Annotated in this window: 34 protein-coding genes; 10 read left to right on the top strand and 24 right to left on the bottom strand. The window is 51.1% G+C overall.

The genetic code is table 11. From position 1 onward, the window contains the following. From WC980_10370 to WC980_10360, 3 genes are all read left to right on the top strand, one after another. Positions 1-395: trypsin-like serine protease (locus WC980_10370; protein MFA5795453.1), on the top strand; the 395-nt coding region annotated here is incomplete at its 5' end. 195 nt (positions 396-590) lie between these two features. Further along, complete coding sequence (locus WC980_10365) at positions 591-1,397, top strand: hypothetical protein (protein ID MFA5795452.1); 807 nt, start codon at positions 591-593, stop codon at positions 1,395-1,397. Between the two features lie 130 nt (positions 1,398-1,527). After that, positions 1,528-2,592, top strand: a complete 1,065-nt coding sequence (locus WC980_10360; protein ID MFA5795451.1) for a hypothetical protein — start codon at positions 1,528-1,530, stop codon at positions 2,590-2,592. Positions 2,593-2,730: 138 nt separating this feature from the next. Here WC980_10360 and WC980_10355 read toward each other — a convergent pair whose 3' ends face one another. The 4 genes from WC980_10355 to WC980_10340 all read right to left on the bottom strand — a co-directional run bounded on the left by WC980_10355 (position 2,731) and on the right by WC980_10340 (position 7,833). After that, a complete protein-coding gene (locus WC980_10355; GenBank protein MFA5795450.1) occupies positions 2,731-4,596 on the bottom strand; it encodes a sigma 54-interacting transcriptional regulator in 1,866 nt (621 codons plus the stop codon). Positions 4,597-4,624: 28 nt separating this feature from the next. Continuing rightward, on the bottom strand, positions 4,625-5,002 hold the full coding sequence (locus WC980_10350) for a four helix bundle protein (GenBank protein ID MFA5795449.1): 378 nt from the start codon (positions 5,000-5,002) through the stop codon (positions 4,625-4,627). A gap of 79 nt (positions 5,003-5,081) precedes the next feature. Beyond that, positions 5,082-5,537 (bottom strand): response regulator, encoded by a 456-nt coding sequence (locus tag WC980_10345; GenBank protein ID MFA5795448.1) that lies wholly within the window; start codon positions 5,535-5,537, stop codon positions 5,082-5,084. Positions 5,538-5,541: 4 nt separating this feature from the next. After that, entirely contained in the window at positions 5,542-7,833 is a 2,292-nt protein-coding gene (locus WC980_10340; GenBank protein MFA5795447.1) for an ATP-binding protein, read from the bottom strand. Positions 7,834-8,022: 189 nt separating this feature from the next. On the opposite strand from WC980_10340, the gene WC980_10335 reads away from it, so the two are divergent. The 3 genes from WC980_10335 to WC980_10325 all read left to right on the top strand — a co-directional run bounded on the left by WC980_10335 (position 8,023) and on the right by WC980_10325 (position 13,391). After that, positions 8,023-10,692: a fibronectin type III domain-containing protein gene (locus tag WC980_10335; GenBank protein MFA5795446.1), complete on the top strand. Its 2,670-nt coding sequence runs from the start codon at positions 8,023-8,025 to the stop codon at positions 10,690-10,692. Positions 10,693-10,802: 110 nt separating this feature from the next. Beyond that, positions 10,803-12,065, top strand: coding sequence for a M20 family metallo-hydrolase (locus tag WC980_10330; GenBank protein MFA5795445.1), 1,263 nt, complete (start codon positions 10,803-10,805; stop codon positions 12,063-12,065). Between the two features lie 339 nt (positions 12,066-12,404). After that, positions 12,405-13,391, top strand: a complete 987-nt coding sequence (locus WC980_10325; GenBank protein MFA5795444.1) for an HD domain-containing phosphohydrolase — start codon at positions 12,405-12,407, stop codon at positions 13,389-13,391. A 27-nt stretch (positions 13,392-13,418) separates the two neighbouring features. On the opposite strand, the gene WC980_10320 is transcribed toward WC980_10325, so the two are convergent. The 11 genes from WC980_10320 to WC980_10270 form a co-directional block, all read right to left on the bottom strand. Then, positions 13,419-17,264 (bottom strand): PAS domain S-box protein, encoded by a 3,846-nt coding sequence (locus WC980_10320; GenBank protein MFA5795443.1) that lies wholly within the window; start codon positions 17,262-17,264, stop codon positions 13,419-13,421. A gap of 13 nt (positions 17,265-17,277) precedes the next feature. Next, positions 17,278-18,060 carry a response regulator gene (locus WC980_10315; GenBank protein ID MFA5795442.1) on the bottom strand — a complete coding sequence of 261 codons (783 nt, stop codon included), beginning with the start codon at positions 18,058-18,060 and terminating at the stop codon, positions 17,278-17,280. Between the two features lie 55 nt (positions 18,061-18,115). Next, a complete protein-coding gene (locus tag WC980_10310) occupies positions 18,116-19,033 on the bottom strand; it encodes a GGDEF domain-containing protein (GenBank protein ID MFA5795441.1) in 918 nt (305 codons plus the stop codon). Between the two features lie 327 nt (positions 19,034-19,360). Beyond that, positions 19,361-19,885, bottom strand: a complete 525-nt coding sequence (locus WC980_10305) for a ferritin family protein (protein ID MFA5795440.1) — start codon at positions 19,883-19,885, stop codon at positions 19,361-19,363. A 1-nt stretch (position 19,886) separates the two neighbouring features. Continuing rightward, positions 19,887-20,393, bottom strand: a complete 507-nt coding sequence (locus WC980_10300; GenBank protein ID MFA5795439.1) for a ferritin family protein — start codon at positions 20,391-20,393, stop codon at positions 19,887-19,889. 15 nt (positions 20,394-20,408) lie between these two features. Continuing rightward, a complete protein-coding gene (locus tag WC980_10295; GenBank protein MFA5795438.1) occupies positions 20,409-20,831 on the bottom strand; it encodes a YHS domain-containing protein in 423 nt (140 codons plus the stop codon). A 35-nt stretch (positions 20,832-20,866) separates the two neighbouring features. Continuing rightward, on the bottom strand, positions 20,867-21,961 hold the full coding sequence (locus WC980_10290; GenBank protein ID MFA5795437.1) for a CsgG/HfaB family protein: 1,095 nt from the start codon (positions 21,959-21,961) through the stop codon (positions 20,867-20,869). An 18-nt stretch (positions 21,962-21,979) separates the two neighbouring features. Further along, positions 21,980-23,032 (bottom strand): hypothetical protein, encoded by a 1,053-nt coding sequence (locus WC980_10285; GenBank protein MFA5795436.1) that lies wholly within the window; start codon positions 23,030-23,032, stop codon positions 21,980-21,982. A 92-nt stretch (positions 23,033-23,124) separates the two neighbouring features. Continuing rightward, a complete protein-coding gene (locus WC980_10280; GenBank protein MFA5795435.1) occupies positions 23,125-23,832 on the bottom strand; it encodes a CsgG/HfaB family protein in 708 nt (235 codons plus the stop codon). Positions 23,833-23,958: 126 nt separating this feature from the next. Further along, complete coding sequence (locus WC980_10275; GenBank protein ID MFA5795434.1) at positions 23,959-24,453, bottom strand: hypothetical protein; 495 nt, start codon at positions 24,451-24,453, stop codon at positions 23,959-23,961. 15 nt (positions 24,454-24,468) lie between these two features. After that, positions 24,469-24,963 (bottom strand): ferritin family protein, encoded by a 495-nt coding sequence (locus WC980_10270; GenBank protein ID MFA5795433.1) that lies wholly within the window; start codon positions 24,961-24,963, stop codon positions 24,469-24,471. Positions 24,964-25,070: 107 nt separating this feature from the next. On the opposite strand from WC980_10270, the gene WC980_10265 reads away from it, so the two are divergent. Beyond that, entirely contained in the window at positions 25,071-25,649 is a 579-nt protein-coding gene (locus tag WC980_10265) for a flavodoxin family protein (GenBank protein MFA5795432.1), read from the top strand. Between the two features lie 5 nt (positions 25,650-25,654). Here WC980_10265 and WC980_10260 read toward each other — a convergent pair whose 3' ends face one another. The 5 genes from WC980_10260 to WC980_10240 all read right to left on the bottom strand — a co-directional run bounded on the left by WC980_10260 (position 25,655) and on the right by WC980_10240 (position 33,225). Continuing rightward, positions 25,655-26,923, bottom strand: coding sequence for an OFA family MFS transporter (locus WC980_10260; protein ID MFA5795431.1), 1,269 nt, complete (start codon positions 26,921-26,923; stop codon positions 25,655-25,657). 90 nt (positions 26,924-27,013) lie between these two features. After that, the gene (locus WC980_10255; protein MFA5795430.1) at positions 27,014-28,348 is read right to left on the bottom strand and encodes a DUF4147 domain-containing protein; all 1,335 of its coding nucleotides are present in this window, start codon (positions 28,346-28,348) and stop codon (positions 27,014-27,016) included. Beyond that, a complete protein-coding gene (locus WC980_10250; protein MFA5795429.1) occupies positions 28,348-28,791 on the bottom strand; it encodes an EamA family transporter in 444 nt (147 codons plus the stop codon). Before WC980_10250 ends, WC980_10255 begins: the two co-directional genes overlap by 1 nt. An 80-nt stretch (positions 28,792-28,871) precedes the next feature. After that, on the bottom strand, positions 28,872-31,793 hold the full coding sequence (locus WC980_10245; GenBank protein ID MFA5795428.1) for a PAS domain S-box protein: 2,922 nt from the start codon (positions 31,791-31,793) through the stop codon (positions 28,872-28,874). 55 nt (positions 31,794-31,848) lie between these two features. Beyond that, entirely contained in the window at positions 31,849-33,225 is a 1,377-nt protein-coding gene (locus WC980_10240; protein ID MFA5795427.1) for an aspartate kinase, read from the bottom strand. 78 nt (positions 33,226-33,303) lie between these two features. On the opposite strand from WC980_10240, the gene bioA reads away from it, so the two are divergent. Then, positions 33,304-34,668 (top strand): adenosylmethionine--8-amino-7-oxononanoate transaminase, encoded by a 1,365-nt coding sequence (bioA, locus tag WC980_10235; protein MFA5795426.1) that lies wholly within the window; start codon positions 33,304-33,306, stop codon positions 34,666-34,668. Positions 34,669-34,677: 9 nt separating this feature from the next. Here the strand turns inward: bioA and WC980_10230 are convergent, their stop codons facing one another. Beyond that, complete coding sequence (locus WC980_10230) at positions 34,678-34,914, bottom strand: winged helix-turn-helix domain-containing protein (GenBank protein MFA5795425.1); 237 nt, start codon at positions 34,912-34,914, stop codon at positions 34,678-34,680. 370 nt (positions 34,915-35,284) lie between these two features. Between WC980_10230 and WC980_10225 the strand changes: the two genes are divergently transcribed. Further along, the gene (locus tag WC980_10225) at positions 35,285-35,653 is read left to right on the top strand and encodes an FKBP-type peptidyl-prolyl cis-trans isomerase (GenBank protein ID MFA5795424.1); all 369 of its coding nucleotides are present in this window, start codon (positions 35,285-35,287) and stop codon (positions 35,651-35,653) included. A 9-nt stretch (positions 35,654-35,662) separates the two neighbouring features. On the opposite strand, the gene WC980_10220 is transcribed toward WC980_10225, so the two are convergent. The 3 genes from WC980_10220 to WC980_10210 form a co-directional block, all read right to left on the bottom strand. Then, the gene (locus WC980_10220; GenBank protein MFA5795423.1) at positions 35,663-37,246 is read right to left on the bottom strand and encodes a CRTAC1 family protein; all 1,584 of its coding nucleotides are present in this window, start codon (positions 37,244-37,246) and stop codon (positions 35,663-35,665) included. A 7-nt stretch (positions 37,247-37,253) separates the two neighbouring features. After that, positions 37,254-39,773 (bottom strand): ATP-dependent Clp protease ATP-binding subunit, encoded by a 2,520-nt coding sequence (locus WC980_10215; protein MFA5795422.1) that lies wholly within the window; start codon positions 39,771-39,773, stop codon positions 37,254-37,256. A gap of 235 nt (positions 39,774-40,008) precedes the next feature. Next, positions 40,009-40,929, bottom strand: coding sequence for a phosphoribosylaminoimidazolesuccinocarboxamide synthase (locus WC980_10210; protein MFA5795421.1), 921 nt, complete (start codon positions 40,927-40,929; stop codon positions 40,009-40,011). A 336-nt stretch (positions 40,930-41,265) separates the two neighbouring features. Here WC980_10210 and WC980_10205 point away from each other — a divergent pair, with 336 nt between their 5' ends. After that, on the top strand, positions 41,266-42,828 hold the full coding sequence (locus WC980_10205) for a class I SAM-dependent DNA methyltransferase (protein ID MFA5795420.1): 1,563 nt from the start codon (positions 41,266-41,268) through the stop codon (positions 42,826-42,828). Positions 42,829-42,956: the final 128 nt, after the last annotated feature.

Genomic DNA, 42,956 nt, shown 5'->3' with positions numbered 1-42,956 from the left:
TCGAGTCGATTTTTCAAGGAGTTTTCTCCCCCCAAAACTCCTTGATATCTGCAACTTATTCCCCTTCATTCCTTTGTCTCAAATGCGCTGACGTTGAACAGTACGGCATTATATCGATTATCGAGCCGGATTATTGGGAAATATCGGCTCCCATTCTTCCGGGCAATTCCGGCGGGCCGGTATTCGATGCCCGGACCTATGAAGTGGTTGGGATTTCCGTTTGGGTCCATACCTGCAAAGAGCAGTTGGTGACTACTATGGCAGGTATCGTTCCAATACAGAAAATCTACGATTTTCTGGAAAGTGTCTCGCAGGAATATGCGGGATCTAACTCGCTGCTAACTCCCTTTGGTCTAACAGCGAGTAAGAGAGGAAACAATGTATGTTTCAAATGATGTCAGGTTTCTGGAGGAGGATAATCCAGGTAGTCATTGGGATTATTTTGGATTACCTTGAAGGAAAGAAGAACCGTAAGTGAATCCACAGTTCAGCCTGGGCCGCCATCGGCGCCACGCCGCACTGTGAGCGGGGAGCAAGGCGCGGCGGCCTGGCTGGGCTGATTATGATATATCTTCGGTAGTGAGGCTTTTATGGCTTTCGAGAAAAAGTTTGAGTTGAAAATGTACATATTGGAAAATGCCGAGGTGTCAGGGCATATGCCGGATGCCTGGGCTAACCATTTGGGCGAGGCAGGAGCGCTTATAAAGGACAAGATTGATGAGCGCATACCGGACGAAGTGGCGTTTATCAGCAAAATGGTTAAACCATCAGAAGATGGTTTCCGTCCGTTTGTTGACCCGACATTCGTATCCCGCAAAGAACGAACCTCGGATAATATCCGCAGCGCTCGCCGGGAAAACATGACCAAGTCATTTGCCAGATGGAAGGAAAATCTGGGTAAGGTTTTTGCTACGGTTGACGGCGTGGTGGCCAAGCTCTTCAAGGAGAAGGTCCAGGCGGCCAAAGACCGCTGGGCACTCAAGATAGGAGCAGGCACGCTGCGCATGACCGGCGATAAGATTCGCGGACGGGGCCCGGCCCCGGTTGCGACTTATTACCTGGTCGGCGACAACCGCGCCAAGGATTGGGTTGGTCCGTCCGGCACGTCTGACGGCGAGCCCTACAATATCGCCCGGAATGGGGAACGCAACGCCCTTAAGACGGCGATTCAGCAGAGAATTATTCAGGGTGGGTTAATGGTAATTAAGTCAGAGATGGATCCAGCGCAGATTACCGCCCAGAATATAATCAATGCGTCGCTCCTGAACGGCTTGCGCGACCCGGCCAAGTGCGATATCTTCGTGGCCACGGCCGGAGCCGATAAGTGCTTCTGCCTGTGGGAGGTCGATACCGAAGGCCGGCTGAACCTGCATGTGCAGGTGGGGATCACGGTCTAAAGCAACAGAAACGGGGCGGACTGCAGCCGCCCTTGTTTCCTTTTAATTCAACCACGAAATTAGGAAAGGACACGAAGACACGGAATTATTTAGTGCTTTGATATTTTCGTGCTTTCGTGGTAAGATTTATATGTATAGAAGAAGATATTTCACAGACGGGCAGGTGACTACTCCGCAGATTACCGAAAACGCCATTACCGAGGATAAGCTGGCCGACGATGCGGTGACTTCGCCTAAGATTAAGAACGCGACCGTCCAGACCGAGGATATCGCCGACAAGGCCGTTACCCTGGCCAAGCTTGGGGACGACGTCCCGGCCGTGGGTATCCCGGACGGCTCCATCACCGGAGCCAAGATAGCGCTCGACACTATCGAGAAACAGAACCTCAAGACCGGGGCCGTAGACACCGCAGAAATCGCAGGAGGCGCAGTAACCGAGGAGAAAATCAGGGACCTGGCTGTGACAGGAGACAAGATACAGGACGCAAGTATTAATCCGCCTAAGGTGGATGCGGTCAATGCTCCGGCAGACGGACAGGCCCTTACATATGAACAGGCGTCGGGCAAGTTTAAGTATGCAACGCCGGGCGGAATCACCAGGCCGATTACGCCGCCGATTAGCACCGACGAAGTCGGTGATTCGCAGATTTCAAATGCCAAATTGCAGGATAGAGCCGTTGATTGGGTCAAGATTGCGCTGGCTTCCATCAACCACGAACTGCTCTATAACCTGGCTCCGCCCACGGACGGGCAGATACTGTCTTTCGATGCGGCGACCGGTAAGTTCAACTGGATTGCTCCGCCTACCGGTGGTGCGGGCGGGATGCAGTTGACCCTGTTGCCCAGCCAGCCGTTGGTGTTCTCGGAGAACTCGATGGTGGACATAGACCAATTAATAGACTTGTCAACCTGGATTCCGGCTACGGCACAAGCGGTGATTGTGGAGATGCAGTTGAACGCTATGTCCGTCCCGGTCGGGATGGAGCAGATACTGACCGTGCTCGGTCGTAGAACAGGTACTGATTTCAGTAGTTCGACCATACATTTCATCTGGCAAAACACTCCAGGAAACAATAATAACGCCTATAAGGAGTGTATGTTAGCCACGGATACTCTTAGACAGGTTCGAGTGATGATAACTAAATCGGGCGTGTTCACATCAACGAATGTGTGGATAAAGGGCTATATAGAATGAGTCTAAAGAGTCTAAAGGGTTTGTGGAGTCTAGCCCCGCTATGCGGGATAAGTGCCAGTACGTCGTATACTCCTACTGGCACTAAGGAGTTAAGAATCTGACTCTATAGACTCTCGACTCTATAAACTGTTTAGACTGTTATTTCTTCCTGTCCAGGCACCGGTATAACGTGGCCCGTGAGATGTTGAGTATTTCGGCGGCCTTGATTTTGTTGCCCTTGGCCTGTTTGAGTGCGTGTTCTATGGCGTCGGCTGATTCGACCTTGCATCGGCGGCGGCGTTTGCCAGTTCCGGATTTTGATGTGCCGGTTGCGGCGCTTTGGCCCGCGGCCGGCTGGTAGATGCTCCGGGGCAGGTGTTCCGGCCGGATATTGCCGTTTTGGGATTTAATTATTGCCAGCTGAAGCGCATTCTGGAGCTCACGGACGTTGCCGGGCCAGTTATGGTCCAGAAGTATGCTCATTGCCTCCGGCGTCAGTACGGCTTTGTTTGATTTGGCCTCCTGGGCAAAGCGTTCCAGCAGGTATTCGGCTATCAGCGGTATGTCGTTAAGCCTTTCCCGCAGGGGCGGCAGGGTTATGGGTATGACGCACAGCCGGTAAAAGAGGTCTTCGCGAAACCGGCCGGCGGCTATCTCCTGTTTGAGTGATTTGTTGGTGGCGCAGATGACCCGGACGTCCACTTTTAATGTCTTTTCGGAACCGACCGGCTCAAAAGAGCCGTCCTGGAGTACGCGCAGGAGTTTTACCTGCATGGCCGGGCTGAGGTCGCCGATTTCATCGAGGAATATGGTGCCGCCGTCGGCCAGTTCGAAGCGTCCTTTTTTGTCGCGGACGGCGCCGGTAAAGGCGCCCTTGACGTGGCCGAATAGTTCGCTTTCCAGCAGGTTGTCCGGCAGGGCGCCGCAGTTGACGGCCACGAACTGCCGGTCGGAGCGCAGGCCTTCGTTATGCAGGGCCAGGGCGACCAGTTCCTTGCCGGTGCCGCTTTCGCCCTGGAGCATGACCGAGGCGTTGGATTCGGCCAGTTCCCTGACGGCGTCATAGAGGTCGAGCATCTTGGGGTCTTTGCCGATGATGCCGGCAAAGGAATGCTCGGCCTTAAGCCGCCGGCGCAGTTCGTTCATCTCGGTGATGTCTTCGAGGATGATAACGGCCCGCTGTTTGCCGTCGTATTCTATGGGCGCCGAGCTGATCAGGACGGTGCGGTCCTGGACGACTCCTTCGTTCAACAGCGACAGGGTAGTTTTGCTGCGATAGGATTCCTTGTTTTGGAGCGAATAAACGGCGTTTTTCCTGATGATGCATTCCTTACAGGCCTGGGAGAAACCGCAGCCTTCGGGTGTTTCAAAGGAATGGATGCAGTTGAGCGCCTCGCCGCCCCGTTTGTTGTGCACTTTGGCGCTGGAAATGTTGAAAGCATTTTCTATTACCCGGTTAACCGAATGCACCCGGCGCTCTTCGTCCAGAATCATTATACCGCAGGGGGCGGAATCGAAGATGGCCCGGAACTTGAGTTCCGATTTCCTGAGCTGGTCTTCGGTCCGTTTGCGTTCGATGGCATAGCGGATGCTTTTGTCCAGAATCTCGGCTTGCAGGCGGCCCTTGGCTATGTAATCCTGCGCCCTTTTATTTAGCGCGTCTAAGCCCAGTTTGTCATCGTCCAGACCGGTCAGGACGATGATGGCGATATCCGGATCGGCTTTGGAGATGTTATCTACGATGGTTAATCCCTGGCTGTCGGGCAGGCCCAGGTCCGTCAATGCGGCCTGGAACTTGTTGGCGGAAATGGCTTGGAGCGCCTCTGAAAGGGTCTTGGCGCGCGTGGTTTCAAATGATGACAGGCGGGATTCCTTGAGGTATTCGACGACCAGGCGGAAATCCGCATCCGTATCTTCCACCACCAGTAGTTTTATTTTATCAGGCATATCGTTATACGACGGACGAAAGGACGGTTGTACGATGGACGAGTCGAGCGCGCAACGAACAAACCGAGCGTCTATCATTTCGTCATTTATCTTCGCACCTTCTTCGTTATTTGCAGAAACTATCTGCCTTTCGTGCCATAGTTATCAGCATCGCGAAAATATGTTCATACTTCTCGTCTAATTTGTCAAATATTTGCTTGGTAATGTACCCGCATTTCAAGGCGAATTCCAGCCAGGTTTGTGTTTCGCCCGCTTCCTGCGAAGCATCCGACAATTTATTAATGAATACCGCTTTGTACCTTCTTTTACGCCAGGCTTCCGACAAGTTACTGCAAACAGACCTTGATGAGTGGCGAATTTGGTCAATCAAAGAATATTTTTCTTCAAGAGGAAAGGATTTTGTCATTTGGAATATTTGCATGGCCGTATCAAAAGCAATCTGATAAACTTCCAAATCCCTGACGCTATTTATCCTTTCCGTCATTTTCCCATCCTTCGTCTTTTCGTCCTTGCGTCTGTCGTTTTATCGTCTTTTCGTTTATCGTATCCCCGTTCCTGGCCGCCTACCCCTCTTTGGGCGGCAGTTTGACGATGGTCAGCCAGAAATTCTTTATGGATTTTACCACTATTGAGAATCGGAGCAAATCCAACGGTTTGGTGATATAGCAATTGGCATGCAGGTTATACGATTTTGCTATGTCTTCTTCGGCCTTGGAAACGGTCAGGATGACGACGGGAATGCTTTTCAGTTTTTCATCGGACTTGATTTCTTTGAGCACCTCGCGCCCGTCTTTTTTAGGCAGATTCAGGTCCAGCAATATCAGGTCGGGCCGGACGGCCTGGGCGAACTTGCCTTCCCGGCGCAGGAATTCCATGGCCTCGACGCCGTCATTGACCACGCTGAGGTTGACGTGCAGTTTTTCCTCTTTGAGCGCCTCCTTGGTCAGCCGCACGTCGGCCGGGCTGTCCTCGACCAGAAGCACGTTAATGGGGCTTGCTATTCCGTTGTTTTTATTCATGCTGTTATTCCTCCTTCTCTTGCAAGATATTAAATAACCGCGGTATTGTAAAGTAAAACGTTGTCCCTTTGCCGGCCTGGGATTCCAGCCAGATCCGGCCGCCGTGATTTTCGACTATCTTTTTGCAGATAGCCAGCCCGATGCCGGTGCCCGGATATTCATGGCGGGAATGCAGTCGCTGGAAAATCTGGAAGACCTTGTCCTTGTATTGCGGTTCGATGCCGATGCCGTTATCCTTGACGCTGAACAGCCAGTCGCTATCCCGTTTTTCGGCGCTGATATTGATTTTGGGCGGTTCGGCGCCGTGGAATTTTATGGCGTTGCCGATCAGGTTCTGGAATAATTGCAGGAACCCGCTTTCCGGGATATGCACCACTGGCAGATTTCCGCGGGTTACGGCGGCGCCGGTGGATTTTACGGACTCGGACAGGTTTTTGACGGCTTTGTCCACCAGTTCGTTGGAATCTACTTTTGTCGCCAGGATTTCTTTGCGTCCGACCCGGGAATATTCCAGCAGGTTGGTGATCAGCATCTGCATGCGCCTGGCGGCGTCCACGATGAACTCGATGAAATCATCGGCATCCTGGTCCAGCTTGTCCTTATAGCGCTTTTCCAGCAATTGTGAATAGCTGGACATCACCCTTAAGGGTTCCTGGAGGTCGTGGGACGCTACATAGGCAAACTGTTCCAGGTTTTCGTTGGACCGCTTGATTTCTGTCTCGGCCTTTTTACGCTCGGTGATGTCGTGGACCATGCCGACTGAACGGATGACCTTGCCGGCTTCATCCCTGGTATGTTCGCATTTTTCATGGACGATACGGACTTCACCGGTGGATTTATTCACGACCCGGTGTTCTATTTCGTAGGTGTCTTTGCCGTCGCGCAGTGAGTTGGAATAGGCGGCGTCAACCGCGGCCCGGTCGTCCGGGTGGATACGTTCCAGAAACGCCTCGTAGGTGGCGGCAAACTCCTGGGGTTTAAGGCCGAAGATGCGGTAGACCTCGTCCGACCAGGACAGGTGGTCATTGACCAGGTCAAGTTCCCAGCTGCCCAGATGCGCGATTTCCTGGGCCCTGGTCAGCCGTTTTTCGCTTTCGCGCAGTTCCTTTTCGGCCTGCTTGCGCTCGGTTATTTCACGGTTCAATTCATCGCGCGAAGCGGTGGTTTGCTTTAAATCCTGTATCATCTTGTCGAAGGTCCTTGAGAGCTGGCCGATTTCATCTTTTGAATCAGTGGCAACTTTATAGTCCAGGTTTCCGCTGCCGATTATCTGGGTGCCTTTGGAGAGTTTTTTTATCGGTCCGGAGATAGACTGGGCGATGGAAAATGCCGCGATACCGGATAAAATGACGATGACGCCCAGGATGATAAATAACAGATGTCTTAAATTTTTCACATCGGCAAAGGCTTCCCGGCTGTCTATTTTGGCCACCATTCCCCAGCCTAAGGATGGAAGATATCTCCAGGCGGCAATGACTTCTTCACCACGGTAATCGATCAACCGGCCGGAATCGTTTTTGCCCTGCACGGCCTCCTGAATAGGCTTGCCGATGATTCCTCCCATAGCCACGTGTTTCTCCAGCGCCGTTTTCTGGTCGTGCCGGAGGGGGTTTAAATAGACCACCTGATTTCCTTCGAGTTTTCCGATCAGGGTTTCACCGGTATTACCCAGGCCGGTAATGTCCTGGATAATTTTATACATATGAGTCATATCCAATTCCAAGCCGATAACCCCGATAAAACTTCCGTTAAAATCAAAGGCCGGAGCCGTAACCATCATGGATGGTTTATTGCCCATTGTTTTATCCAGGAATATGTCGGAAAGGTAAATTTTATCTTTTCCTTCCTGGAATGCCTTTTGCCCGGGGGCGGGGAAGGAACCTAAAAAGTCTTTGGCGGAATGCTCCGGATCACTTGAATAAACCACTTTGCCCGAAGGTGCAGCCAGCATGATATCAACCAAGCCTAAAATCGGCGGCATATTCAGCAAGACCTCGTCAAGCATTTTCCTGGCGGCGATGAATTCCGGATTGGCCGGGTTATTAGCCAGCCGGGTCAATACCGGGAGATTTTTCTTAATGGCGTAACCGCTTTGGATTATACCTAGATCAGTCTTTAACGAGTTGAAATATGTTTCTATTTTATCCGCTTTAAAGATGATGAGGTTCTGCAACTGTGAAAGCCGGCTCGATTCTAATGAATCCTGGTAGTTATGGAAGGTGTTCATGCTGACCAGGAACAAGGGAATCAAGGCGATGGCCAGGAATATTATTGTCAGCTTAGATCTGATAGACATAGAAATCATTTTCCCCGTGCCTGCTAGCAGGCCGATTCTAACCGCCGAACTATAATATAATTTTATGATAGTGTCAAGGAAACAGGAGAGCATATCCGCCGGATAAATCCTTGACAAATTTCATTAATGGGACTAAATTGCACTCCGGCAGATGGGCTTTTTAATAACTTCCAGTAAAAAGAGGATGGCATGCCGAAAAGATTAATCCTGGGTTTTTTGTTAACCTCCTTTTTAGCCCTGGGCTACGGCGGGCTGTGCGATAATAGCAAGCCCAGCGAGGAAAGCCTGGCCGGCTCGTCAGCTCCGCTCCCCAGCGCGGTTTCCAGCCTGAGAGCATCAGCAAATTACACCGCGATTACTCTTGATTGGCAGGATAACTCCAACAGCGAGGACGGCGTAAAGATAGAGCGTTCTACCGACGGGGTCAGTTTCACCCAGCTCGCCCTAACCGGAGCAGATGTAATTACATACGTTGATTCCGGATTAGCGCCGGGAGTGACTTATTATTACCGGGTCAGGGCATATAATTCCAACGGCGACTCGATGTATTCCAACAGCGCCTCGGCCGGCACTCCGGCATTGCCGGCCGCGCCGGCCAATCTGGTCGCTGTAGTTGTCTCGGCCTCGCAGATAAACCTTAATTGGGCCGACGGCACTGCCGATGAGACCGGCTTCCGGCTTGAGCGTTCCGCCGACGGGACCGGCTTTGTCATGTGCGCCGTACTTCCGGCCAATACCGTATCCTACAGCGACTCCGGCCTGAATGATGCTACGCTTTATTACTACCGGGTCCGGGTGCGTAACCCGAGCGGCGACAGCGATTATTCCGGGGTCGCTTCGGCCGCCACGCCATTCAGTTCGCCCAGCCAGCTCAACAGCGCGGTTATCAACTACGCAGGGGTCAACCTGGCCTGGACCGATAACTCCGGCAAAGAAGACGGGTTCCAGGTCGAGCGTAAAACCGGTTCCGGCGGCGCCTTTGTCCAGATTGCCCAAACCGGCGCCAACGCCGTGACTTATTCCGATACCGGGCTGATGGATGGAACCGTCTATTCTTACCGGGTGCGCGGCTGCAGCGCCGCCCTGGGCCAGACCGCCTACACCAACGAATCGTCCATAACCACGCCGCTCCAGCCGCCGTCGGCGCTCAACGTCGCGGTTATCTCATCCAGCCAGATAAACCTGGCCTGGACCGACAACTCCGCCAACGAAACCGGCTACAAGGTTGAGCGCAAAACCGGCTCGAGCAGTGTTTACAGCCAGATCAGCGCGCTCGGCGCCGACGCTGTGGCTTATTCCGACACCGGACTGGTGGATGGCGATATCTATTACTACCGGGTCTGGGCCTGCAACGCCAACACCAGCTCGGCTTATTCCAACGAGGCCTCGGAGGTGATTGCCCTTAACGCCCCGACCGTGCTGACCGCCACTACCGTAACCGTCGACCAGATAAACCTGATATGGATAGATAACTCCGTCAACGAAAGCGGATTCCAGCTCGAACGCTCCGCCGACGGTGTCAGTTTCACCCAAATAGCCGCTACCGGCGTAAACGTCAACTACCATGCCGACTTCGGACTGGCCGAAAACACCGTATATTATTACCGGGTCAGGGCGCACAATCCCAACGACCAAAGCGGTTACTCCAATATTCTGGCCGTAGCCACGGCGCTCAAAACCCCGAGCAATCTTACAGCGGTAGTAATTTCAGCTACGGCAATAGCTTTGACCTGGACTGATAATTCCAATTATGAAGACGGCTTTAAGATAGAACGGAAAACCGGTTCCGGCGGCGTCTATGCCGTAATCTTAACGACCGCCGTTGCGGATATAACGGCATTTACGGACACCGGTCTAGCCAAAGGGAATACATATTATTATCGCGTAAAGGCGGTTAATAATATCACTAAAAGCGATTATTCTAATGAAACATCCGCCTACACTAACTATTGGACCTTGAAAAACCCTACAGGCATTTTACCTTCAGCGAGAACGCAGTTCTCGATGGTTTGGGATGGGACGAAAGCAATAATGTTCGGCGGGTATGATGGGAGTCAGTATTTGGATGACCTCTGGTGGTATTACCCGGCGACAAATACCTGGGTGGAGAAAATAGCCCTAAACAGTGTTGGCTCGCCTACAGCAAGAGAAAAACATCAAATGGTTTGGGATGGGCAAAATATTATTCTATTTGGTGGAGTAGGAGTAAGCGGTGGTTTCACCGACTTGTGGTGGTATGACCCATGGACGAATACCTGGACTCAGAAGATTGCTAATTTGATGCCTGGTTCACCCCAGTCAATATTCGGCCATTCAATGGTTTGGGATGGGACAAGGGTTATCTTGTTCAGCGGTGGTAATGCAGTGGTTAATAACAATGAATTATGGTGGTATGAGCCGATAACCAATACTTGGACTCAGAAAATACCTAATAATACAGCGGGCTCGCCGCCGGCAAGATATTATCATGCAATGGTTTGGGGCGGAGTAAGGATTATTTTATTCGGCGGTTATCAGACATACTCCGATTGGTGGTGGTACGACCCGACGCTGAATATCTGGACAGTGAAAATTCAAACTGGAGGATTAGCGCGTCAATATCATACCATGGCTTGGGATGGGGCCAATGTCCTGATATTTGGCGGAAGTGACAATACTGGTTGCAATAATGATTTGTGGTTGTATAATCCTAATACCAATTCTTATGTGGAAAGGATACCGAAAGACTCGCCAGGTTCACCATCAGCAAGGGTGTTTTCCAAGCTGATATGGGATGGGACAAAAGGTATATTGTTTGGAGGGACGGTGCAAGGTTCTCCTGACACTTATAAAAATGATATTTGGTGGTATGAGCCATAAACGATGCGACAGAACCGCCCCGACGCAGGTGGGGCAATGAAAAATACAATAGGTCAGCGGGGCGATAGGCCCCTTAGATAATACATATATTCTAACAAGAAAGGATGTTTATGTGGTCTGATAATGATGTTAAAAAAGTATTCAACCGCATCCACCAGCTCCAGGGCGATATGGTCCGGCTCCAGGTTGGCCTGACGGCCATCCCGGCGCTTTCGCCCATAAATAAAGGCATCGGCGAGGTCAAAAAGGCCGACTACCTCAAGAAAGAACTGCGCAAGATGGGCTTCGACCGCATCGAAGAATACCGCGCGCTCGATAAGACCGTGCCCTGCGGCTACCGGCCCAACCTGATTGCCCGGGTCCAAGGCCGAAACCACTCCCGGACTATCTGGTTGATAAGCCATCTGGATGTCGTCCCGCCCGGCGCCCGCAACCTCTGGCAGACCGACCCCTATAAGGCCGTGGTCAAGGACGGCAAAATCTATGGACGGGGTACCGAAGACAACCAGCAGGCCATCATCACATCCATCTTTGCCCTCAAGGCTATGAAGGATCTGAAACTCGTGCCCGAATACGATATCGCACTGAGCTTCCTGGCGGATGAAGAGACCGGCAGTCATTTCGGCGTCCAGCGGCTGTTAGCTCACCAGCGGAAACTTTTCCGGAAGCAGGACATCATCATCGTGCCAGACAGCGGACGTCCGGACAGCCTGGAAATCGAGATTGCGGAGAAAACAGTTCTCTGGCTCAAGGTCACGGTCAAAGGACGCCAGTGCCACGCCTCGGTACCCGGCGCCGGCAACAACGCCCATCGGGCCGGCGCACAGCTACTTTGCCGGTTGGACAAGGTCCTGCACCAACGGTTTTCCACCAAAGACCGCCTGTTCAATCCGGCCGTTTCCACCTTTGAACCGACCAAGAAAGACGCCAACGTCGAGAACGTCAACACCATACCGGGCGAGGACATATTCTACTACGACTGCCGGATATTGCCCCGGTACAAGCCCGAGCAAATCAAGCGGGTATTCAGGCAGGAATCCGTCCGGATAGCCAAAGAGTTCAAGGTCAAGGTGGGCATTGAAGTCGTCAACGAATCAGTCGCATCCTACACCGCGCCGACAGCCCCGGCGGTCAGGATGTTGGGCGCCTCAATCAGGTACGTCACCGGGCGCAAGCCGGTACTGGTCGGTATCGGCGGAGGGACCTTTGCGGCCCATTTCAGACAGGAAGGCATCCCGGCCGTGGTTTGGTCCACCCTGGGCTGGATGGCCCACCAACCCAACGAATACTGCCTGATAAAGAATATGATAACCGACGCCAAGGTCTTTGCACACTTAGCCAGCGGCCTTAGTGTTACTTCGACCACCGCCTAAGCGGGGTAAACTCCGGGAGTTAGTGACAGTACGAAGCCTCCTGTAAGGACTTATAGGGACAAGAACCCTCACGGGTAGGGACTTAGGTCCCTGAGCCCTGCCCAAAGGCGGGTAAACTGTGCGAATGGAAAAGTCATTAGTGGTACGGGGACACAACCTGTCTTTTGCAACGCAATAGCCACAGAGGGGTGGTAGTATATCCCCGTGATTACTTAAGTTGTGGATAACCTACCGGCGTAACTTTTTAGACATATCCCGGTGAATCCAGGCAAGCTATCCATCTTTATATTGACTTTATTCCGGATAACAAATATCATACTGATGCCTTAATAAATCTTTATGTCACAGAAGCAGAAAATACTTATCATCGATGACGAGCCTGATGTCAGGAACGTGCTGGCCACGTTCCTGGGCAAGATTGATTATGAGGTGCATCATGCGGAAATAGGCATTGACGGCATCGAGATGTTGGCCAAGGAGCGTTTTGACCTGGTGCTCTGCGACGTGATGATGCCGGCGCTGGACGGCCTGAGCACGCTGGCACTGATAAAGAAAACCCATCCCAAACAGCCGGTCATAATGATGAGCGGCTTCGCCACGCACGATAAAATCATCGAGGCGCTGGACAAGGGCGCCGTTGATATGCTGGCCAAGCCGTTCAACTTTACCCAGATCAGGCAGGTGGTTACCAAGGTGCTCAATCCCAGGCTCAGGTATAAGCCGGAATACAACTCGGCTACCTCGCATCTGTTGCGGGAAAGTTATATGGGGCTGTTGCGGATCATCATCCAGCTGACGGAGACCAAGAACAAATACCTGAAGAACCACTGTTCGCGCGTGGCCGAATATTCCAGCCTGATAGCCAAGGCGATGCGCCTGCGCGACGACACAGTCGAGGTGATAAACTGCGCCGGGTTGATGCACGATATCGGCAAGATCAGCCTGAGCGACCTGATATTGATGAAGGAAGGCAAACTGACGCCCCAGGAATGGGCCGACGTCAAGATGCACCCGGTCATCGGCAGTATGATGATGGAGCAGCTCAAGTTGTTCCGGGCAGAGGAGCCGTTGATACGGCATCACCACGAGCGGTTTGACGGCCAGGGTTACCCGAGCGGGCTGGCCGGCGACAAAATCCCCATCGGCGCCCGGATTATCGCCGTGGCCGATACTTACGATGCCATGACTTCGATCCGGCCTTACCGCGAGGCCCTCACCCCTCATATAGCACTGAACACCATCAGGCAGAATTCAGGAAGCCAGTTCGACCCCAAAGTCGTGGCGGCGTTCCTTGAGGTGGTGAAAAAAGAGCAGGCGTCCGGTTAGGATACCATGTCATGAAACCGGCCGGTATTATGATTTCAAGATGGCATTAACCAGCCGGGTCACATTGTACGGTTTGGAAATGAATTTATAGCCTTTGTCTTCGATAGTCTTAAGTTGCAACCGGTCATCGATATAACCGCTGCTCAAGATTACTTTTAGTTGGGGGTTGATTTCCAATAAGTTCTTGACTAAGCTAACCCCGTTTCCGTCCGGCAGGATAATATCGCTGAAGACGACATCAAATTTCCCTTTTTCCTGTTCGAAGATTCTAAGCGTTTCGGCGACACTGGCGGCTTCGAATACATGGTAGCCGCTTTTCCTCAATCCAAAAGCGACGACATCTTTGATATCCTCTTCGTCTTCTATCAAAAGTATCCGCAAATTGGCTGTTTTTAATTTCAGCGCTGGTTTCTTTGGTTTATCCTCTAGTTTGTCGGCCTTCTGGACGGTCATCACCGGTAGATAGACGTCAAAGACAGTGCCCCCGCCCGGACGACCGGAGTCCTGCCCGGATGAATCGTTCAGACGGGTATTCGGTCGGGTGGGCTGCACCATCTCGCTCCGGACATCTATCCAGCCGTTATGTTGTTTAACTATGCCGTAAACGACGGATAATCCCAATCCCGTTCCCTTACCCCGCTCCTTGGTGGTAAAGAACGGCTCAAAAAGGTGTCCCATGATTTCCCTGTTCATTCCGACTCCGGCATCCTGCACGCTTATCCTGACAAAAAACCCGGTTCGGCTTTCGGGCATTCTCTGGGTTTGCTCGGTAGTGATGTCGGTATTGCCCGTTTTGATGGTTATCTGCCCGCCGGACGGCATGGCATCCCGGGCGTTTATGACCAGGTTCATTATCACCTGCCCGATCTGGCCCTGGTCAATCCGGACTTCTTTCAATTCAGGGAATAAATCAACAATTAATTTTATATCCTCGCCGATAACGCGTTGCAGCATTTTGACCATCTCGGTTATCAGGTTGTTGAGATTGGTGATTTTGACGCTCATCGGCTGTTTGCGGCTGAAAGCCAGGAGTTGGCCGGTCAGGTTGGCCGCCCGTTCCACGGCCTTGCGAATGGGTTGGATGTTGCTTACCAGCGGCTGGTTATCTTTAAACTCATCCTTCATCAAAGCGCAGTAGCCGTCAATCACGGTCAGGATATTATTGAAATCATGCGCTACGCCACCGGCCAATCGCCCGAAGGCATCCATTTTCTGCGCCTGAAACAGCTGGTTCTGCAGGGTTGCTTTTTCAGACCCCATCTTGCGGCGGTCAATAATGCCGGCCAGGGTATTGGCAATGGTTTTCAGGAATGTTTCTTCGGACTGGTCTCGCCGGTGGCCTTCTTTCACATAAATATTTATCAGACCTAGTATCTGGTCGTCAAAAATAATCGGCACACAGTAATGTCCGTGCGGAATAATGTCGTTGTATCTGATTTCGTGGAGCTGGTCTACCCTGTCCGTGAATTTTACTTCCCGGGTTAAGGCGGCTTTTCCGCAGATACATTTCCCAAAAGGCACGCGAACGCAGGTTTTCAACAGGGCATCGGAAATGCTCTGCTGCGCCTTCATAACCAAAACATCAGGCTCGCTTTCCACCAGGAAGATACAGCCCCGGGATTTCAGGGATAACCACGGTATGGCCAGTATCATATTGAGCGTATTTTTGAGCAGTTCATCCAAAGCGATATCCTTAAGCGACATCTCTAAAAGATTGTTGATTGTTTCCTGGGTATCATTGCTTCTTTCAAGTTCTTTTTGGGCCTGTTTTTGCTCGGTGATGTCCTGGACAGTGCCGTAGAGTTTTACTATTTTGCCGGAAGTATCTCGTCCGGCTTTCCCTATGGTTAAGACATTGTTGATTTTACCGCCCGGGTGAATAACCCTGAATTCAAGATTATAAGGCGTGCCGTCATTAATAGACGATTGCATGGCGTTATAAAGCGAAGGCCAGTCATCTGGATGAACCATCCTTTCAAACTCCGGCCAGGAAGGGGCGCCCAGGCGCTGGTCACGGCTGAAGACACTAAACATCTCGTCAGACCAGCGTCGTTTCTGTGTTATCGTATCATATTCCCAATTGCCCATACGGACAATTTTTTGCGCTTCCGACAGTGCCTTTTCACTATTGCGTAAGATCTCCTCGGTTTTCTTCCGTTCGGTGATGTCGCGCAGAACAGCCAGAAAGCATTTTTTACCCGACAGTTCTATGATTGAGACGTGGGTTTCAATGGGCATGATTGAGCCGTCTTTGCAACGATGGGCGGCTTCGAATACGGCGCTGCCCTTTTCGGTTATCTGGTTCATTCGCTGGCCGATTAACCGGGCGTATTCGGGGGTATCCAGATCGCGCAGGTTCAGTTTCATGAATTCTTCTCTGGTATAACCGCGGGTTTCATAAGTGGCCTTATTGGCATAAATAAACCGGCCCTGGTCGTCGTGTAGGAAGATAGAGTCCATGGAATTATCCAACAACAGGGAGTGTATAGCCAGGGTTTCCTCTGCCCGTTTACGCTCGGTTATATCACGAAAAATACCCATCAGGTATGTTTTACCGAGTAATTTCAAAGGGGTGGAATTGATGTCCGCATAAAAGACGCTGCTATTCTTCCTTTTTACCGGAATGTTTTCAACGATTTCAATCTCACCTCTGAGCTGTTTCTCAAACTGAGCCATCACATAAGGCACGTCTTTTTCGGGATGGATATGCGTAACATCAAGACCTTTAATTTCTTCCAAAGTATAGCCCAGCATCCGGCAGATGGCTTTATTCCCGGTATGGAATTTCCTGGTTTCCGCATCGGCCAGGAGTATGCCATCATTGGCATTATCAAAAACAATCCGAAATTTTTCCTCGGATTCTTTCAACGATTTTTCGGATTGCTTCTGTTTTTCTTCCACATCCATATTATACAGGGCAAAGGCGATATCGCCGGACACTTCGCCGAACAACTCTTGCTCTTCCTGGTCAAGGGATGCCTCAACTGGTGCGGCAATGGCCAGAATTCCGTAGATGACGTCGTTGTATTCCAACCGGATGAGCATAGTTTTTTTGCTGGGATATACGGCGTGGTGGAAGCACCCGCGACAGAAATCGGACGTATCGGCAATAACCCGGACTCCTTTAAGTTTCATGGTTTCCCGGAGACAGCGGGGAACCCTGCCTGATTTGACGCTCTCCGCCAACAGGTCAAAATCCTTGCCCAGACCGGATTCGGCCGCGGCGGTGAATTTACCAGACTTGTCAAACAGGATAATCCAGGCGCACAGGTAGCCGCGCGTTTCAGTAAGCTTACCACAAGCCTCCCGGATTAGTTTATCGCGGTCTCGTTCGCGGGTAATCAGCTGGTTGACGTTGCGAATAGCCCGGAGAATATTGTTGAGGTATTTGATTTTCTCCTGGTTATGTTTGCGTTCGGTAATATCAAGGGACAATATAAAAATGCCCTCAGGCGCGGGATGGATGCTGAGTTCAAACCAGCTTTTTGATCCGTCCGGAAAGGAAAATTCATTTTCCAGCTGCTGTGGAATCCGCTGGTCCATGCAGCGCTTGAGCGCGGCAAACATTTCCGTCTTTTCAATTTCCGGGTAACATTCCATCATGGTGCGATTGAGCAGTTGGGCCGGTGGTCGTTGCCCGTGCCGGGTCGCCGCCTCGTTGATGTAGAGGTATCGCCAGTCGAAACTTATTATCTGGCAACCCTCAAGCATGTTATTCAGGGTATTCCGATAACGGTTTCCATTTTTTAAGACATTTTCCATTTGCTTGCTGTCGATGCTGGAGGCAGGTTGTTCTTTAAGCCTTACTTGTTGTTCGGATGACTTCTTGGCGGGTTTTACCGACCGGGCGTTTGATTTAGGTTTTTTGGCCACGGTTCAACTCCTATTAATCGGTCAGCAATAATTTGGTTAACACGACCATTTCCAGATATTCCATATTGAACGGTTTCATTATGTAATCATAGGCTCCCAGCTCGATGGCTTTCTGGTTCAGTTCCATGTCTATGAGCCCGCTGATCATAACCACGCCGATTTTACTGTTCAGCTCTTTGATTTTCTTGATGGTCAGGAGTCCATCCATGCCAGGCATCTTAATATCGCAGAGAACTAGACTGGGCTGTTTTGATTTCTCCCGTTCTATGTATTCTAGGGCTTCCTCGCCGCTCTGAGCGGTAATCACTTCGTAACCGTGTTTTTGAAGGAATTTTTCCAGGACAAACCTGATGTCAACGTCGTCGTCAACCACCATAATCCTGGCCTTGGCCGGTTGATGCGCTGGTACATTACTTTGCCTGGCTTTGTGCTTTTCCAATGTCTGAATGATAGATTTAAGGAACAGCTCCACGCTCACGCCCTTGCGGACAATCTCGGAAACACCCAGTTGTGCAGCCCGCTTTTCCAAGTCTTCCACCATTATGCCGGTCAGGATAACTACTTCCACGTCCTTGTCGAACTCACGGATCTGCCTGAGCACCTCAATCCCGTTCATTTTGGGCATCTTCAGATCCAGAACTATCAGGTCCGGCCGGGATTCCTTGGCCTGCTTAACGGCCTCCTCGCCGTTAGGAGCGCTTATGACCTGATAACCCTTCTTGGAAAACAGGCTGTAAAGCATCTCCCGCATCATGATTTCGTCATCAACAATCAGTATCTTTTCGGGCTTGTTCATATTTTGTTCCTTTCAATAGAACTGTTTTTACTGCCATCAAACCTTGTTTAATATGCTAGACCAGAACAACCCGGTTTTTACCTTTACGCTTGGCAGTGTAAAGCGCCACGTCAGCGCATTTGATAATTTCGTCCGCACACTGCTCGGATCCGGTATAACTGCTCAAACCGGCGCTGATAGACAGGTGAATCGTATTGCCGTTATGGCCGGGGAATAAGTGGGCGTTTATCGCATCCCGGACGGTTTCGGCGACACCCAATGCTTCATCTTGGGCGGTTTCCGGCAAAATCACCAGGAATTCCTCGCCTCCGTAACGGGCTGGCACATCAATTAGCCTGATTTTGTGAAAAATCAGGTCGGCTACCTCTTGAATGACCCGATCACCGCTTAAGTGTCCATAGGTGTCGTTGTATTGTTTGAAGTCATCTATGTCCAGGAGAATGAGTGAAAGGCTATGCCGAAACTGCTGGGCTCTCCGGAGCTCATTATTCAGCCGCTCTTTTATGTAATGGTGATTGTAAAGTCCGGTTAACCCATCCTTAATGGCCATCTGGGTGAGTTTCTTGTTGATATCGGATATCTCCGTGGCGTAACGGCTTGCCTCGATCATTTTGGAATGAACCTCTTTAAGTAATCCGTTGAAATAGTAGCTTATTTTTTCAGCATCATCATTTGTAGCTAGCTTAATATCCTCGTTGACCACCTGTCGGTATGATTCCTGAGCCTGCTTAGCTAATTTATTGATAGAAGAGAATGACTTTCTCAGCAGTATTATTCCGGCCAGCGACATCAGCACCAGCCCTACCGCGCCTAAAACCAGGGTTACTTTTATCGGTCCGGGGATTATCCCCTGCATGATAAAATAGCGGACATCCTTGTTGAGTAAAAGATATATCAAAAACAACACCGGTATGACCGAAAGAAGGCTGTAGGTTACCCAAATGTGCATACCAGATGATGCTTGTTTTTTCATTACAATCATTCTATATTTCCACCGGCGCCCGGCAAGAAAAACCGGCTAATTGGGGAAATGTAGATGGCCTTATCAATAACACAAATAAAAAAAATGCTATTTTATGTTGCATTAGTGTCGCAAATAGGGGTTAAAAACAGCCATTTCGGGAGTAAATTCAGTAACTGGGTGACTAACCGTAAAGTGCTGGTTTTAAGGGAGATTCCCGGGGTGTGCCGAAAACCATCCGATCGTTTTTGTGAGTGTGTAGTCTTTATCCGTGAGGTTGGATAAGTGTTGGTCTCTGACAGGTTTACTACACTTACTGCAAACGAGAGCTCGGAGTGATTACGCCATCTCAAAAGAGATTTCGCGGGTGTTCATCCAAAAGCCGGTCTGGCGGATGTTGTCCAGCTCGGCCCGGAGTATCTGTGAATGGGCCTGTTCCATATCGGCCAGCCGGTTGAGCAGGACTTTGGCAGTCGAGCTGCTCGTTTGGCAGGCTTTGGCCCGGTAGAACCCGGAGGCTTTGTCTTCGTCCTTGATGGCCAGTCCCAGCGCCTGTGTCTCGTCCTTGGATGCCTGGTCGGCGTTGAGGCCGGTCTTTTTCAGCCGGGGCGCCAGCTTTTCGATGTCCGATGCCGGGATTTTAATCCGCTCCCAGGCCCGGCCGTCTTGCATCCGGCCCAGCTCTTTTTCCAGCGCGGCCATATGGCTGAATTCGTCCCGGGCCAGTTTTAGGAACATATCCTTGCCTGACCTGTCGGTGGTGCGCAGGGCGTATTCGAGGTATTGGCGCAGGGCTTTCTTCTCAGAGGCGATGGCGATTCGAAGCCACCGGGCGTCTTCCGGGTCATACTTATTATTTTTCATATTATGGTCCTAAATGGATATATTTATCCGTTTGATAAAGTGATTTCATCTCCTTGATTTTGGCCGACTGCTCGATGAGCTCCAGTTCCTGCTTGAGCAGTTGGTAGTGGCTGTTTTCGACCTTGGCCAGGTATTTGAAAAGGAGCGTGCCCTGGACGTCGCTGACGATGGCCGTGGCGTCGAGGTAGAATTGTTCGGATTCGGACTCGGCTTTCATGGCGCTCTTGAGCAGGATGGATACGGTCAGCCGGCCTTTGGGCACGGACGGTTTTAGGACCAGCGAGGAATCGGGCCGGGACATGGTGATGCCGCCGAAGCGGTGCCGGTAATATTCGTTCAGGGCGCGTTGGTGTTTCTGCTCTTCGTTGATGAGGAAAAACAGCTTGTTGTTAAGCGCCGGACTGCGCACGGCGTTCTTGATGCGGCGGTAAAACCGGATGGCTTCCGTTTCGGACTGGATGGCGATGCCGATGATTTCCAGGGTGGTCAGGGCTTTGGGTAATTTCATAATGCGCTTTCTAGGCTATTTGGCCGGAGGCGTCGTAGACGCGGCCGGGGTAGCGAATTTTTCGGGAGTCTTGGTGAACTCTTCCGGACAGCCGGCACAGCAGAAGTAATAAACCTTGCCGTTGTACTCGGCGGACAGGGTGTTCTTGTCGACGGTGATATCCGTGCCCATAACCGGGCATTTGGCTTTGAGGCCGACCTCGGCGTCGGTAATGACGTGGGGCAGGACGGCCGGTTTGGCCTCGGCCTTGACCTCGACGGTGGCCGTGGCGGTAGCGGTTGCCTTAGCGGCCGGCGGCGCGGGTTGCTCGGCTTTGGGTGCCTCGGTGGTCGGGGCGGTCTTGTTGCCCCTATTAGCGGGACTGTCTTCGGACTTGCCGCATCCCCAGGCGGCTATCAATCCGGCGATGACCAGGCCGGTAACAAACACTTTCTTCATAATCCACCTCTTTCTGGCGCTTTAGGCGCCGTTTATTAATTGGTTTTTTCCGTCTCCTCTAGTGTTTCCTGGACCGGTGCGGGTTTCTGTTCTAATAACCGTAGTCCTTCCCTGGCGGCCTCGCGGACTTTTGGCTCAGGGTCTTCTAAAAGCTTGGTGATGGCCGGGGCTGCTTCTTTGGCCCTTAGTTCGCCCAGCGCCCAGGCTGACAGTGAGCGGACATCCGGGTCGGCGTCTTCCAGCAGTTTTATCATATCCGGGACCGCTTCCATCTCGACCATGGTTCTGGCGGCATAGGTGTGGTCTTCCATGCCTTCGCTAGAGAATTGGATGAGTAATTCTTTTATGCGTTTAGTACGGGTTTTGTCAGTCGCCGGTTCCGGTTGGGCCGTGTAAAATGCGTCTATCTTGGGCACCATTTTCTGGATGAGGTTATCGAGCGCGAAGCGGAGCTGTTTGCCGGCGGCTGATTCGTCAATCTTGATGGAACCGGTCTGGGAATAACCGCCGCCATCATACAGTCCGAAATGCCAGCCCTCGGCTTTTTCCTCGCGCTTTATTTCGCCTGAGTCGGCGAAGATGACCCGGGCCGTTTCGGTTTCGACGATGCGGCCGTCAACGGCCATTGAGATTTCCATTATCTGGACTTCCTTGCCCAGGTTGAAGGCGGGCATCTTGCCGATGCTGGGGATGCCGATATGGTTGCCGCGTTTGGAGCGTTTGATTTCGAAGTCGGTGACGGCGCCGGTGAATATCAGGTCGGCGCCCAGGATTTTGCCGGCCTTGGCGGCCGTGGCCGGGTCGACGATGCCGACCAGCTTTTGCTCGGCCAGCAGGGCGTCCATTTTCTCGCGCTCGACCAGGGTGAACCGTTCTGTGGCCAGGAGCAGGGTGGTGCCGATGTCAACGGCCTGGGAGCCGAGGTTGGTCTTGGTGAACTTCTGGCTGGTCTTATCGCTCAGGGGTATGACGGCCAGCCGTTTCTTGGCGAAGTTGACCGGCGGCGGGGGGTAGATGCCGCATTTGCTGTCATCATCGGTATAGCCGGTGCTGGTCGAGGTCGAGGCGCAGCCCAGCAGGACCGGGGCCAGCAGGCACAGGGTCAGGGCGTAATGAGTTAACTTAGCCATAGTTGCCTCGCAACTGATTTATTGGTTGATTACCGTTCCGGAGTCGTCTATTATGAAGGTTGTGGCAGTGCCAATCGGCGTCAGTTGTCCGTAAGTAATTCCGCCTTGAACGCTGGTATGCGTTTTATTCCTCAGGGTATAGAACCGTTTGCCCAGGTCGAACGACCAGTTGGTGACCTCAATTTGGGTGGGCAGATAAGCCAGGTTGACTATTACCTTGGGGATAATGTGGTTGGAGATTGCCACGGACGCCCTGATGACGTCGCCGGCCGTGACCTTGGGAAGCGTCGGTTGGCCTATGCCTACCAACATGGTATTGACGCTGGCCAGGGCGGTGTCGATACTGGTCAGAATCTGGGTGGACAGCCCGTTGTTGATGGAGGTGACCATATTCTGGAGCAGGGTTATGGCCGTCGGGCTGGCTACGAAGGCGTTATAATTGATGGTGATGCCGGTGCTGGTGATGACCTTGTCCATAACCGACAGGAACGAATAGATGGCGATGGAGGCGCGGATCTTTATCAGATGGGCCTCGGTCAGGGTGGCGGCGTCGAGGTTTTCTATCCCGGCCATGGGGTTGGATTTGATATCGGCCGTGGTGATGCCGGTCAGTCCGGCCTGTGACAGGATGAGGACGACCTCGGATTCGGTCCAGCCGTTGGCCAGCAGTGTGGTCAGGGGCGAGGTGACCAGGGTGTCGGTGATGGTGTCAACGGTCCGTTTAATCTTGCCGGTGAAAGCCACGCCGTTATGGGTGCCGGTGACCGAGGGGTTGAGTGTCAGGGTCGAGCCCAGGGTGAGCAGGTCGGCGAAGGTGAATACGCCGTTGGCATCGGACAGGCTGGAGAGTTGTTCGCCGACGTCTTTGATGCTGTCGTTATCGAGGTCTTCGAAGAACTGGACGCCTTCGACGTAGGGGTCGACGGCGATGCCGGTGGCGGCCGGGGCCGTAGTGCCGCTGTCGCCGCTGTCCGACTTGCTGCTGCTACCGCACATACCGCCGTAGCCGAGCATTAATACCGCGCTGATTAAGAGCGATGTCATCATCATCAGTTTCATTCTGTTGTTCATAAAAGCCTTTCTTTTAGTGCCAGTAAAAACAAAGTGACGTATTGGCACTTAGATCCAGCCAAGCAAGGCTTGGCAGGATAATTACAATAAAATCACCTGGAGAATTTCGCGTCGACCTTGGGAATAATTTTGGAAAGCATATCATCCAGGCCGAGCCGGAGCTGTTTGCCGGCCACGGACTGGTCCAGTTTGACATAGGCGCCGGGTGAGCCGCTCAGGACGGCTGTGGCGGTGACTTTTTCCTGGCGTTTGATTTCGCCGGAGTCGGCGAACATTATTTCGCTGGTGGTGGTATTGATGATACGGCCGTCCAGGGCCAGGTCGATATCGATGGTTCTTGCGGAACTGCCGCCGAGCAGGACAAAGGTGCCTTCTTTGGCCTCGCGGACTTCCCAGTTAGTGATTGAGCCGGTGAAGACCAGTTCGGCGCCGAGGATTTTACCGACCTGGGCGGCGGTAGCGGGGTCAAGCATGCCTTTGCCGGCCAGACCCTGTTCCTGGAGGACGGCGTCAAGGCGCTCCCTTTCGATTACGGAAAAGCGGCCGGTGTTGACCAGCAGGGTGGTGAGCTGGTCGACGGCCATACTGCCGACGTCGCCCTTGATGGGGCTGTTGGTGGTCTTGTCCTTGAAGGGCAGGATGGCGATGCGTTTGACCTGGATGTTAACCGGCGGCGGGGTGTATTGGGTCACCGGGGTGGTGTCCTTGGTGTATGAGGAAGAGACGCTGGAAGAACCGCAACCCGCGATAAAGCTTAAAGCCAGTCCCGCGACCAGTCCGCTTAAAACATGTTTTTTCATCTGATAAACTCCTTTCAATATATGGTTAATTAAAATCTTATAACAGAGCCCAGCCAAAAAGTCAAGGAAATAATTATGATATGCAGGATGAACCAGCCGGGCGAGCCGAGTTTAAAGTGGCGCATATTAAAAGACCTCCTTGCCGATGAAGTATACCGCGGCGATGGCGACAAGATGAATCAGCCACCAGCCCAGGTTGGGGTATCGGGCGAACCTGGAACGGAGCGGGAAATCTTTGGCCAGGTCGGTGAACTCCAGGTCGAATAAGGCTTTGCCGGCGGCGAACTTGCCGATTAGCAGCAGGATGTCGGCCAGGGTGGTGTTGAGGATGATATCCTTGGCCGTGAATGCCTGGGGTATTTTGCCCAGCGAGAAGTCGGCCATCATTATGATGCCGAAGATGACGCTCATACCGTTGATGATGTATCCTAGCGCCAGGGTGCGCCGGGACAGGAATAGCCAGGGCACGACCGCGATATTCAGAATCCCGATGATGAAGGGCAGATAGTTGACCTGGTTGTTCCAGGGCGAGTGGATGCGCAGATGGAGCAGCCAGCCGCCTAGCGAGATGAAAAACAGGCCGAAGATTAAGGTAAGCTTCAGGTTTTGTTTCTGGGTCATATTATAAGGCGCAGGTTAACCAAGCTCTTTTAACAGAGCGGTCAGGAGTCGGATATGCTCCTGCTCCTGTGCTATAAGTTTGTCGAGTTCCGGCCGGCCCCATTCGGGGCGGGTGAACTTTTTCATCTGGATAAAGAAGAGTATGGAATCTTTTTCGAAGTCGAGGGCCAGATTAACCACGTCCGGGGCCGTTTTTATGTTTCCGGACGCTTCCTTAAGATAGCCCGGGCGGATGAAAACGTTGGAGTCGGACAGGGATTTGATATAGTTCAGGTCATCTTCGGAGAGCTCCTTTAATTCGAGGAAGGAGCCTTTCTTGCTGAGGAACTCATTAAGCAGGCGTTCGAACATCAGGCGGTGAGAGTGTTCTTCGGCGGACAGCCTGCGGCAGACGTCCTGGGTCTTCTTATCTCCGGCCTGTTTGGACATAGCCAGGTAGAATTCCTCGCCGTTTTGTTCGATGCCTATGGCCACGTGGAATATTTCCTCGGCATTGAAAAAGTAACTCATTGGGACTCCTTTTTTAGCGTATCAATAGATCAAAAACCAGCCGGAAGTCAAGAAAGATTATTAGCAATATATTTTGCCTGGGGCGGGAATAGTGATAAGTTACGCTTATGAAAATAACAGCTTTGTACGGGAGCCCGCGGGCCGGCGGCAATACGGATATTTTGATGGACGAATTCCTCCGGGGCGTGCTGGCGGTTGCGCCGGATGCGGATATAAAAAGACTACACGTCCGTGATTTGAACATATATCCCTGCACCGAATGCAATGCCTGCTTTAAAACGGGTGATTGTGTCTTTGATGATGATATGACCGGGATTTACGGCCGGCTTTTGGAGTCCGATATGGTGGTTTTGGCGGCGCCGGTATTCTTTTACGGCCTGCCGTCACAGCTGAAGGCGTTGGTTGACCGGACCCAGGCGCTTTGGGCGCGTAAGCATATCCTCAAACAAGACTTGGGCCGGAAGCGAGCCGGGTTCTTTATCTCGGCGGGCGGCACCAAGGGTCAGTCGCTTTTTGACGGCGTCAAGCTTACGGCGAAGTATTTCTTTGATGCGATTAACGTTGAATATAAGGGTGAACGTTTCTATCAAAGCATAGACAACAAGGGTGATATCAGGAAGCATCCCACCGCTCTGCCGGATGTCTTTGAGTCCGGCAAATCAATGGCCGATTCAACCGAGCCATAATTTATTTAAGAGGCTATGGCTTCCTTTTTAATGGGTGGTTTAAGCATTGCAGATATACCGGCAGCGGCCAAGCAGAGAACACCGCAAATAGTAAAGGCCAGCGGGAAATTACCAAGGTCGCCGAGTTTCCCGCCCAGGATAGGCCCAAAAATCCCGCCGATGCCGTAAGCTAAGAATACCCAGCCGTAATTTTGGCCGATATATTTAGCACCGAAGGTATCCGCGCAGATAGTCGGAAATAATGAGAAGTTACCGCCGAAATTGAAACCGATCATGGTGGCGCCCAGATATAATAACCCGGTTGTTCCGGCAAACCATTGGAAAAGAATCATAAATATGCCTTGTGTGGTGGTCATGATAATTATCGAGAGTTTGCGCCCTATTTTATCGGAAATGATGCCCCAGACAATACGGCCCAATCCGTTGGCTAATGAATAAAAAACCGCCATAGCTGTACCGGCCACGGCTTTAGCGGCGGCTTCACTCATACCCGACTGTGCCATAAGCGCTTTTGTCGGGAACAACTTCATCAGCCCGATGGTCATAAGACCGGCTCCGGCGCTGAATACGAAAATGATGAATATCATAAAGAATTGGCCGGTTTTGAGCATCTCGCTGCAGGAAAAATCAACTGCGCCGCAGGCCTTGCCCGCCTGGGGAGCTGGTGGTTCCCATCCGGCCGGTTTCCAGCCTGCCGGCGGAAAGACCATCCAGATACCGCCGATAATTACCATAACGAAGAAAATAACGCCGTAAATAGCAAAGGTATTGCTCAATCCATAGGTGGCAATCAGACCGCCCCATTCACTGGCCAGCTTAACCCATAGCATGGCGCCGAATCCGAATCCGGCCACGGCGATGCCGGTAATGAGCCCTTTCTTGTCCGGGAACCAACGCATACATACGGCAATAGGCACGACATAGGCTAATCCGATGCCGCTGCCGCCGATAACGCCGATAAAAAGAATGACGAGAGGTTTGCTTATTCCTCCGACCAAACCGCCGAAGAGGTAACCTAATCCAAGGACAATACCGCCGGAGATAGCCAGCTTGCGCGGACCAATCTTGGGCATAAGGCGTCCGGCCAACACCATGACAACGGCGAAGAAGGCCAAGCCGGCCGAAAACACATATTGCGTGTCGGAATTAGACCAACCGGCTTCTTTGAGCGGCGAGGTAAAAACCGACCAGGCGTATATGGCGCCCAAGGCTAATTGAATAAGCACCGCGCCGACAACCACCAAATAACGATTCATTACTTTTTCTTCGGGCATAAATTACTCCTCTTAAGTATTTATAATTAATGATTGAAGGGTAGTATAGAAAAGCAGGGATAAAAGCAAGAAAAACAGGAGATTTGGTATTTACCAAACAGCCGTAATCTGGATATCGTTCACATTGGTGCCGGTCGGGCCGGTTTTAACAAGCGAGCCGATAGCCTTGTGGAAATGGTAGGAATCGTTACCTTTCAGTAATTTAAACGGATTCAATCCTTTAGCGACAGCTTTGTCGACGGATGAGTCGTCAACCATCGCTCCGGCAGTTTCTTTTACATTATCTATTCCGTCCGTGCTGCAGCTCAGGCAGATGAAGTTATGGAAGTTAAGCTTTTTCATCCGGAGGGCGAAGGCTAAGGCGTATTCCTGGTTACGGCCGCCGGTGCCGTTACCCTTGACGGTGACGGCGGTTTCTCCGCCGGAAATGATGAACAATGGTTTGGTCCTTGATTTTGCCAGTTTAATTGTTTGTTCAGCATTAACACTTGCCGCGATGCGCGCCTCGCCAGTAACAGCTTGAGGCAGAATAATAGTCTCATAACCGAGTGATTTTGCCTTGGTTCGGGCGGATGATAAAGCCAGGCTGTTTGAACCGACAAGGATTGGCCTGGCGTTGAAGAAATACTTGTCTTTCGGTTTGGGGGTTTCTAATGCGGCGTCTTTCATTCCGAATAGGATTCTTTCGCTTATGGAATATGGTGTTTTAGTCCAGATGTCGTATTTTACGAGGATATTATAAACGTCCTTGAATGTGGATGAGTCGGGCAGGGTCGGGCCGGAAGAGACCATATTCATTTCATCGCCGACGACATCGGATAAAACCAGGGTAATCAGGGATGCCGGATGGGCATAAAGAGCCAGCCAGCCGCCCTTAAACATATCGATATGTTTGCGAACGGTATTCATTTCGCGGATATCGGCTCCGGATTTAAGGAGCAAGCCGGTTAATTGCTGTACGTCCTTTAATGTGCTGCCGGCGGCCGGAATAGTGAGCAAAGACGAGCCGCCGCCTGAAGCAAGGTAGATAACCAAGTCATTTGATGCCGGGTTGCCGAGCATTTCTTTGATATCAATAGCCCATTGCAGGCTTTGCTTATCAGGGATGGGATGGGCTGAGCTGCGCACCTTGATTTTATCTGGGGCCGGTTTTTTCGGGTAATTATCCGGGATGCAGACTATACCGCCGGTCAAGTAGCGGCCCAGTATTTTCTCCGTTGCCAGGGCCATCAATAGGGCGGCCTTGCCCGCGCCGAAGACATAAACACTTCGAATCCTATCCAGGTTATATTGGTATTTTTCGATTTGTAGAATTGGGCCGTTCCTGGCCAGGTGTTTAAGGGTGGCATTGTAAGGATTGGCGGATCTCAGGGCCGCGGCAAAGACGGCCTTGACATCAAATTTGATATTTGATAACGAAACCATTAATTGATTTTGAACTGGATGAGATATACGCCGGCCACAACCAGTAAAACGCCGGCCATTTGGATGATGGACATATATTCCTTAAGAAGAAATATTCCCAGTAAGGCTGTCACCAGCGGGTAGATTGAGCTTATGGGGACCACTTTACTGGCCGGCGCCAGCTGTAAGGCGGCGTAATATGCCAGCATGGCGATGAACCCGGACAGTAATCCGCTCAATGAAAATAAAACCACCGAGCGCATGTCATTCTGGACGAACGAGACGAGTTCTTTGGTCTTGCCGTTTATGATAATGGCCGTAATTAACATAAAAAGGATGGCCGCCGCCCGGACGGTCAGCCCGATCAGCGGTTCGCCCTGCTTTAAGGCCAGTTTATCGATAACCGCGGCAATTCCCCAGCCTAAAATAGCGATGCCCAGGAAAACAATTACTTTTACAGGCATAATAGTTCATCCTTTCTAAAACAGCGATGCTTTTCCGGGCGAGTATAAATAATCGGCAGGATGAATTCAAGGATTATTAATTATCCCAGTTTAAAACCTTTTTCTCTAAACAGCCTGACGCAGGCATCAACCGCATCAGAATCATAAAGCAACCCTTTATTTTTAGTTATTTCATCAAGAGCGGCATCCAACCCGATGACCGAGCGGTACGGCCGTTCTAATGCCATGGACTCGACCACATCAGCCACGCCCAGTATTCTTGATTCAATAAGGATGTCTTCACCTGAAATGCCGAGCGGATATCCCGATCCGTTCATACGTTCGTGGTGCTGATGGATTACCAGGGCTACTGGCCAGGGGAATTCGATATTCTGGAGTATTTCAAATCCGCTCTGCGGATGTATTTTGATGATGTTCATTTCTGTTTCGGTTAATTTGCCCGGCTTGCGTAAAATTTCCGCCGGAACGGAAATTTTTCCGATATCATGAAGCATTCCGGCAACCCGGATGCATTCTATTTTTTCTTCCGGAAGATTCATTTTCTTGGCTATGGCTTCCGCCAGGCGGGCCGTATTGTATTGGTGGCCGGCAGTGTATGGGTCTCTTTTTTCGGCAAGGGAAGAAAGGGTATCAACGATTCCTTTAAGTGTTTTATGCAAGCGATCAAAGCTTTGCTTCAGCTCGAATTCGGTTCGCTTGCGCGCAGTGATATCCTTGACCGTGCCCATCGTGGCGACCCGGTTTTTGTAGGTGATCAGCCCGACGGTCAAGTTAACCGTTAGTTTGGTCCGGCCGTCTTTTTGCAAGATATTAAATTCATATTCCTTGGGGGTGGTTTCCCCGGACTGTCTTTTGGTATAACGTTCCGAAACCATGGCCACGTCTTCGGGCGCGATGAATTTAGTGAAACTTGCCCCGATGACTTCTTCGGCCGGGTAGCCGGTTGCTTTTATAAAGGCGTCGTTTGCGAATTGTATTTTTTCATCCTGGATGACAAAAATACCGTCCTGGATGTTTTCCACTAAATTGCGATATTTTTCTTCACTTTCATGCAGTGCATTCTCAGTTTGTTCTTGGGATGTGATATCTCTGGATATACCCATAACCGCTGTTACTTTTTTAGCGGTATTCTTTATCGGGGCCAGCCAGCTGCCCAGCCACAGTTCGCCATTAGGATAAGTCGTTTTGGCTCGGACATATAATGGTTCGCCGCTGTCAAAAACAGTCTGGATGTTGGACTTGAATCGCCGGCTAGTTTCAGGCGGAAATAATTTTTCCAGTTTCTGGCCTACCAATTCCGCCTGATTTTTATGAAGAGTGGTCGCCGCAAAGGTATTGACATATTGGACTGTGCCGTTGAGGTCAACGATATAAATCATATCCTGGGCCGCTTCAGCCAGCGTTCGGTAGCGTTTTTCGCTTTGGTGCAGTGCCGTTTCCATCAGTTTACGGGCCGTGATATCACGCCCGAAACTTACCGTTCCAATCACAGTGCCTTTTTGGTAAATTGGAGCAATATTAACTGACAGAGTTAGTAGCGCGCCGCTTCGGTTATAAATCCTGACGGTATATTGCTGAGTTTCGCCGGTCAATACTTGCTTGAATACTTCATTAACCGGGTTTACGTCGTCCGGGTAAAGCAAGGGAAAGAATGATTTGCCCTGCCAATCTTCAAATTTATGCCCGGTTATTACTTCGGCCTGGCGGTTAAAAAAGGTGAAATTCCCCTGGATGTCCAAAGTCCAAATCAGGTCGTTAGCGGTTTCTATAATAGTCCGGTAGCGCTCTTCGCTTTCTTTCAGGGCTTCTTCGGCCAGTTTACGGTCGGTAATGTCGCGGGATGATTCAATAATTCCCATAAAATTGCCCTTATTATCAAAAATAGGCGAGGCCATTAATTCAATGTGTTTTACTTGCCCGTCAGGCATTAGATGCTCATGAACAACAGAGGTTATTTTCCCTGTTTTACCGGTGATTTCAAGCGGACATAAGCCGGGTTTACTTTTGTAACAGGGCTGGTGTTCTTTATGCAGGATATCATAGCAGAATAAGACACGGTTGGGATCAGTGTTTTCAGAAATGAATGACCGGGCTGTTTTATTCATCATCTTGACATGATAATCTTTATTAATGACCAAAATAGGTTCGGGTACGCCGTTCATAACCAATTCCAGGAATTTAAACGCCTCCTGAATCGCCGATTCGGCCTCCTTTTCTTTTGTGATATCTCGGACATATTCAATAACGCCTGTCCGTTTGCCGGTCACTTTATCGATAAAAGGGAAAGTATACAACCCCTGCCAACCGACAATTTTGCCGTTAGGCCCGGTTTTGGGGACAACCTCGAAAGCAGGTTGGTTAGTTTTTAGGGTTGTACGGGTTGGGCATACTTCACAAGGAGCTGTTCTTCCGTGATAGACCTGATAGCATTTTTTACCATTCAACGGCATGGCGTGCTGGTACCACTTTTCCATGGCCTGGTTTACTTTGAGTATATTATAGTCGTTATCAAGGACGCTGACGCCGTCCTGAATGCTGGAAAATATATTATTTAGAAACTCTTCGTTATTTCTAAGTGTATTTTCGCATTTCTTCTGAATGGTGAAATCGATGCCGGTACCGATGATGTATTCCGGTTCGTTAGCATCATCCAATAAGACGTTGGCGGACCAGCGGATTAAATGTTCCTCACCGGCTTTGTCTTTCCAGATCCGTTCCATCGGCTCGATAGATTTGGTGTTTTTCAGTTCGGTAAATAGAGTTTTGATTTTTCCTGCTTCTTCCGATGGCGTGAATTTACTCCAGATTGTTTTGCCCTTCAGGTTATCCGGCGAATATCCGGTCAGTTGCTGGGCCGCTTTATTAAAAAGGATGATGTTCCCGTTTTTATCCAGCACCACTACGTAGACATCCAGATTGTTAAGCACCTCGAAAAGGGCTTTATGCTGTATAGGTATTTCGGGTTGGGATTTGTCGTTTGAATTAATAGGTTTGTCTTTCATTTGCCAGATAATATTACCAGAACGTGCCCGGAAAGTCAACAAAAATACCCGACAGTTAATCGAAGAATTGCAGATAAATCGCCCGGACCACGCGTTTGATGAACTTATCCTTGATGATGAAATAATAAGCCACCGAAGACGCTCCGGCCGAGATAACCTCGACATTGACGTCCTCATCGGCCACGGCCTTGAAAACCTGGGCAGCCAAGCCCTTGGCTCTGACCAGACCCTCGCCGACTATGCCGACCAGGGCGATGCCCTTGACCTTTTCCAGGTGTTCGATGACGTTGATGCGCGCCTTGGTCAGCGCCTGATAGGCCGATTCCAGGTCATCCTTGGCCAGCAGGATGTTAATGCAGGTCTGCGACGTTATGACCGACTTGATATTTAGCCCGCGGTTGACGATGCTGGCCGTAATATCCTGGAGCACGCCCGGCTTATAGCCCACGCCGGCTCCGTGGATTTTCAGGATGGCGATATTTCTGTCGTAAGCGATGCCTTTGACGATATCCCTGCTTTTGTATCCCTGAGCCACTATGGCCGTGCCTTTGTGCTTGGGATTGAAGGTGTTGCGGATGATGATGGGTATTTTCTTGAGCATGGCCGGTTCGACCATCCGGGGATGCAATATCTCGGCGCCGAAGTAGGCCATCTCGGCCGCTTCGTCGTAAGAAAGCACATCCAAAAGATGCCCGCTCCGGACTATCTCTGGGCTGACACTCATAAAACCGTCGACGTCTTTCCATATTTCCAGCTGGTCGGCGTCAAGCGCGTAAGCCACGACCGAAGCACTGTAATCGCTGCCGCCCCGGCCGAAGGTGGTCGTTCGCTGGTAGCGGTCGCATCCGAAAAACCCGGTTATAAGCGGGACCGCGTTTTTCTTGATTATGGGCATCAGGTTATGCCTCAGGCTCCGGGTGGCCAGCGGCAGGATGGCCGAAGCCTTACCGAAATCGCCATCCGTAATCATGCCTATTTTATCGGCCTCGAGCGGTTCGGCCCGGGCGCCCAGGCTCTGGAGTACCTCGGCCATGACCAGTACAATCAGACGTTCGCCGAAACTGATGATGAAATCCTGCGTCCGGTTGCTGACTTCTTCCACATAGCTGACGCCGTAAAACAAGCGCTCTAGCTTGGACAGGTTAAGATTGAGCGAGCGGACGGTCTCAGGCCGTATGGCCTTTTTGCCCAGGGCGGTTTTCAGGATGTCGAAATGCCGGGTTTTCAGGTTCTGGACGAATCTTTTTATCTGCGCTTGGCTTGATGGTTTGCTGGAGCAGGTCCGGATGAAACCAAGCAGGCTGTCGGTCACGCCGTTAAGGGCCGAAAGCACCACCGCTTTATCGCCCTTGGTGTTGATGATAATCCTGGCCACGTCGCGGAAAGCGGCCGGACTTTTCAGGCTGGCCCCGCCGAATTTAAGGACTTTCATTATTACCTTTCAGTTAATGGCGACACTGCGCCACTTATTTGACATCGGAAAGAAAAAAGATATAGTTAAATTTATTATATGAACAAGACCAACCGCCGGTTATCGGGCCTGGATAAAAAATATCTCTGGCATCCGTTTACCCAGATGAAAGAATGGATGTCCGACGATATGGTTATAATCAGCCGGGCCAAAGGCAACTATCTTTATGACAGCCGGGGCCGGCGTTATCTGGATGGCGTGTCTTCGCTTTGGTGCAACGTGCACGGACACGGCCGTCCCGAAATTGACCGGGCCGTTCGGGGACAGCTCAACCGGGTGGCTCATTCGACTATGCTTGGTCTGGCCAACGTTCCAGCCATAGAATTGGCCCGGGAGCTGATTCGGGTCGCGCCCAAGGGACTGAGCCGTGTGTTTTATTCCGACAGCGGTTCCACGGCCGTGGAAATAGCGCTGAAAATGGCCTTTCAGTTCTGGCAACAGGCGCCCGGCAACCGCAAAGCCAACACACGTAAGACCAAATTCCTGACTTTTGCCAACGCCTATCACGGCGATACCATCGGTTCGGTCAGCCTGGGCGGCATGGACCTGTTTCACGCCATATATAAGCCGTTATTGTTCAAGACCATCCAGGCGCCGGCGCCATATTGTTACCGCTGCCCGCTCAATATGGAAAGAAGCGCCTGCCGGATGGAATGCCTGCTTAAAGCCGAGCAACTGATTAAGAAACATCACCGGCAATTGGCCGGGATAGTCATAGAACCGCTAATCCAGGGTGCGGCCGGGATGATTACCCAGCCGGCCGGATTTCTCAAACGGCTCCGCCAGTTGTGTACTCAATATAACATCTTGTTCATTGTTGACGAGGTGGCCACCGGTTTCGGCCGGACCGGACGGATGTTTGCCTGCGAACACGAATCTGTTCGGCCTGATATTATGGCTGTGGCCAAGGGCATCACCGGCGGCTACCTGCCCCTGGCCGCCACTCTGACCACGGAAAAGGTCTTCGCCGCGTTTCTGGGCGAATATCGGGACAACAAGACCTTCTTTCACGGCCACACCTATACCGGCAATCCGCTGGCCTGCGCGGCCGCCCTGGCTAACCTGGAAATATTCCGTAAAGACAAGACCATTCGGCAGTTGGGACCTAAGATTCGCCGGCTCACCGAACGACTAAATGAATTCCGGCGCCTGGCCCATGTCGGCGATATCCGCCAATGCGGACTTATGGTCGGGATAGAGTTGGTCCGGGACAAGGCCGCAAAACAGCCTTATCCTTACCAGGCCAGAATGGGGCGCAGGGTCATGCTCAATGTCCGCCAGCACGGGATAATCCTGCGCCCCTTGGGTGATGTGATAGTCCTGATGCCGCCGTTAAGTATTTCCGGTCGGCAGTTGGAATACCTGCTCGACGCGGTTTGGCGCGCTATCGAGGAAATCCGCTGATTGTTGTGCTTATTTCTGAGTCTGTTTGTAAATCTTTGCCTCGGTGTCACTCAGGGTTATGGCTATTGACTTGCCTTCCCGGTTGACGTTGACCTTGTTTTCCCGGGCCAGCCAACCCATTGCCATAGTGGCTATTTCCGGTTTCAGCTTCATCTCCAGAGCGATGGCTGACAGAGACGTCTTGCCGTTTTTGCCCAGGTGTTTCCACATTTCGCCGGCGGTCTTGCCTATTTCCGCTTTTAACATTATTGTCACCCCCTTCCAATGTCTTTAAATATCGTTATTTCCAGGCTGGTTATTGTAATAAGTCCGGCAATTTTGTCAATAGGAAAATAGATATTCCGGCAAAAATAATATTACCGAAAAAGTATCATTTAATTTGACTCCGGTCGCCGGATATAATAGATTCCCGCAAAAGAAAGGTAGTGTGGCAGTTTGATGCCACGATGAACATCGTGGCAGAATTACTGCCAACTATACTGGGCTGATAACTCATTACATTCTAACAGCCCAAGTAAAGGAGTGACCTATGAATAAACTGACAAAACAGGCGGTTGTTTGCGGGATAATGGTTATGGCCTTGCTCGCATCCGGCTGCGGAGAGGAGAAAACACCGATGGATACCAACGTTAACAAGGCTCCGGTCGAAATCACCACCACGTCCGGATTGAAATACATTGATTTGACGGTCGGCACCGGCGTCGAAGCCCGTCCGGGCAAGAGCGTCTCGGTTCATTATACCGGCTGGCTGACCAACGGCACCAAGTTCGACAGTTCCAAAGACCGGGGCCAGCCGTTTGTCTTCGGCTTGGGCGCCGGACAGGTCATCCGCGGTTGGGACGAAGGCGTGGCCGGAATGAAAATCGGCGGCAAGCGCAAGCTGACCATCCCGCCGCAAATCGGCTATGGCCCGCGCGGCGCCGGCAATGTTATTCCGCCTAACGCTACGCTTATCTTCGAGGTGGAACTGTTGGGCGTGCAATAGCGCCGGCGGTTATTTTTCTTCGATCAGGAGCAATTTGTTGGCCGCCGGTTTATCCATCTTCTGGACCTTGCCGCAGGGCCAGCGGACTTCCAGCTTGTCTATCTGCTTGATGTTGCCTATCCCAAAATATGCCAGATACGGGGCATACGAGGTGGAGCAAGTCGTTATCCCGATTTCCCGCATTTGAGTTTCTGTGCCGGCAGACAATATTATTCGCGCGCCGATTCCAAATTTATTGCAATGATTACCTTTTAATTTTACTTGAAGCCAGCTGTTCTTATTATTGCAATCGTTCTTGAACAGGCGCAGGCAATTCGGCGCGCCTTTGTCAGATACCACCTTGCCGCCGGTGATTAAGTCAACATCGCCGTCGTTATCATAATCAACCGGTGTGCAGATATAGGTGTCCCAGATCCGGGCCCCGGCCTGGTTGGTCAGCTCGTCAAAGTAGACCTCTTTGCCGTTGCCATTACGGAACAGCCGGGAAAAGGCATAAGGCAGTTCGTCATAAATCTGGGTAATGAATAAATCAAGGAAGCCATCATTGTCAAAGTCGGCTAAAGACGTGCCGCAGATGGTTTCTTCCTCTCCGCCGATTGTCTTTAGCGGAATGCCGGCTTTTACCCGGATGTCCGTAAATCTATACTGCTTGGCTGGGCCAAGATTCTGGCATATTTTCGCGTCATCGCAGATAAAACCCCGGCCGGACTGGATATCCTTATGGGCAAAATTTCCGACCACCAAATCCAATAGGCCATCATTATTGATATCTCCGAAGGCCGAAGCAATGGTATGGCCGAAATAACCCTGACGTTCTATGCCATTGACTCCTTTGTCGACGGCCACGTTTCTGAACGTATTGTCCTTCTGGAGTTCCCAGAGGTAGTTAGGTCTGAGCCTGTAGTTGGAGACATAGATATCCGTCAGCCCGTCGTTGTTATAGTCGCCGATAACAGCGCTCCGGCCGGGCAGAGGCGAGTTTTTCTCGGCGGTCATGCCGGCCTTCTCTGTGACATCAACGAATCTGCTTTTTTCGTTATGGAGCAACCGGTCCGCCAGGCTGGCCTTATCAGATTGATAATTAACGATATAAAGGTCGGGATAGCCGTCGCGGTCATAATCAAGGCAGGCCGCGCCGGTGGTCAGCACATTATCATTAATATCGCCGGCCTGGACAGAAATATCAACGAACTTATAATCAGGCTTGCCGGTATTGCGCCAGAGGGTATCTTTTTGCCCAAAAGTGAGCAGGTCTAAATTGCCGTCATTGTCATAATCTATCCAGAGTGCGCCGCCGCCGTCAAAACTTATGCCGGCATCAACAGTAACATCGGTAAATTTCCAGGCGGGCGGGCCGCTATTGCGGAAAAGTTGCTGGCCCCTGAGGATGAAATCCTGGTAACCATCGTTGTTATAATCAGCCCAAGCCAGTTGGGCATCCCGCGCCCCGATGTCTTTCAATCCGGCTGATTCGGCAACTTCGGTGAATTTTATAGGCGGCGCGGACGAAGATTCTTCCGCGACATTATAAGTTTGGACAAGTAGGCATAAAGAAACAGCCGTGATATATAACAAGAAAATACTTTTTCTCACAGGTATTCTATTCCTTGATATCCACGTTCTTACACGAGGCCGGTTCCGAGGTTGCCGCATTGCAGGCGTCAAAATACAGATGGCCTTCCTTTACCCGGATGACTATCTGGTTGAATTCCTTATAGGCGTCTTTGAGTATCTGCTCGGAGAGCGGATCCTCAATGAATTTCTCTATCGCCCGCTTGAGCGGCCGGGCGCCGAAATCGGGATTATACCCTTGGTCAATCAGGAAGTCTATCGCTTCCGGCGTCATAACCAGGTCCAGTTTGCGGTCTTTTAACCGTGCCCTGACTCCGGCCACCTCGATATCCACGATGCTCTTCAGGTCGGATTTGTCGAGGGACTTGAAGACAATCACGTCGTCCAGCCGGTTCAGGAACTCCGGCCGGAAATATTTCTGGACCTCCTTGAGGAGCATATCCTTCATCGTTTCGTACGAAGAATCCACCGTGGTTTTCTTAAAGCCCATAACCGCTTGGTTTTTAATCAGGTCGGCGCCGATGTTCGATGTCATAATCAGGATGACGTTCTTGAAATCGATATGCCGTCCGAAGCTGTCCGTCAGTCGGCCTTCTTCCATAATCTGGAGGAGCATATTGAACACGTCGGTATGGGCTTTTTCTATTTCGTCCAGCAGCACCACCGCGTAAGACCGGCGCCTGATTTTCTCGGTCAGCTGTCCGCCTTCTTCGTAGCCGACATAGCCGGGCGGCGCGCCGACCAGGCGCGAAACGTTGTGCTTTTCCATATATTCGGACATATCAATCTGGATAAGGGCGTCTTCCTCGCCGAACATCACCTTGGCCAGCGCTTTGGCTAAAAGGGTCTTGCCGCATCCGGTCGGACCGACGAAGATGAACGAGCCAATCGGACGGCGCGGGTCTTTCAACCCGGACCTCGACCGCCTGATGGCTTTGGAAATGGCGTAGATGGCCTCGTCCTGGCTGACCACCATCTTGTGCAGTTCTTCTTCCATCTTGAGCAGTTTCTCGGCTTCCTTCTTCTCCAGCCGGGAAAGCGGCACGCCGGTCATCCGGGCCACCGTCTCGGCGATGATGTTTTCGTCCACCTGGCCGACCGTTTCGGCCGTCTTTTTCTTCCATTCCTTAAGCGATGTTTCCTTATGCTGTCGCAGTTTTAGTATCTTATCGCGTATCTGGGCGGCCTTCTCGAAGTCCTGGGCCGCGATGCTGGCTTCCTTGTCCTTTTCCATCTGCAAGACCTCGTTTTCCAGGTCTTTCAGGTCCGGCGGTTTGTTCATCGAGCGCAACCGCACCCGGGCTCCGGCCTCGTCCATTACGTCAATGGCCTTGTCCGGCAGGTAGCGTCCGCTGATGTAGCGGTATGAAAGCTCCACGCAGTTTTCCAGGGCCAGGTCGCTGAACTTAACCCCGTGATGCGCTTCGTATTTCTCGCGCAGTCCTTTAAGAATCAGCAGGGCTTCGGCCTTGGTCGGCGGGTCGACCATTATGGTCTGGAACCGGCGCTCCAGCGCGCCGTCCTTTTCCACGTGTTTGCGGTATTCGTCCAGGGTAGTGGCGCCGATGCATTGTATCTGTCCCCGGGACAACGCCGGTTTGAGCACGTTGGAGGCGTCGATGGCGCCTTCAGCCGCGCCGGCCCCGACCAGCGTATGCATCTCGTCTATGAACAGGATGATGTGCTTGGCCTTGATGACCTCGTTCATCACCGCCTTGATGCGTTCCTCGAATTGGCCGCGATACTTGGTGCCGGCCACCATCAGCGGCAGGTCAAGTATGACGATGCGTTTTTCCTTGAGTATTTCCGGCACGTTGCCGGCCACGATATCCAATGCCAGTCCTTCGACGATGGCGGTTTTGCCTACGCCGGCTTCGCCCAGCAGGACGGGGTTGTTCTTGGTTCTCCGGCAAAGTATCTGGATGAGTCGTTCAATCTCATTGCGCCGGCCGATGACCGGGTCCAGCTGGTTCTGCGAGGCCATAGCGGTCAGGTCGCGCCCGAAGGCGTCCAGCGCCGGGGTTTTGGACCGGCCCGGTGATGTCCGTCCGCCCGACTTTGCCGCGGCCGCCCCTTCTGATTCCTCATCGACACCGCCGTGCGAAGGCATACCTTCGCCCAGGATAGCGCCGATTTCCTCGCGCAATGCGTCCAGCTTGACGCCCAGGTTCTTGAATATCCGCGCCGCGATGCCGTCTTCCTCGCGGAGCAGGCCCAGCAACAGGTGTTCGGTGCCGATGTAATCGTGTTTAAGGTGAGTCGCCTCCTCGTGGGCGAATTCCAGGGCCTTCTTGGCGCCCGGCGTAAAGGGCAGTTGCCCGCCGACGGTCGGACGCGGCTCGGTCTTTATCACCCGCTCCACCTCGTCCATCACCTTTTTGATGTCCAGTTCCATATTGAGCATGGCCCGGGCGGCCACGCCGCTGCCTTCACGCAGCAGGCCCAGCAACAGGTGTTCGGAGCCGATGCTTTCGTGGCCCAGCCGTTGCGCCTCGATTCTGGATAAGCTGATTACTTTTCGTGCCCGGTCGGTGTATTTGTCAAACATAAAGTACTCCTCTTAGAGGCTGTTAGCGACAAAGGAGCGTTACAGCCTCTTAGATCCCGTAATCATTCATAAGAATGATTTCGGGATACTACCTTTAACTAAATAAATACGAAACCCTAAACAAATCACAAATACTAATTCCTAATGCCCTAAACAATTCATCTGTTGTTTAGAGTTTGTTTATTAGAATTTGTAGCTTGTTTCGAATTTAGATATTAGTACTTAGTATTTTCTCCTAAATTGTATTCCCCGTAATCTTTTTATATGCCTCTGCGTATTTAGCCGATGTTTTATTTATAATCTCCTCCGGCAGTTTGGGCGGAGGCGGAGTCTTGTTCCAGTTGATGCTTTCCAAGTAATCCCGGAGGAACTGCTTGTCGAACGACGGCTGTCCTTTACCCGGAGCGTAGCTGTCGGCCGGCCAGAAGCGAGACGAATCAGGGGTCAGCGCCTCGTCCACCAGGATGATTTCGTTATTAACGGTGCCCCACTCGAACTTGGTATCGCAGATGATGATGCCCTTGGTCAGGGCGTATTTATGGGCCGCCTCGTATACTTTAATGCTCCGGTCGCGCAGTTCTTTTGCGGCCGGTTCGCTTATTATGTTAGCCATCTGCTCGAAAGAGATATTCTCATCGTGGCCCGAGGTGGCCTTGGTGGACGGCGTAAAGATGGTCTGGGGCAGGCGGTCCGATTCTTTCAGCCTGGCCGGTAGTTTGACGCCCGAGACGGAGCCGGTCTTGGAATAATCCTTCCAGCCAGACCCGGCCAGGTAGCCCCGGACGATGCACTCGACCGGGAAGACCTTGGCGCTCTTGACCAGCATCGAGCGTCCAACTAATTGAGATTCGTATTTCTTAAGGATATCAGCCGTTTTCTTATCGGTCAGCCGGCAGATTTCGGCGAAATCGGAGCTGACGAAATGCGAGCCGGTGATGTCGCGGATAAGCCGGAACCAGAAGGTCGAGATAGCCGTCAGTACCTGGCCTTTGAAAGGGATGCCGTCGGACATAATGACATCAAAAGCCGAGATCCGGTCGGTGGTGACGATGAGCAGGTAGTCCCGGTCGATTTTGTATATATCGCGGACCTTGCCCTGCCCGACCCGTTCCAGTTCGCGGATATCGGTGGTCAGCACAACGTTTGGTTTAGGCATAAATTTTATAACAGTGACTGGACGAGACTTTATTTTAGTGTCCCGCGCCATCGGCGCAATTCGTGCTTTCGTGGTAAATAGATTGTCTCTTAAAGTCCCTGTTTAGATTTTCTTGTATAGCAAAATCAGCGGCCGGTGTCAAGAAAAGAGAAAAGCATACCTTATTAGCACTTATCCCAAGCGTAGCCTTTTCCTACACACTGTATACTGGATACTATTATTTGACATATTTCTTATCCAGTGCTATTCTGCGTATAAAGAATCAGGTGAAAGGAAAGTTGTAGCAATACGAGGAGATATTCCATTTTTACGGTTTGAATAGGAAGCAGAATAATTATGTCAAAACAGAATGAGTTAGAAACACGGCTGTGGGATGCGGCGGACCAGTTGTGGGCGAATACTGGTCTGAAACCATCAGAGTTTTCGGTTCCGGTGCTGGGTCTAATATTCCTTAAATTTGCTGATTTTAAGTTTACTGCCGTTAAAGATGAGATAGAAAAGCAACATCAGAAAAGTGGTAGCAGACGCTCTATCTCCAAGGTGGATTATCAGGCAAAAGGCGTTTTGTATCTGCCGGAAAAGAGCCGGTTTTCTTACCTGATAAACCTGCCTGAAGGCGCCAATATCGGCAAAGCCATTAATGATGCAATGAAGGCAATTGAGGCGGAAAATGAGGAATTAAGGGATGTTCTGCCTAATACCTATCAGGAAATTGAAAATAGTGTTTTGGTTACATTGCTAAAGATATTCTCCGGTATTCCAATGGATATAGAGGGCGATGTCTTTGGTAAGATTTATGAATATTTCTTAGGTGAATTCGCCAAGAAGGAAGGACAAAAAGGCGGAGAATTTTATACACCCACATCGCTGGTCAAGCTTATTGTTGAGGTAATAGAGCCATTCCACGGCAAAATCTACGACCCGGCCTGCGGCTCAGGCGGTATGTTCGTCCAGAGCGCCAGATTTGTGAAAAGGCATAAAGGCAAACCCAGTTCTGAAATAGCGGTTTATGGTGAAGAAAAGACTGCCAACACTATCAGGTTATGCAAAATGAATCTGGCGGTACACGGATTAGCCGGTGATATTAAAGAGGGAAATACTTATTATGAAGATGTTCACAAATCCTTGGGCAAGTTTGATTTTGTAATGGCAAATCCACCATTTAATGTCAGCGGAGTTGATAAGGAAAAGATTAAGGATGATAAACGGTTTTGTTATGGCATTCCCAATACGGACAATGCCAATTATCTATGGATACAGATATTCCTTAATGCCCTGAATAACAAAGGCCGAACGGGGTTTGTGATGGCAAGTTCTGCAGGTGATGCCGGCCATTCTGAAATGGAAATCAGGAAGAAGATGATTGAAGCAGGGCTGGTGGATGCTATAATTGCGATTGGAACGAACTTTTTCTATACTGTAACTTTGCCCTGCACCCTGTGGTTCTTTGATAAGGGCAAAAAGAATACTGAGCGCAAGGATAAGGTTTTGTTTATAGACGCTCAGCGTATTTATAAACAGGTAGATCGATCACTCCGGGAATTCACCCCAGCACAGATAGAATTTATTGCCAATATCGTTCGGCTTCATCGTGACGAAAAGCCCGAGACTATCAACGGCAGTGAATCAATGATGAAAGAACATTTCCCCAAAGGAAAATATAAAGACATTCTTGGGCTATGTAAGGTTGCTACTATACAACAGATACCTAACCAAAGATATTCACTTAATCCAGGAGGATATGTTGGGGTTACTCCAAAGCCACAAGATACTTTTGACTTCAAGGAAAAAATGAAAGAACTTCATGATGAATTAGGGCAATTGAACAATAATGCTCATCAGTTAGAAGAAAAAATCTTACGTAATATGAGCAAATTATTAAATAGTGGAAAGTTGTAAAAGTGTTCAACGTCAGCGCATTTGAGACAAAGGAATGAAGGGGAATAAGTTGCAGATATCAAGGAGTTTTGGGGGGAGAAAACTCCTTGAAAAATCGACTCGACTCCGATAATATCTTTTACGGAAGG

Source organism: Candidatus Brocadiia bacterium (genome assembly GCA_041658285.1).
In the GTDB taxonomy this organism is placed as follows: Bacteria; Planctomycetota; MHYJ01; order JACQXL01; family JACQXL01; genus JBBAAP01.
The sequence above is the reverse complement of the archived record's forward strand: the minus strand, read 5'-3'. Positions and strand labels throughout refer to the sequence as shown.

Excerpts from the sequence above, each read along its gene's own strand:
- WC980_10365 (MFA5795452.1), top strand. The coding sequence starts at position 591 with ATGGCTTTCGAGAAAAAGTTTGAGTTGAAAATGTACATATTGGAAAAT.
- WC980_10360 (MFA5795451.1), top strand. The coding sequence starts at position 1,528 with ATGTATAGAAGAAGATATTTCACAGACGGGCAGGTGACTACTCCGCAG.
- WC980_10355 (MFA5795450.1), bottom strand. The coding sequence starts at position 4,596 with ATGATAGACGCTCGGTTTGTTCGTTGCGCGCTCGACTCGTCCATCGTA.
- WC980_10350 (MFA5795449.1), bottom strand. The coding sequence starts at position 5,002 with ATGACGGAAAGGATAAATAGCGTCAGGGATTTGGAAGTTTATCAGATT.
- WC980_10345 (MFA5795448.1), bottom strand. The coding sequence starts at position 5,537 with ATGAATAAAAACAACGGAATAGCAAGCCCCATTAACGTGCTTCTGGTC.
- WC980_10340 (MFA5795447.1), bottom strand. The coding sequence starts at position 7,833 with ATGTCTATCAGATCTAAGCTGACAATAATATTCCTGGCCATCGCCTTG.
- WC980_10335 (MFA5795446.1), top strand. The coding sequence starts at position 8,023 with ATGCCGAAAAGATTAATCCTGGGTTTTTTGTTAACCTCCTTTTTAGCC.
- WC980_10330 (MFA5795445.1), top strand. The coding sequence starts at position 10,803 with ATGTGGTCTGATAATGATGTTAAAAAAGTATTCAACCGCATCCACCAG.
- WC980_10325 (MFA5795444.1), top strand. The coding sequence starts at position 12,405 with ATGTCACAGAAGCAGAAAATACTTATCATCGATGACGAGCCTGATGTC.
- WC980_10315 (MFA5795442.1), bottom strand. The coding sequence starts at position 18,060 with ATGAACAAGCCCGAAAAGATACTGATTGTTGATGACGAAATCATGATG.
- WC980_10310 (MFA5795441.1), bottom strand. The coding sequence starts at position 19,033 with ATGAAAAAACAAGCATCATCTGGTATGCACATTTGGGTAACCTACAGC.
- WC980_10305 (MFA5795440.1), bottom strand. The coding sequence starts at position 19,885 with ATGAAAAATAATAAGTATGACCCGGAAGACGCCCGGTGGCTTCGAATC.
- WC980_10300 (MFA5795439.1), bottom strand. The coding sequence starts at position 20,393 with ATGAAATTACCCAAAGCCCTGACCACCCTGGAAATCATCGGCATCGCC.
- WC980_10295 (MFA5795438.1), bottom strand. The coding sequence starts at position 20,831 with ATGAAGAAAGTGTTTGTTACCGGCCTGGTCATCGCCGGATTGATAGCC.
- WC980_10290 (MFA5795437.1), bottom strand. The coding sequence starts at position 21,961 with ATGGCTAAGTTAACTCATTACGCCCTGACCCTGTGCCTGCTGGCCCCG.
- WC980_10285 (MFA5795436.1), bottom strand. The coding sequence starts at position 23,032 with ATGAACAACAGAATGAAACTGATGATGATGACATCGCTCTTAATCAGC.
- WC980_10280 (MFA5795435.1), bottom strand. The coding sequence starts at position 23,832 with ATGAAAAAACATGTTTTAAGCGGACTGGTCGCGGGACTGGCTTTAAGC.
- WC980_10275 (MFA5795434.1), bottom strand. The coding sequence starts at position 24,453 with ATGACCCAGAAACAAAACCTGAAGCTTACCTTAATCTTCGGCCTGTTT.
- WC980_10270 (MFA5795433.1), bottom strand. The coding sequence starts at position 24,963 with ATGAGTTACTTTTTCAATGCCGAGGAAATATTCCACGTGGCCATAGGC.
- WC980_10265 (MFA5795432.1), top strand. The coding sequence starts at position 25,071 with ATGAAAATAACAGCTTTGTACGGGAGCCCGCGGGCCGGCGGCAATACG.
- WC980_10260 (MFA5795431.1), bottom strand. The coding sequence starts at position 26,923 with ATGCCCGAAGAAAAAGTAATGAATCGTTATTTGGTGGTTGTCGGCGCG.
- WC980_10255 (MFA5795430.1), bottom strand. The coding sequence starts at position 28,348 with ATGGTTTCGTTATCAAATATCAAATTTGATGTCAAGGCCGTCTTTGCC.
- WC980_10250 (MFA5795429.1), bottom strand. The coding sequence starts at position 28,791 with ATGCCTGTAAAAGTAATTGTTTTCCTGGGCATCGCTATTTTAGGCTGG.
- WC980_10245 (MFA5795428.1), bottom strand. The coding sequence starts at position 31,793 with ATGAAAGACAAACCTATTAATTCAAACGACAAATCCCAACCCGAAATA.
- WC980_10240 (MFA5795427.1), bottom strand. The coding sequence starts at position 33,225 with ATGAAAGTCCTTAAATTCGGCGGGGCCAGCCTGAAAAGTCCGGCCGCT.
- bioA (MFA5795426.1), top strand. The coding sequence starts at position 33,304 with ATGAACAAGACCAACCGCCGGTTATCGGGCCTGGATAAAAAATATCTC.
- WC980_10230 (MFA5795425.1), bottom strand. The coding sequence starts at position 34,914 with ATGTTAAAAGCGGAAATAGGCAAGACCGCCGGCGAAATGTGGAAACAC.
- WC980_10225 (MFA5795424.1), top strand. The coding sequence starts at position 35,285 with ATGGATACCAACGTTAACAAGGCTCCGGTCGAAATCACCACCACGTCC.
- WC980_10215 (MFA5795422.1), bottom strand. The coding sequence starts at position 39,773 with ATGTTTGACAAATACACCGACCGGGCACGAAAAGTAATCAGCTTATCC.
- WC980_10210 (MFA5795421.1), bottom strand. The coding sequence starts at position 40,929 with ATGCCTAAACCAAACGTTGTGCTGACCACCGATATCCGCGAACTGGAA.
- WC980_10205 (MFA5795420.1), top strand. The coding sequence starts at position 41,266 with ATGTCAAAACAGAATGAGTTAGAAACACGGCTGTGGGATGCGGCGGAC.